The 54308-nt window shown below is 62.4% G+C and carries 61 protein-coding genes (2 of these 61 running past the window's edge); 29 read left to right on the top strand and 32 right to left on the bottom strand.

Translation table 11 applies throughout. The annotated features are described in order from the left end of the window. The 5 genes from B9A11_RS18325 to B9A11_RS18305 form a co-directional block, all read left to right on the top strand. On the top strand, nt 1–1124 hold the 3' portion of the coding sequence (locus tag B9A11_RS18325) for a DUF898 family protein (RefSeq protein WP_058247727.1). It extends 79 nt beyond the left edge of the window; the window shows 1124 of its 1203 coding nt (coding positions 80–1203); the start codon falls outside the window, past its left edge; the stop codon is at nt 1122–1124. Beyond that, nucleotides 1124–2245 (top strand): M48 family metallopeptidase, encoded by a 1122-nt coding sequence (locus B9A11_RS18320; protein WP_058247728.1) that lies wholly within the window; start codon nt 1124–1126, stop codon nt 2243–2245. The genes B9A11_RS18325 and B9A11_RS18320 overlap by 1 nt, the downstream gene beginning before the upstream one ends. Nucleotides 2246–2322: 77 nt before the next feature. After that, the gene (locus tag B9A11_RS21225) at nt 2323–2553 is read left to right on the top strand and encodes a hypothetical protein (protein ID WP_143595924.1); all 231 of its coding nucleotides are present in this window, start codon (nt 2323–2325) and stop codon (nt 2551–2553) included. Nucleotides 2554–2746: 193 nt separating this feature from the next. Further along, nucleotides 2747–3505 (top strand): electron transfer flavoprotein subunit beta/FixA family protein, encoded by a 759-nt coding sequence (locus B9A11_RS18310; RefSeq protein WP_058247730.1) that lies wholly within the window; start codon nt 2747–2749, stop codon nt 3503–3505. Beyond that, nucleotides 3505–4431 (top strand): electron transfer flavoprotein subunit alpha/FixB family protein, encoded by a 927-nt coding sequence (locus B9A11_RS18305; RefSeq protein ID WP_058247731.1) that lies wholly within the window; start codon nt 3505–3507, stop codon nt 4429–4431. The genes B9A11_RS18310 and B9A11_RS18305 overlap by 1 nt, the downstream gene beginning before the upstream one ends. Before the next feature lie 56 nt (nt 4432–4487). On the opposite strand, the gene B9A11_RS18300 is transcribed toward B9A11_RS18305, so the two are convergent. Beyond that, nucleotides 4488–5330: a DUF6473 family protein gene (locus B9A11_RS18300; protein WP_058247732.1), complete on the bottom strand. Its 843-nt coding sequence runs from the start codon at nt 5328–5330 to the stop codon at nt 4488–4490. Between the two features lie 156 nt (nt 5331–5486). Between B9A11_RS18300 and B9A11_RS18295 the strand changes: the two genes are divergently transcribed. Then, nucleotides 5487–6362: a 3-hydroxybutyryl-CoA dehydrogenase gene (locus B9A11_RS18295; RefSeq protein WP_058247733.1), complete on the top strand. Its 876-nt coding sequence runs from the start codon at nt 5487–5489 to the stop codon at nt 6360–6362. A gap of 12 nt (nt 6363–6374) precedes the next feature. Here the strand turns inward: B9A11_RS18295 and B9A11_RS18290 are convergent, their stop codons facing one another. From B9A11_RS18290 to B9A11_RS18260, 7 genes are read right to left on the bottom strand one after another with little or no spacing between them, the layout of a single operon-like run. Then, a complete protein-coding gene (locus B9A11_RS18290; protein WP_058247734.1) occupies nt 6375–7253 on the bottom strand; it encodes a lysophospholipid acyltransferase family protein in 879 nt (292 codons plus the stop codon). Between the two features lie 37 nt (nt 7254–7290). Then, the gene (locus tag B9A11_RS18285) at nt 7291–7569 is read right to left on the bottom strand and encodes an HPr family phosphocarrier protein (RefSeq protein ID WP_058247735.1); all 279 of its coding nucleotides are present in this window, start codon (nt 7567–7569) and stop codon (nt 7291–7293) included. Nucleotides 7570–7596: 27 nt separating this feature from the next. Beyond that, nucleotides 7597–7989 (bottom strand): PTS sugar transporter subunit IIA, encoded by a 393-nt coding sequence (locus tag B9A11_RS18280; protein WP_058247736.1) that lies wholly within the window; start codon nt 7987–7989, stop codon nt 7597–7599. Further along, nucleotides 7986–8903: an RNase adapter RapZ gene (gene rapZ / locus B9A11_RS18275; protein WP_058247737.1), complete on the bottom strand. Its 918-nt coding sequence runs from the start codon at nt 8901–8903 to the stop codon at nt 7986–7988. The genes B9A11_RS18280 and rapZ overlap by 4 nt, the downstream gene beginning before the upstream one ends. Continuing rightward, complete coding sequence (locus B9A11_RS18270) at nt 8900–9274, bottom strand: HPr kinase/phosphorylase (RefSeq protein WP_234988897.1); 375 nt, start codon at nt 9272–9274, stop codon at nt 8900–8902. Before B9A11_RS18270 ends, rapZ begins: the two co-directional genes overlap by 4 nt. Before the next feature lie 48 nt (nt 9275–9322). Further along, entirely contained in the window at nt 9323–11044 is a 1722-nt protein-coding gene (locus tag B9A11_RS18265) for a sensor histidine kinase (RefSeq protein WP_186009197.1), read from the bottom strand. Nucleotides 11045–11047: 3 nt separating this feature from the next. Continuing rightward, nucleotides 11048–11749, bottom strand: coding sequence for a response regulator transcription factor (locus B9A11_RS18260; RefSeq protein ID WP_058247739.1), 702 nt, complete (start codon nt 11747–11749; stop codon nt 11048–11050). Nucleotides 11750–12108: 359 nt separating this feature from the next. Here B9A11_RS18260 and B9A11_RS18255 point away from each other — a divergent pair, with 359 nt between their 5' ends. Both B9A11_RS18255 and B9A11_RS18250 read left to right on the top strand, forming a co-directional pair. After that, nucleotides 12109–13707 carry a phosphoenolpyruvate carboxykinase gene (locus B9A11_RS18255; protein WP_058247740.1) on the top strand — a complete coding sequence of 533 codons (1599 nt, stop codon included), beginning with the start codon at nt 12109–12111 and terminating at the stop codon, nt 13705–13707. Between the two features lie 142 nt (nt 13708–13849). Then, nucleotides 13850–14386 carry a DUF3859 domain-containing protein gene (locus B9A11_RS18250; protein ID WP_058247741.1) on the top strand — a complete coding sequence of 179 codons (537 nt, stop codon included), beginning with the start codon at nt 13850–13852 and terminating at the stop codon, nt 14384–14386. Nucleotides 14387–14422: 36 nt separating this feature from the next. Here the strand turns inward: B9A11_RS18250 and B9A11_RS18245 are convergent, their stop codons facing one another. The 5 genes from B9A11_RS18245 to pobA form a co-directional block, all read right to left on the bottom strand. Then, nucleotides 14423–15253 carry a 3-oxoadipate:acetyl-CoA acetyltransferase gene (locus tag B9A11_RS18245; protein WP_058247742.1) on the bottom strand — a complete coding sequence of 277 codons (831 nt, stop codon included), beginning with the start codon at nt 15251–15253 and terminating at the stop codon, nt 14423–14425. Nucleotides 15254–15346: 93 nt separating this feature from the next. After that, a complete protein-coding gene (pcaG, locus tag B9A11_RS18240; RefSeq protein WP_058247871.1) occupies nt 15347–15967 on the bottom strand; it encodes a protocatechuate 3,4-dioxygenase subunit alpha in 621 nt (206 codons plus the stop codon). Between the two features lie 61 nt (nt 15968–16028). Next, entirely contained in the window at nt 16029–16757 is a 729-nt protein-coding gene (gene pcaH / locus B9A11_RS18235; RefSeq protein ID WP_058247743.1) for a protocatechuate 3,4-dioxygenase subunit beta, read from the bottom strand. A 42-nt stretch (nt 16758–16799) separates the two neighbouring features. After that, nucleotides 16800–17174, bottom strand: a complete 375-nt coding sequence (gene pcaC / locus B9A11_RS18230) for a 4-carboxymuconolactone decarboxylase (protein WP_058247744.1) — start codon at nt 17172–17174, stop codon at nt 16800–16802. 15 nt (nt 17175–17189) lie between these two features. Next, a complete protein-coding gene (pobA, locus tag B9A11_RS18225) occupies nt 17190–18368 on the bottom strand; it encodes a 4-hydroxybenzoate 3-monooxygenase (protein ID WP_058247745.1) in 1179 nt (392 codons plus the stop codon). 96 nt (nt 18369–18464) lie between these two features. On the opposite strand from pobA, the gene pcaQ reads away from it, so the two are divergent. Beyond that, nucleotides 18465–19382 (top strand): pca operon transcription factor PcaQ, encoded by a 918-nt coding sequence (gene pcaQ, locus B9A11_RS18220; RefSeq protein WP_058247746.1) that lies wholly within the window; start codon nt 18465–18467, stop codon nt 19380–19382. A 182-nt stretch (nt 19383–19564) separates the two neighbouring features. Further along, complete coding sequence (locus B9A11_RS18215) at nt 19565–20065, top strand: type III secretion system chaperone family protein (RefSeq protein ID WP_058247747.1); 501 nt, start codon at nt 19565–19567, stop codon at nt 20063–20065. A 3-nt stretch (nt 20066–20068) separates the two neighbouring features. Here the strand turns inward: B9A11_RS18215 and B9A11_RS18210 are convergent, their stop codons facing one another. The 4 genes from B9A11_RS18210 to mbfA all read right to left on the bottom strand — a co-directional run bounded on the left by B9A11_RS18210 (nt 20069) and on the right by mbfA (nt 23126). After that, nucleotides 20069–20446: a hypothetical protein gene (locus tag B9A11_RS18210; RefSeq protein ID WP_058247748.1), complete on the bottom strand. Its 378-nt coding sequence runs from the start codon at nt 20444–20446 to the stop codon at nt 20069–20071. Nucleotides 20447–20458: 12 nt separating this feature from the next. Beyond that, entirely contained in the window at nt 20459–21232 is a 774-nt protein-coding gene (locus tag B9A11_RS18205) for a DUF6478 family protein (protein WP_058247749.1), read from the bottom strand. Between the two features lie 63 nt (nt 21233–21295). Beyond that, complete coding sequence (locus B9A11_RS21935) at nt 21296–22015, bottom strand: dihydroxy-acid dehydratase (RefSeq protein WP_186009198.1); 720 nt, start codon at nt 22013–22015, stop codon at nt 21296–21298. A 136-nt stretch (nt 22016–22151) separates the two neighbouring features. Then, nucleotides 22152–23126, bottom strand: a complete 975-nt coding sequence (mbfA, locus tag B9A11_RS18195; RefSeq protein WP_058247750.1) for an iron exporter MbfA — start codon at nt 23124–23126, stop codon at nt 22152–22154. A 150-nt stretch (nt 23127–23276) separates the two neighbouring features. On the opposite strand from mbfA, the gene B9A11_RS21465 reads away from it, so the two are divergent. The 6 genes from B9A11_RS21465 (at nt 23277) to B9A11_RS18170 (ending at nt 26986) form a co-directional block, all read left to right on the top strand. Further along, the gene (locus tag B9A11_RS21465) at nt 23277–23438 is read left to right on the top strand and encodes a hypothetical protein (protein ID WP_159452521.1); all 162 of its coding nucleotides are present in this window, start codon (nt 23277–23279) and stop codon (nt 23436–23438) included. A 95-nt stretch (nt 23439–23533) separates the two neighbouring features. Further along, nucleotides 23534–24151 carry a TetR/AcrR family transcriptional regulator gene (locus tag B9A11_RS18190; RefSeq protein WP_058247751.1) on the top strand — a complete coding sequence of 206 codons (618 nt, stop codon included), beginning with the start codon at nt 23534–23536 and terminating at the stop codon, nt 24149–24151. Between the two features lie 37 nt (nt 24152–24188). Then, the gene (gene fghA / locus B9A11_RS18185; RefSeq protein WP_058247752.1) at nt 24189–25013 is read left to right on the top strand and encodes an S-formylglutathione hydrolase; all 825 of its coding nucleotides are present in this window, start codon (nt 24189–24191) and stop codon (nt 25011–25013) included. Continuing rightward, complete coding sequence (locus B9A11_RS18180; RefSeq protein ID WP_058247753.1) at nt 25010–25462, top strand: YaiI/YqxD family protein; 453 nt, start codon at nt 25010–25012, stop codon at nt 25460–25462. Before fghA ends, B9A11_RS18180 begins: the two co-directional genes overlap by 4 nt. A 4-nt stretch (nt 25463–25466) precedes the next feature. After that, nucleotides 25467–26084, top strand: a complete 618-nt coding sequence (locus B9A11_RS18175) for an HAD family hydrolase (protein ID WP_058247754.1) — start codon at nt 25467–25469, stop codon at nt 26082–26084. Then, entirely contained in the window at nt 26081–26986 is a 906-nt protein-coding gene (locus B9A11_RS18170; RefSeq protein WP_058247755.1) for an alpha/beta fold hydrolase, read from the top strand. Before B9A11_RS18175 ends, B9A11_RS18170 begins: the two co-directional genes overlap by 4 nt. A 1-nt stretch (nt 26987) precedes the next feature. On the opposite strand, the gene B9A11_RS18165 is transcribed toward B9A11_RS18170, so the two are convergent. Next, entirely contained in the window at nt 26988–28223 is a 1236-nt protein-coding gene (locus tag B9A11_RS18165; protein ID WP_058247756.1) for an MFS transporter, read from the bottom strand. Nucleotides 28224–28400: 177 nt separating this feature from the next. Here B9A11_RS18165 and zapE point away from each other — a divergent pair, with 177 nt between their 5' ends. Continuing rightward, nucleotides 28401–29474, top strand: coding sequence for a cell division protein ZapE (zapE, locus tag B9A11_RS18160; RefSeq protein ID WP_058247757.1), 1074 nt, complete (start codon nt 28401–28403; stop codon nt 29472–29474). Nucleotides 29475–29553: 79 nt separating this feature from the next. Here zapE and B9A11_RS18155 read toward each other — a convergent pair whose 3' ends face one another. The 6 genes from B9A11_RS18155 to B9A11_RS18130 form a co-directional block, all read right to left on the bottom strand. Then, on the bottom strand, nt 29554–30090 hold the full coding sequence (locus tag B9A11_RS18155; protein ID WP_083499844.1) for a LysM peptidoglycan-binding domain-containing protein: 537 nt from the start codon (nt 30088–30090) through the stop codon (nt 29554–29556). A 214-nt stretch (nt 30091–30304) separates the two neighbouring features. Beyond that, nucleotides 30305–30877: a LysM peptidoglycan-binding domain-containing protein gene (locus tag B9A11_RS18150; protein WP_083499845.1), complete on the bottom strand. Its 573-nt coding sequence runs from the start codon at nt 30875–30877 to the stop codon at nt 30305–30307. A 21-nt stretch (nt 30878–30898) separates the two neighbouring features. Then, on the bottom strand, nt 30899–31477 hold the full coding sequence (locus tag B9A11_RS18145) for a rhodanese-like domain-containing protein (protein WP_234988896.1): 579 nt from the start codon (nt 31475–31477) through the stop codon (nt 30899–30901). 127 nt (nt 31478–31604) lie between these two features. After that, entirely contained in the window at nt 31605–32876 is a 1272-nt protein-coding gene (locus B9A11_RS18140; RefSeq protein ID WP_058247760.1) for a bifunctional folylpolyglutamate synthase/dihydrofolate synthase, read from the bottom strand. After that, on the bottom strand, nt 32873–33796 hold the full coding sequence (gene accD / locus B9A11_RS18135) for an acetyl-CoA carboxylase, carboxyltransferase subunit beta (protein ID WP_058247761.1): 924 nt from the start codon (nt 33794–33796) through the stop codon (nt 32873–32875). Before accD ends, B9A11_RS18140 begins: the two co-directional genes overlap by 4 nt. A gap of 71 nt (nt 33797–33867) precedes the next feature. After that, nucleotides 33868–34803 carry a CPBP family intramembrane glutamic endopeptidase gene (locus B9A11_RS18130; protein WP_143595923.1) on the bottom strand — a complete coding sequence of 312 codons (936 nt, stop codon included), beginning with the start codon at nt 34801–34803 and terminating at the stop codon, nt 33868–33870. A 180-nt stretch (nt 34804–34983) separates the two neighbouring features. Between B9A11_RS18130 and B9A11_RS18125 the strand changes: the two genes are divergently transcribed. From B9A11_RS18125 to B9A11_RS18115, 3 genes are read left to right on the top strand one after another with little or no spacing between them, the layout of a single operon-like run. Continuing rightward, nucleotides 34984–35514: a hypothetical protein gene (locus tag B9A11_RS18125; protein ID WP_058247762.1), complete on the top strand. Its 531-nt coding sequence runs from the start codon at nt 34984–34986 to the stop codon at nt 35512–35514. 32 nt (nt 35515–35546) lie between these two features. Beyond that, nucleotides 35547–36086: a hypothetical protein gene (locus B9A11_RS18120; RefSeq protein WP_234988895.1), complete on the top strand. Its 540-nt coding sequence runs from the start codon at nt 35547–35549 to the stop codon at nt 36084–36086. A gap of 46 nt (nt 36087–36132) precedes the next feature. Continuing rightward, on the top strand, nt 36133–37071 hold the full coding sequence (locus B9A11_RS18115; RefSeq protein WP_058247763.1) for an AEC family transporter: 939 nt from the start codon (nt 36133–36135) through the stop codon (nt 37069–37071). On the opposite strand, the gene B9A11_RS18110 is transcribed toward B9A11_RS18115, so the two are convergent. Continuing rightward, nucleotides 37068–37775: an NYN domain-containing protein gene (locus B9A11_RS18110; RefSeq protein ID WP_058247764.1), complete on the bottom strand. Its 708-nt coding sequence runs from the start codon at nt 37773–37775 to the stop codon at nt 37068–37070. The two genes, B9A11_RS18115 and B9A11_RS18110, sit on opposite strands and share 4 nt — an antisense overlap. Before the next feature lie 140 nt (nt 37776–37915). Here B9A11_RS18110 and B9A11_RS18105 point away from each other — a divergent pair, with 140 nt between their 5' ends. Beyond that, nucleotides 37916–39091, top strand: coding sequence for a leucine-rich repeat domain-containing protein (locus B9A11_RS18105; protein ID WP_058247765.1), 1176 nt, complete (start codon nt 37916–37918; stop codon nt 39089–39091). 4 nt (nt 39092–39095) lie between these two features. Here the strand turns inward: B9A11_RS18105 and B9A11_RS18100 are convergent, their stop codons facing one another. Together B9A11_RS18100 and B9A11_RS18095 are read right to left on the bottom strand one after the other, a co-directional pair. Beyond that, nucleotides 39096–39578 carry a GNAT family N-acetyltransferase gene (locus B9A11_RS18100; RefSeq protein ID WP_058247766.1) on the bottom strand — a complete coding sequence of 161 codons (483 nt, stop codon included), beginning with the start codon at nt 39576–39578 and terminating at the stop codon, nt 39096–39098. Further along, nucleotides 39575–40336 carry a potassium channel family protein gene (locus B9A11_RS18095; protein WP_058247767.1) on the bottom strand — a complete coding sequence of 254 codons (762 nt, stop codon included), beginning with the start codon at nt 40334–40336 and terminating at the stop codon, nt 39575–39577. The genes B9A11_RS18100 and B9A11_RS18095 overlap by 4 nt, the downstream gene beginning before the upstream one ends. A 203-nt stretch (nt 40337–40539) precedes the next feature. On the opposite strand from B9A11_RS18095, the gene B9A11_RS18090 reads away from it, so the two are divergent. After that, nucleotides 40540–41370, top strand: a complete 831-nt coding sequence (locus B9A11_RS18090) for a DUF1963 domain-containing protein (protein WP_058247768.1) — start codon at nt 40540–40542, stop codon at nt 41368–41370. A gap of 22 nt (nt 41371–41392) precedes the next feature. Here the strand turns inward: B9A11_RS18090 and B9A11_RS18085 are convergent, their stop codons facing one another. Then, on the bottom strand, nt 41393–42529 hold the full coding sequence (locus B9A11_RS18085) for an S-(hydroxymethyl)glutathione dehydrogenase/class III alcohol dehydrogenase (RefSeq protein WP_058247769.1): 1137 nt from the start codon (nt 42527–42529) through the stop codon (nt 41393–41395). 187 nt (nt 42530–42716) lie between these two features. On the opposite strand from B9A11_RS18085, the gene B9A11_RS18080 reads away from it, so the two are divergent. Next, nucleotides 42717–42959: a hypothetical protein gene (locus B9A11_RS18080; RefSeq protein WP_058247770.1), complete on the top strand. Its 243-nt coding sequence runs from the start codon at nt 42717–42719 to the stop codon at nt 42957–42959. A gap of 2 nt (nt 42960–42961) precedes the next feature. Here B9A11_RS18080 and B9A11_RS18075 read toward each other — a convergent pair whose 3' ends face one another. Then, on the bottom strand, nt 42962–43402 hold the full coding sequence (locus B9A11_RS18075) for a c-type cytochrome (RefSeq protein ID WP_058247771.1): 441 nt from the start codon (nt 43400–43402) through the stop codon (nt 42962–42964). 143 nt (nt 43403–43545) lie between these two features. Here B9A11_RS18075 and B9A11_RS18070 point away from each other — a divergent pair, with 143 nt between their 5' ends. After that, a complete protein-coding gene (locus B9A11_RS18070) occupies nt 43546–45195 on the top strand; it encodes a DUF6504 family protein (RefSeq protein WP_058247772.1) in 1650 nt (549 codons plus the stop codon). 87 nt (nt 45196–45282) lie between these two features. Then, entirely contained in the window at nt 45283–46146 is an 864-nt protein-coding gene (serB, locus tag B9A11_RS18065) for a phosphoserine phosphatase SerB (protein WP_058247773.1), read from the top strand. 32 nt (nt 46147–46178) lie between these two features. Here the strand turns inward: serB and B9A11_RS18060 are convergent, their stop codons facing one another. After that, nucleotides 46179–47189, bottom strand: coding sequence for an asparaginase (locus B9A11_RS18060; protein WP_058247774.1), 1011 nt, complete (start codon nt 47187–47189; stop codon nt 46179–46181). A 164-nt stretch (nt 47190–47353) separates the two neighbouring features. On the opposite strand from B9A11_RS18060, the gene B9A11_RS18055 reads away from it, so the two are divergent. The 4 genes from B9A11_RS18055 to cueR all read left to right on the top strand — a co-directional run bounded on the left by B9A11_RS18055 (nt 47354) and on the right by cueR (nt 52159). Beyond that, nucleotides 47354–47881, top strand: coding sequence for an invasion associated locus B family protein (locus tag B9A11_RS18055; protein ID WP_058247775.1), 528 nt, complete (start codon nt 47354–47356; stop codon nt 47879–47881). A gap of 149 nt (nt 47882–48030) precedes the next feature. Beyond that, the gene (gene rlmN / locus B9A11_RS18050) at nt 48031–49212 is read left to right on the top strand and encodes a dual-specificity RNA methyltransferase RlmN (RefSeq protein WP_058247776.1); all 1182 of its coding nucleotides are present in this window, start codon (nt 48031–48033) and stop codon (nt 49210–49212) included. Between the two features lie 134 nt (nt 49213–49346). Continuing rightward, nucleotides 49347–51776 carry a heavy metal translocating P-type ATPase gene (locus B9A11_RS18045; RefSeq protein ID WP_058247777.1) on the top strand — a complete coding sequence of 810 codons (2430 nt, stop codon included), beginning with the start codon at nt 49347–49349 and terminating at the stop codon, nt 51774–51776. Continuing rightward, nucleotides 51773–52159: a Cu(I)-responsive transcriptional regulator gene (gene cueR, locus B9A11_RS18040; RefSeq protein ID WP_058247778.1), complete on the top strand. Its 387-nt coding sequence runs from the start codon at nt 51773–51775 to the stop codon at nt 52157–52159. Before B9A11_RS18045 ends, cueR begins: the two co-directional genes overlap by 4 nt. Here the strand turns inward: cueR and B9A11_RS18035 are convergent. Beyond that, nucleotides 52156–52824, bottom strand: coding sequence for a GntR family transcriptional regulator (locus B9A11_RS18035; protein WP_058247779.1), 669 nt, complete (start codon nt 52822–52824; stop codon nt 52156–52158). The two genes, cueR and B9A11_RS18035, sit on opposite strands and share 4 nt — an antisense overlap. Before the next feature lie 45 nt (nt 52825–52869). Beyond that, nucleotides 52870–54308 carry the 3' portion of a bifunctional sugar phosphate isomerase/epimerase/4-hydroxyphenylpyruvate dioxygenase family protein gene (locus tag B9A11_RS18030; RefSeq protein WP_058247780.1) on the bottom strand. 445 nt of this gene lie beyond the right edge of the window, so only the last 1439 of its 1884 coding nucleotides appear in the window; its start codon lies off the right edge, out of view — the gene reads right to left on this strand; its stop codon occupies nt 52870–52872.

The raw sequence follows: 54308 nt of genomic DNA, 5'->3' as shown, positions 1-54308 counted from the left end.
TTTTGGTATTCATCACCCTGGGCATTTACCGCTTTTGGCAAAAGACCCGCATCCGCAAGTTCATGTGGTCCTCCGCCCGCGCGGGCGGCGATGCGTTTGAATACACCGGCACCGGGCTGGAAAAATTCCTCGGGTTTCTGATCGCAATCGTGGTGCTGGCGGTCTACCTGGGCATCGTGCAGATGATCCTGTTCTACTTTGGCCTGTCGGTGCTGGCGGTGCCCACCGGCGACTACCCCACCCCGGCAGAGATCGCCCGCTTTATGGCGGCGTTCTATATTTCCATCGTCGCGGTCCTGCCGTTGCTGTTCTATGCCGCCTATCGCGCGCGCCGTTACAAGATGGCCCGGACGCGCTGGCGCGGCATCCGCTTTGGCATGGAAAAAGGCGCTTGGGGCTATGCGGCCCGTGCAATCGGCTATGGTTTGCTGAGCGTCGTGACGCTGGGGATCCTGACCCCGCTGGCGACCTTCAAGCTGGAAAAATACATGGCCGACCGCAGCTATTACGGCGATGCGCGATTCGAACAGGGCGGCAAGTGGACCGATCTGTTCGCCTGTCTGAAACATGTGCTGGTCGGTGTCTTGCTGGTGATTACCGGCATCGCGGCGGGCTTTGCTGGCTCTAACGTTCTGTCGATGCTGATGGTGCTGGTCGGCTATATCTGGGGCACGATCGGCCTGATTTACTACCGCGTGCACAGCTTTGCCTACCTGACCCGCCACAAGATCCTGGGCCAAGAGGTCTTGTTCACCTCGGACCCCAGCGCCGGCAAGGTCATCAAAATCTCGCTGCTTGGCAGCTTGGCCGTTGGTTTGGCGGCAGCGATTTTGCTGGGGGTTTTGGCGCTTGTGACCAACCTTGTCGCCATGCAGCTGCTATTTGCCTCGCCCGGTATGATGATAGGCTTTGGCTTGCTGGTGATCGCCGCCTATGTGCTGATCCTTGCCACGCTCGAAGCCCTGAGCCTGATGATCATCGTGCAGCCGATCCTTGCGCATTACGTCAGCACGATCAGCGTGCAGAACGCCCCGGCGCTGAACCGGATTCACCAGCGCGCGACCGAGACGGGCATTGACGCCGAAGGCTTTGCCGACGCCTTGGACATCGGGGGCGCGATCTGATGCAAGCTGGAACATCGGCGCAGTTCTTTGACGGTCTGACAGCGGGGCGGCACACGGTACACGTCGCCCTGTCCGAGGACCGTCAGGCGCTGATGATCCACGCCGACACCCTGCCCGAGCCGTTGCGCTGGCCGCTTCAAGACCTGCGCGCGCTGCGCGACGATTCGGACGAGGGCCGCCTGACCCTTACGCGCCACGCGCTGACCGATGACGAAGCCCCGCGCGATCCGGCGCGGCTGGTCATTCTGGATCCTGATCTGATCGACTGGATGCACCGCACCCGTCCCGGCCTGTTCCGGCGCGATCTGGGCAAAGGGACGTGGCTGAAGATCGGTAAATTCCTCGGCGGGGCGACGGCGGCGACGCTTCTCATGCTGTTCGTGATCCTGCCCGCCATGGCCGGAACGCTGGCGCGCGTCATCCCGATCGAACGCGAAGTCGCCTTTGGTCAAACCGTTGTGCGGCAGATCGAAGGGTTCCTTGGGGGCAGCATCGACAACAACCTGCGCTGCACTGACGCCGACGGTCTGGCGGCGCTGAACGCGATGATGGTCCGGCTGACGGACGGTCAGGACATGCACTACGACATCACGATGCACGTGTTTGATCACGAGATGGTCAACGCCTTTGCGGCCCCCGGCGGTCAGATGGTGGTCCTGCGCGGCCTGCTGGACGAGGCCGACAGCGCCGAGGAAGTCGCCGCCGTTCTGGCGCATGAGATCGGTCACATCGAATCGCGTGACCCGACGCGGGCGACCTTGCGGGCGGCGGGCTCTGCCGGGCTGTTGACCATGATCCTTGGCGATGTAACGGGCGGCGCGGGCATCGCCATCGTGCTGGATCACGTGATGAACGCCTCTTTCTCGCGCGAAGCCGAAGCGCAGGCCGACGCCTTTGCCCACGAGATGCTGCACGCCGCAGATGTGGACGTCAGCGCTATGGCGGTGTTTTTCGACAAGATCTCTGACCTGCAAGCTATTGAAATCCCAGAGTATCTATCGAGTCACCCCGTGACCGACGGGCGCGCGGCCCTGGCCCGACGCGAAGCACAGACCCAAGGCGCAACCCGCCCGATCCTAAGTGAGAGCGAATGGCAGAGCCTCAAGTCGATCTGCGACTAAGCGATCTCGTCGAAGAGGCTTAGCGCCTGTTTGACGCGCGCCGCCCGCCGTCTCATCGCGCTTGCACCGCGTGCTGTATGGATGCCGAGCACGATCAACATTTCTACACCGTCAGCGCGCGCAGCCTGTCCGACGCTTGGCGAGGCGACTGGTATCTCTGCGCCTTCGACGGCATCGCCGAGCCGCAGCTGGCCCGCTATCTCTTGCCCGGCATCATGCAGGCCAACGCGAACCGTGCAGGCCTCGCATATCATGCGTTGCCTAGAGGCCAGCTAGGCGCGCTATGCTGTCGCAGCGTAATTATCTGATGTTTTCTGCGCTGCTATTGTAATTATAGTGCGCGACAAATATGCACCCATTCAGGTGGCGTTATCGGAATACGCGACGTAGTTCAGCCGCAACAAGACGTTTTTGCTCTGTTTCAGCCGGACGGCGCGCGTTACACCATCGTCAGAGGAATCTTTTGCGGGGGCACCCGCTGTACTGAGGAGAGACACGCTTATGAAGGTACTCGTACCCGTCAAGCGCGTGATTGATTACAACGTGAAGGTCCGCGTCAAAGCGGATGGCACGGGTGTTGATCTCGCGAACGTCAAGATGTCGATGAACCCCTTCGACGAAATCGCTGTCGAAGAGGCGATCCGCCTGAAAGAAGCCGGCAAAGCGACCGAAATCGTCGCTGTGTCCATCGGCGTCAAGCAGGCGCAGGAAACCCTGCGCACCGCGCTGGCCATGGGCGCCGACCGCGCGATCCTCGTCGTGGCCGCCGATGACGTGCACACCGACATCGAGCCGCTGGCCGTTGCGAAAATCCTTGCCGCCATCGTCAAGGAAGAAGAGCCGGGTATCGTTCTGGCCGGCAAGCAGGCGATCGACAACGATCTGGGCGCTACCGGTCAGATGCTGGCCGCGCTGATGGGGTGCTCGCAGGCGACCAACGCCAACACCGTGGACGTGGACGGCGACAGCGCTGTTGTGACCCGCGAAGTGGACGGCGGCCTGCAGACCATCAAGGTCAAGCTGCCGACGATCATCACCACCGACCTGCGTCTGAACGAGCCGCGCTACGCGTCGCTGCCGAACATCATGAAGGCCAAGAAAAAGCCTTTGGATGAAAAGACCGCCGCCGACTATGGCGTCGACGTCAGCCCGCGTCTCGAGATCGTCAAAACCGACGAGCCCGCCGCGCGTTCGGCTGGTGAAATGGTTGGCTCGGTCGACGAGCTGGTTGCGAAACTCAAGGAAAAGGGGATCGTCTGATGGCTGTACTCCTGCTTGCTGAAATCAACGACGGCGCGCTGGCGATGGACGCCACCGCCAAGGCCGTGTCCGCGGCCAAGTCGCTGGGCCCCGTGACCGTTCTGGCCGTCGGCTCCTCCGCCAAGGACGCAGCTGCCGAAGCTGCGACCATCGACGGTGTTGCCGCTGTTCTGGTGGCCGAAGACGCCACCTATGGTCACCGCCTTGCGGAGCCCACCGCGGCGCTGATCGTGTCGCTGGCTGGCGACTATTCCCACATCGTCGCCCCCGCCACCACGGACGCCAAGAACATCCTGCCGCGCGTTGCCGCGCTGCTGGACGTGATGGCGATCTCGGACGTGACCGGCGTTGTCGATGCCGACACGTTTGAGCGTCCGATCTACGCGGGCAACGCCATCCAGACTGTAAAGTCCAAGGATGAAAAGAAGGTTATCACCTTCCGCACCTCGACCTTTGACGCGGCTGGCACCGGCGGCTCTGCTTCGGTGTCCGACGTGGCCGCAGCCGACAACCCCGGCCTGTCCGAATGGGTCGAAGACAAGGTTGCCGAAAGCGATCGCCCCGAGCTGACCTCGGCTGGCATCGTTGTTTCCGGCGGCCGCGGCGTTGGCTCCGAAGAAGACTTCAAGATCATCGAAGCGCTGGCAGACAAGCTGGGCGCGGCAGTCGGTGCATCCCGCGCGGCAGTCGATTCGGGCTTTGCACCGAACGACTGGCAGGTGGGTCAGACCGGCAAGGTCGTGGCACCGGACCTGTACGTCGCGGTCGGCATCTCGGGTGCGATCCAGCACCTCGCGGGCATGAAGGACTCCAAGGTGATCGTCGCGATCAACAAGGACGAAGAAGCCCCGATCTTCCAAGTGGCGGACTACGGCCTGGTCGCAGACCTGTTCGAAGCCGTGCCGGAACTGACTGGCAAGTTGTAAGCAACCGCTTTCGTTGAACATTTCAAAAGGCCCATCCCCGCGGTGGGCCTTTTTTTTCATGCCTCGGGCTCCGCCCCGATCAAGGGCGCAAGAATGTCCTCAAGCGCGCGCGCCACCTCGAGATGGGCGAGCGGCCCCATGACTTCAGCGGCGGCGCATGCCTCGAAATCGGAATAGACCATGCCGCTGGTGCCCGCTGAAAGCGCCGCTTCGGACGGCACAACCTCGACCGTTGCGGTCACGCGCGGACGCAGGGTTTCGACCATGTCACGCGTGACGAACAAGGGATCGCTGGCGGTTGGAATGCTGCCCTCGATCGGCACCGGATGATCGGCAAACCACAACAGCACAACTTTGCCCCGGATTTGCGTCAGGATGTTCTTCATCCGGGCAACCCAGGCCTGCCGCAGCTCGGTGACAACCTCAGAGAACCGCTCTGCCGAGATGTCATGCAGCTGCCCCAGCATGTGCCGGACAAAATGGAACTCGGTAAAATCGACCTCTGGATAGAGGTTCTCCAAACGTTCTGATGCCTTCAAAAAGCGATCATTCCGGCGCGGATGCACGGAGTAATACCGATTGGACATGTTCTGCGCGCCCATCAACTGCACGACCTTGGCCTCGGCCCCCACCACAAGGCTCAGGACAGACGGATCGTTCAGATACAGATCAACCCCGGCGTTCACGACACCGAAATTCACGCAAGCCATCGACAAGCGTTTCTCAACCAAACCCGGATAGGGTCGTTCGATGAACCGCCCATAGGTTTCGGTACTGCCCAGAAAGGCAATGTATTTTTGATCCAATTGCCGCCGAGGACCGCGAAACAGGATTCGCGAGCCGCCATAGCGACACGGATAATATTCAAGGGCGCCATGGCCCCCGCCATGTACGGACATATCACCCACCTATTTTTTCTCACCCAACACATAGATTCGCTGAAATCTCTTGCGATTTAGCTAATGTTAAAAAGCGTATAGAACTCTTTGGACCTGCCCTTGCGGCCTGCCCTTTTGCGGGCCTATGGTTGCGTGAAACCAAAAAGGATGACGGGCATGGAGATCAAATCGGTCGGCATCGTGGGCGCCGGGCAGATGGGCAACGGCATCGCGCACGTGATGGCCTTGGCGGGGTACGATGTGCGCTTGAACGACATCAGTCAGGATGCGCTGGACAGCGCTTTTGCGTTGATCGGTAAGAACCTCGACCGTCAGGTCAGCCGGGACAAGATCTCTGCCGAGGAACGCGACGCCGCCATGGGGCGGATCAAAACGACGCTGTCACTGGCCGATGTGGCGCAGACCGACCTTGTGATCGAGGCCGCCACAGAGCGTGAAGAGATTAAGCATAAGATTTTCGAGGCTTTGTTGCCCGATCTCAAGCCCGAGACGATCCTGACCTCGAACACCTCGTCGATCTCGATTACCCGTCTGGCCAGCCGCACCGACCGGCCCGAAAAATTCATGGGGTTCCATTTCATGAACCCGGTGCCGCTGATGCAGCTGGTCGAGCTGATCCGCGGCATCGCCACCGACAAGGACACCTATGACGCCTGCCTTGCTGTGGTGGGAAAGCTGAACAAGACCGCCGCCAGCGCCGAGGACTTCCCCGCCTTTATCGTTAACCGCATCTTGATCCCGATGATCAACGAGGCCTGCTATACCCTGTACGAAGGCGTGGGCAACGTGCAGTCCATCGACATGGCGATGAAGCTTGGCGCGAACCACCCCATGGGGCCGCTGGAGCTGGCGGATTTCATCGGGCTGGACACCTGTCTGGCGATCATGAACGTGCTGCACGATGGCTTGGCGGATACCAAATACCGTCCCTGCCCGCTGCTGACGAAATACGTCGAGGCCGGCTGGCTGGGCCGCAAAACGCAGCGCGGTTTCTACGATTATCGCGGTGAGACGCCGGTGCCGACGCGCTGAACGCCGTGGCCCTTAGCTATTGCCGAGGGCCATCACCCGCGCGCGCAGCATGGCCACTAGCTCGCGCGGGCCACCTGCGAACTCTTTGATCTCTTGCGGCGACAAAGGCGCGCCAACCACCGGCTTTTGCGCCCGGTTGCAGGCGTGGATCACCTCGTGGATCAGCAAACCCTGCCGCAAGGTCGCCGACAATTTGTTGGCAATTTGATAGGCGCGGGAGTTCTGCCCTGGAAAGTGGATCGGCACCACGGTTGCGCCGGATCGCGTGATCATCTTGGCGGTAAACGGGTTCCAGCCCGCTTCGATCGCCGGGCCCCACCAAGTTTCCGAATGCGCCACGACGCCGGACGGGAACAGCACGATCACGCCCCCTTGCTTGAGATGCTCCATGGCGCGGGCGCGCATTTCCAGGCTTTGCTCGCGGGCGTCCGCCTCGTGCGGGAAGGGAACCGGGATCATGAACGGCTCGACCTCTTGCACGCCGGTCAACAGCGAGCGGGTCAGGATCTTGTAATCGGTGCGGACGCGGCCAATCAGCTCGGCCAGCACCATGCCATCGACAAGCCCATGCGGGTGGTTCGCCACCACGATCACCGGGCCGGTCTTGGGGATGTGGGCGATCTGCTCGGGCGGGGTCAGCAGGTCGATCCCCATGATATCAAGCGCTTGGCTCCAGAACGCCTGGCCCTCAGCGGGGCCCATACGTTCAAAGCGGCGCACCATGCGCAGCAAGGGGATCTTGCCGGTCAGCCACTCCATCACCCGGATGGTGTTGGCTTTGATCGGGTTGGGAAAGGTGTTGGCGTAAGAGACTTTGCGCTTGTCATAGGGGGCATCGGCGGCCGTGACGGGCGCCTCGTCCAATTGCGTCGCTTGGGTACTTTCCACCATGCGCCTTCAAATCCCTTTGCCGAGCCGTCGCCCGGACCTAACAATCCTCCCCGAACCGGTCGGCGACAAGCGCTTCGATGGCGTCTGCCAAAGCCTCGGCGTCAGGACCGGATGTCTGGACCTCAATAGTGGTTCCCTTGGCAGCTGCCAACATCAAAAGGCCCATGATGCTGTCTCCGCCCGCGGACATGCCGTCACGTGACACTTCTGCCGATGCGTCGAACCCCTCGACGACCTCGACCAATTTGGCCGACGCGCGGGCGTGCAGGCCTTTCTCGTTCACGATCTTCAGCGAGCGGCGGGTGGCGTCGGTCATGGTGTGTCCTGAATTTGGGGGCGGCGCTTAATCGGCCGGAATGTTCTGGCTGTCAATGTACTTGCGACCGGCCTCTAGCGCGGTGCGCACCGCCTCGGGGACGGTTTTGTCGCGGCTTTTCGCCAGTTTGATCAGCATGGGCAGGTTCGCGCCGTACAAGATGCGGCGATCATCGGGGCGACAGGCGTTCAGCGACAGATTGGACGGCGAGCCGCCAAACATGTCGGTCACCACAACCACGCCCTGGCCGCTGTCGACGTCGTTCGCGGCGTCGCAAATCTCGGCCTGTTTGATCGTTCGATCGCAGTCAGCCTCGATCGAGATCGCAATCATGCCGGGCTGCCTGCCGACCACATGTTCGACCGCGGCGAGGTATTCCTTCGCCAAGCCGCCATGCGCCACGATCACAATTCCGATCACTGGGATTCCTTTCCAACTTGGGGGCCCGACAAGGCGGCAGCGCCGCGCCGTTCAAGCTCTCGGTGTCTAATTGACACCCGCCAGCCTTCTTGCGCAAGGGCTGCCGTGACGGATTCCGCCATGCAGACCGATCTATGTTTACCCCCGGTGCAGCCAAAACCGATGGCGAAATGCGCTTTGCCCTCTTGGACAACGCCGGGAAGCATGAACAACAGCAGATCAGCGACCTTTTCGAGGAACGGGGCAAAGCGCGCATCCTGCGCAATATAGTCAGCCACATCAGGGTTTTGGCCGGTAAAGGCGCGCAAGTCCGGCTCCCAATGCGGATTGCGCAGAAACCGGCAGTCAAACGCCATGTCCAAGCCCTGCGGCAGCCCGCGTTTGTAGGAAAAGCTCTGGACAGAGATCGCAACGCCCTGCGCGACCTGCTCGCCGAACCACCCTTCCATCTCGGCGCGCAGGTCGTGGACCGTCAGGGCCGAGGTGTCGATCAGGATGTCGGCGTGGGCGCGCAAGTCTTCGAGCAAGGCCAGTTCGCGCGCGATGCCATCGGCGGGCGTGTCGAGCGGCGCCAGAGGGTGACGGCGACGCGTTTCCGAATAGCGCCGTGCCAGCACGTCGGGCGAGGCATCGAGATAGGTCAGATCAACGGTCAGATCGGGGCGCTGCCGTAGCATGTCGCGCAGCTCGGTCACGCCTGCCGCGCTGAAATCGCGGTTACGCGTGTCGATCCCCAAGGCAAGCGGCCGCGTCACCGCCCCGCCTTCGATCAGGCGGGGGATCAGGCTGAGGGGGATGTTGTCGATGGCCTCGAACCCAAAGTCCTCAAGCGCGTTGATCGCAGTCGACCGCCCGGCACCCGCTGGCCCGGTCACAAGGACAACATGTTGAGATGTGCGCAAATCCTGGGTCACGAATGCTCTCTCCGGTCCCCTTTAAGATATTGCACGAGACCTGCCGCAAAATAGGGGGACGCGAAATTGTGAAGCAAGGGCAAGTCGTGCCCCAAAAGTTTTATCTTTCGTATAGGCGGCAGGCGTGCCCCATCGGTTTGCGACATATCCAAAACGGCAGCAAGCGGCGTCGGCCCGGCGGGCGCGGCATTGAGCAGGCCGATCCCACGCGATTCGATCATGCCCTTGATGGCGTCCGGGGCGTCGGCGAGAATCCCTTTGTCGCTGACGGTCAGCACGGTTTGATCGTCGGATACCAGCTGCGCCCCGCGGGCCATCATTTCCAGCGCCAGCCCGGATTTGCCGCTGCCCGACGGCCCTTGGATCAGCAAAGCGCGGCCTGCCACAGCGACGGTCGTGGCGTGCACCAAGGTCATGGCTTAGATCGGAAGGCCGACGACGAAACGCGCGCCCAAGGGTTCCGATGTGACGTCTGCTTCGGTGGGGCGGATGTTTTCGGCCCAGATCACGCCGCCATGCGCCTCGACGATCTGCTTGGAAATCGCCAGACCAAGACCGGAGTTATTGCCGAAATCGGACTGTGGACGCGAGGTGTAGAAGCGCTTGAAAATCTTGGCCAAAGCCTCTTCGGGGATGCCAGGGCCGGTGTCCTCGACGACGACCAGCACGCGGTTGTCGCGGCGGCGCGCCCAGACGCGGATCGCGTCGCCATCCTCGCAAAAGGAAATCGCATTGGTGATCAGGTTCACAAAGACCTGCGCCAGACGCGCTTCTAGGCCGTGGATCTGGATCGGGCGTTTGGGCAGGTCGGTGATGAACTCGACCCCCTTCTTGCGCGCGTCTTCGCCAAGGAATTCCGACAGGTTGCCCAGCATCTTGAGCAGATCGAACTCTTGCTCTTCTTCCTTGACCAGCTCGGAATCCAGACGCGAGGCATTAGAGATGTCCGACACCAGACGGTCCAGGCGGCGCACGTCATGTTCGATCACGTCCAGCAGTTTCTGGCGGTGATCCTCTTTCTTGACCATGCGCAAAGAGCCGACCGCAGAGCGCAAGGAGGCCAGCGGGTTCTTGATCTCGTGGGCGACGTCAGCGGCGAACTGTTCGTTGCTGTCGATCCGGTCATAAAGCGCGCTGACCATGCCGCGCAAAGCGCCGGACAGGCGGCCGATTTCGTCGGGGCGCGCGGTCAGGTCGGGGATACGGATGCGGCCCGTGGTCTTGGACCGGCGGTTGCGGTCGCGGCCAATCTCTGCGGCGTCGGCCAGATCGGAAATCGGGTTTGCGATGGTCGAGGCCAGCACAAGGCTGAGGCCAATGGACACCAGCGTGGCAATGACGAACATCTGCAAGACGCGCTCACGCTCGGCGCTGACGGCGGCGTCGATTTCAGCGGCGGTGGACACCAGCGCCACGGTGCCAATGATCAGATCGCCCTGCCGGATCGGGCTGAAGGCGTGAAACAAGGTCTCGCCGCTGGGGCCGGTGCCGGCTTCGACGCGGGTCACCTCGGGCTGGCCAGCTTCGATCATGCGGCGCAGCTTGTCCTCAAGGACGAGATCCGGCTCATCGCCGAAATAGGTGAACAGGCCCGCGACCGAGGTCCAGACCGTGTTCAAAAAGTCGGAAATCAGCGTCGGCTTTTCCTCGGGCTGGGCAGAGGACAGGACAGGCGCCATGTTGCCCGCCGTCTCGCCCACGAGGAAATTGGCGCTGTCGTAGATCAAAACCTGCGTGCCTTGCCGCAGCTCCAGCCCGCCGACGGTGGCCTGCACGTCCAGCTCGGGCGAGGTGCCAAGCGCGACCGGTGCGCCCATAGGCAGCTGCGCCTCGAAGACGTCGGCGATCAGCTCGACCTCGGACTGCAAAGCGTTGACGCGCTGCACCGCGAGCGTATCGCGCGACGAGTTCAGCCACAGGATCCCGGCGGCCAGAACGTTCAGCGCGATCAGGTTGAAGGTGATGATCTTGCGAGTCAGGGGCGAGCGATTGAGCGTGAAAAGGCCGCGCCGCGCGCGGGTGTCGCGCAGCTCTTTCTCGACCGTGCTGTCCGGGGCGATCCAGTCATCGCCCAGAACAACATCCGAGTCGCGTCGATCGATCTGATCGTCGTCCATGCCTATCCGCTCGGCCAAGGCCATCAGTTACTCTTCGTTGTACCGATAGCCGATCCCGTAGAGCGTTTCGATCGCCGAAAACTCCGGGTCAGCGGTGCGCATTTTCTTACGCAGACGTTTGATGTGGCTGTCGATGGTGCGGTCGTCGACGTACACCTGATCGTCATAGGCCACGTCCATCAGCTGATCGCGGGATTTGACAAAGCCCGGACGCTGCGCAAGCGCCTGAAGCAAAAGGAATTCCGTCACGGTCAAGGACACATCGTTGCCCTTCCAGGTCACCGCGTGGCGCAGCGGGTCCATGGTCAGCGAACCGCGCGTCATCAGCTTGGTCTCTTCGGTGTCGCCAACGACGTCACCGGCGACCGCCTCTTGGCGGCGTAGCAGCGCGCGGATGCGTTCCACCAGCAGACGCTGCGAAAACGGCTTTTTGACGTAATCGTCGGCGCCCATGCGCAGGCCGAGCACCTCGTCGATCTCATCGTCCTTGGAGGTCAGGAAGATCACCGGCATCTTGGATTTCTGGCGGACGCGTTGCAGCAGGTCCATGCCGTCCATGCGGGGCATCTTGATGTCGAAGACGGCCATATCGGGCATCTTCTTGTTAAAGGCGTCCAACGCGGATTGCCCGTCGTTGTAGGTTTCCACCTCGAAACCCTCTGCCTCAAGAGTCATCGAAACCGACGTCAGGATATTCCTGTCATCGTCCACAAGGGCGATTTTAGACATTAGACTTGTCCTTATACTGCTCTGTTTGCCTGTTTTTTCCGGTCACTATTGGAGATTTTCCACTTTTCAGCAATGCCAAAGTGCGAATCAGGCCACACTCTGGCCCTTATTGCAGGCGATTTTGGCAAAGGAATGGCTAAAAAGCCTCACCTGTTTCCTTACCATTTAAGTCACTTCGGCAAGCTTCCGCCTTGGTATCGCTAAACCGACAAGCTGGTTGCGCTAAACCGAAAATGGTTGCGCTAACTGTGCGTTTACGTCCTGTTCACCGCGAAAAACGTCATGTTATAGAAAATTCCTCTGGCGAGATTTTCGCCGCAACAAACTTACCCTAGCAGCGCTGCGACAGGAGCAAGGCAATGACATTTGGACGGGTCAACCCGCAATTCCGGCTTGAAGATCAAGGGATCGAAGGTCTGGGTAATGTCTATTATAACCTCATGGAACCCGCTCTGATCGAAGCGGCCTTGAAAAAGGGCGAAGGCGCTCTGGGCAAGGGCGGTTCGTTCCTTGTCTCTACCGGCAAGTTCACCGGCCGGTCCCCCAAGGACAAATTCATCGTGCGCACCCCGTCGGTCGAGGATTCGATCTGGTGGGAAAACAACGCACCCATGACGCCCGAAGGCTTTGACGCGCTTGAGGCGGACATGCTCGAGCACATGAAGGGCCGCGATTACTACGTGCAGGACCTGGTGGGCGGCGCCGATCCGGCCAACGCCATCGACGTGCGCATGGTGACCGAGCTGGCATGGCATGGCCTGTTCATCCGCCACATGCTGCGCCGTCCCGACCGCGAGGATCTGGACACGTTCGAGGCCGATTGGACCGTCATCAACTGCCCCAGCTTCAAGGCCGATCCGGCCAAGCACGGCTGCCGCACCGACACCGTGGTCGCGATGAACTTTGACAAAAAGCGCATCCTGATCGCCAACACCGAGTACGCGGGCGAGAACAAGAAATCGATCTTTACCCTGCTCAACTACATCCTGCCCGGCAAAGGCATCATGGCGATGCACTGCTCGGCGAACCATGCGGTTGGCAACCCGGTCGACACCGCCGTGTTCTTTGGCCTGTCCGGCACCGGCAAGACCACCCTGTCCGCTGACCCCGATCGCGTTCTGATCGGCGACGACGAGCACGGCTGGTCCGAGCGCGGCACCTTCAACTTCGAAGGCGGCTGCTACGCCAAGACCATCAACCTGTCCGCCGAAGCAGAGCCGGAAATCTACGCCACGACCGAGAAATTCGGCACCGTGATCGAGAACATGGTCTACGACGAAGAGACCCGCGATCTGGACTTCGAAGACGACAGCCTGACCGCCAACATGCGCTGCGCTTACCCGCTGCACTACATTTCCAACGCGTCCAAGACCGCTCTGGGTGGCCACCCCAAGAACATCATCATGCTGACCTGTGATGCGTTCGGCGTGCTGCCTCCGATCGCGCGTCTGACCCCGGCGCAGGCGATGTACCACTTCCTGTCCGGCTTCACCTCCAAGGTGGCCGGGACCGAGCGTGGCGTGACCGAGCCCGAGCCGACCTTCTCGACCTGCTTTGGCGCGCCCTTCATGCCGCGTCGCCCCGAGGAATACGGCAACCTGCTGCGCGACAAGATCGCCAAGCACGGCGCGACCTGCTGGCTGGTGAACACCGGCTGGACCGGCGGCGCATATGGCACCGGCTCGCGGATGCCGATCAAGGCGACCCGCGCCCTGCTGACCGCCGCGCTGAACGGCTCGCTCAACGAGGCAGAGTTCCGCAAAGACGTGAACTTTGGCTTTGACGTGCCGGTGTCGGTCGAAGGTGTGCCCGAGCTGCTGCTCGACCCGCGCAAGACCTGGGAAGACAAGGCTGGCTACGACGCGCAGGCGCAAAAGCTGGTGCAGATGTTCGCGGACAACTTTGAACAGTACGTCCCCTACATCGACGAAGACGTCAAAGCCGTCGCCATCGGCTAAACGCCTTTCGCGTGATCTGATAGAGCCCTCCGCCGCGCGCGGGGGGCTTTTTCTTTGGGCGGTCAACTTCGCGTGGGTCAGGCTTTCCTGCCCTGCTGTTTTGCCGCCGCCCGTGCTAGACAAGGGCAAAAGGAGGCCGCTCATGACCGTACTGCGCTTTGCCGCCGCTGTGTCCCTATGCGCCGCGATGGCCCAAGCCGAGAGCGGCAGCGACGCCGCGCTCGTGACCCTGATCGACCACGGCGTGATCTGTCAGGTCGACCCCGAAGGCACCCGCCCCGCCCCCGGCACCGAGAGCGGCATCCTGAACATCATCGAACAGTCCAAGCCCATCGACGTGACCACCTCTGCCGTGCCCGCAGAGCGGGGGCTGAGCTTTGGCATCCGCGCACAGATCGCTGAGAACAGCGTGCCAGAGGCGCTCACCGTGGTGGTGCAGCACCCGCCCATGGGCGATGCGGGCGTGACGGTGGAACGCTGGGGGGCGGATGTGGCGCCGGGGCAGACCCTGCTGAACCTCTTTACGTTCGAACACGAATACGAGCTGGTTCAGGGCACGTGGACCTTTCAACTGGTCCAAGGCGATACCGTTTTGATCGAACAAAGCTTTGCCGTCCTGCCCAAGGGCAGCGTGCCGCAGGTGCAGCAGACCTGCTTTGCCCCGCAGATCCTGTCCTAAAGAAAAACCCCGGCGCAGTGGCCGGGGTTAAACGTTTTACGCGGGGCGCAGCCCAAGGATTTCGCGGGCCTGTTGCCACGTGGCGACGGGCCGCTCGTATTTCTCGCACAGCTCGGCGGCGCGCTTGACCAGCGCCGCGTTGGACGGGGCCAGCGTGTTCTTGTCGATGCGAATGTTGTCTTCCAGACCGGTGCGCGTGTGACCGCCCGCGGCGATGGACCACTCGTTGACCTCGATCTGGTGACGACCGATCCCGGCGGCGCACCACTGCGCATCGGGGGCAAGCCGTTCCACGGTTTTGATATAGTAGTCAAAGACTTCGCGGTCGCAGGGCATGGCGTTCTTTACGCCCATGACGAACTGCACATACAGCTGGCCGGGGATGCGCCCGTCGCGGTTCATCTCGGCGGCCTTGAAGATGTGGCTCAGGTCAAAAGCCTCGATCTCGGGTTTCACGTCATAGGTGCGCATCTCGGACGCCAGCCAATCGACCAGATCGGGCGGGTTCTCGTAGACGCGCGTGGGAAAGTTGTTCGACCCCACCGACAGCGACGCCATGTCCGGACGCAGGGGCAACATCCCGCCGCGCGTCTTGCCCGCGCCCGACCGCCCTCCGGTGGACAGCTGGATGATCATGCCGGGGCAGTGCTTTTGCACCCCTTCCACCAGACGCGCGAATTTCTCGGGGTCCGAGGTGGGGGTTTCGTCGTCGTTGCGCACATGGGCGTGCATGATGGTCGCGCCCGCCTCGAATGCTTCGTGGGTGCTTTCGATCTGCGCCTCGATGGTGACGGGCACCGCCGGGTTGTCCTTGGTCGTGGGGACCGATCCAGTGATCGCCACGCAGATGATGCAGGGTTTGGTCATTTACGCTCTCCAGAGGTTGCGCAGCGGGGTTGCCCCCTTGAATAGCAAAAAGGCAGGGTCCGCGCCAAACGGTCCCCGCCTTGGATGTGTAACTTAGATGTCGAAAAAGACGGTCTCGGACTCGCCTTGCAGGTAGACATCAAAGCGATAGACCACCTGCCCGTCCCGCTCGCCGCGCTTGGCGATCAGCGTCGCGCGGCGGTTTTCCCATTCGATCATGTTGATGATCGGGTCCTTGGCGTTGGCCTCTGCCTCATCGTCGAAATAAATCCGAGTGTTCAGGCCCACATTGATGCCGCGCGCCACGATCCACAGGTTGATGTGCGGCGCTTGGGTGCTGCCATTGCGGCCCGGCACGCAGCCCGGTTTCACCGTGTCAAAGCCCCACTCGCCGGTTTCAAAGTTGGTGATGACCCGGCCCCAGCCGCGAAAGCCCTCTTCGACGTCGCCGTCCACTTCGGGGTGCGGATAGATGCCGTCCGCGTTGGCCTGCCACGCCTCCAGCAGCACGTCCTTGACGGGGCTGCCGGTGCCGTCGATCACCAGACCTTCGATGCGAATGCGCTCGCCCTTGGCGTTGGGGCCGGCGATGTCCTGACCCAGCTCGCGCTCGTAGATGTCAAAGCCCGCCGCGCCGGGGGCGAGGCCGATGTGAACATAGGGGCCCGCCGTCTGCGACGGGGTTTCCTTGAGGTACTCAAGCTTTTGCACCATGGTCATTCTCCTCGTGTATTTTCCGGGCGAAAAACCGGTGCCCACTTTTTCTGAAAATACATCAGTTCCCCTCCAGACGGTTTTCGAACAGGGTCGAGCGGCGACCGCGCAACACAATGTCGAACTTGTAGGCGATGGTATCCAGCGGGATCGTCGCGTTCATGTCCAAAGCGGCCACAAGGCTGTCGCGGCCTTCCTGCGTCGGGATCGTCTTGACGATCGGACATTTGCCCAGCAGCGGGTCGCCTTCGAAATAGCACTGGGTGATCAGGCGCTGGGTAAAGCCCGTGCCAAAGATCGACAGGTGGATGTGCGCAGGACGCCAGCTGTTGACCCAGTTGCGCCACGGGTAGGCACCGGGTTTCACGGTCCGGAAGAAATAATAGCCGTTCTCATCCGTCAGCGTCCGCCCGCACCCGCCAAAGTTGGGGTCGATGGGCGCAAGATACGTGTCCTTTTTATGGCGATAGCGCCCGCCCGCGTTGGCCTGCCACGCTTCAACCAGCGTGTTCGGCACCGGGCGCGCGTTTTCGTCCAGAACCCGCCCGTGCAGGATGATCCGCTCACCGATGGCCGACTGGCCTTCGCCCGCGTAGTTATAGATCAGATCGTTGTCCAAGGCGGCAATGTCGCTATGCCCGAACCGCGGGCCGGTGATCTCGGACACGGTCTGGTCGAGGCTGATCAGCGACTTCTGCGGCGAACGCGCGACAGAGGTCTTGTAGTCATGCGTGTACGCGGGCGGATGCCATTCGCGGTCACGCTGGTAGAATTCGCCTTTGAGCGGCATGGGTCTCTCCTCCTTCGGGAAGGTTTCGCGCGTTTCCCGGTGTTACTTTTCCAACTCGGCCCAGGTCTGCTTGGCCAGTTTGATCGCGTGGTTGGCCTTGGGCACGCCGGCGTAAATCGCCACGTGCTGAAAGGCCTCCATGACATCCTCTTTGCTGGCGCCGGTGTTGGCGCAGGCCCGGATGTGCATGGGAATTTCCTCAAAGTTGCCACAAGCGGCGAGCAGCGCAAGGGTCAGCATCGACCGCTCGCGGCGCGAGAGGCCATCGCTGGCCCAGACGGTGCCCCAGGCGCTTTCGGTGATCAGCGTCTGAAAGGGTTCGTCCAGCGGGGTCTTGTTGGCTTCGGCGCGGTCCACGTGGGCATCCCCAAGGACGCTGCGGCGCACGCTCATGCCGGTGTCGTAACGGTTGGTCATTGGCAGCCTCCGGGCTTAGTAGGGCAGGCCCACGTAGTTGATGGCCAGCATGGCCTGAGCGGATTCGATGCTGGCGAGGTGTTCGATCTCGGCGCGCTGGATGCGCAGCTCGTAATCGTCGGTATCGGGGAAGCGGTGCAGCAGCTTGGTCATCCACCAGCTGAAGCGCTGGGTTTTCCAGACACGCGACAGCGCCTTTTCCGAGTACAGCCCCAGCGCCGCGGGATCCTTGTCCAGATAGCACGCCTGCAACGCCTCGAACAGGTAATGCACGTCGCTGGCGGCGGTGTTCAGGCCCTTGGCCCCGGTGGGCGGCACGATATGGGCGCTGTCCCCGGCCAGGAACAGGCGGCCATATTGCATCGGCTCACAGACAAAGCTGCGCAGCGGCGCGATGCTTTTCTCGATCGACGGGCCGGTGATCAGCTGATCGGCAAAGCGTTCAGGGATGCGCTTCTTGAACTCGGACCAGAACATGGCGTCGGTCCAATCCTCGGGATCGTCCGCCAAGGGGGCCTGAATGTAGTAGCGCGACAGGTTCTCGTTGCGCATCGACGCCAGCGCGAAACCGCGTTCGCTGTTGGCATAGATCAGCTCGTGGTGCACCGGCGGCGTTTCCGACAGGATGCCGAGCCAGCCAAACGGGTAGAGCTTTTCGAACTCGCGGCGCTTGTCCGCCGGGATCGCCTGACGCGAGGGGCCGTGGAAACCGTCACAGCCGGCGATGTAATCGCAGGTGATTTCCTTGGTCTGACCGTCGTGGGTAAAGCGCACCTTGGCCAGTGCGTCGCCGTCCAGCGGCGCGTTGATGATCTCGACGTCGTCCACATTATGCAGCGTCACGCCGCCGGTCGCCTCGCGCGCGTCGTACAGATCGCGGGTCACTTCGGTCTGGCCGTAGACCATCACCGGGGTGTTGGCGTGCTTTTTAAAGTCGATCCGCACTTCGAGGTTTTCAAAGCTGATCATGGTGCCGTCATGGGGGTAACCCATTGTATCCATACGGGTTTTGACCTGCGCCTGCTCCAACAGCTTGAGAAAGCCGGTTTCCAAAACGCCTGCGCGGATGCGCGTCAGCACGTGTTCGCGGCTGCGGCGTTCCAGCACAACCGCGTCGATCCCGGCCACATGGCACAGCTGGGCCAGCAGCAGGCCAGAGGGGCCACCGCCGATGATGCAAACTTGAGTACGCATGAGACTCTCCTCTTCTTGCGGGGATTTAGACTGAACCTTTTTGATATGTAAAATTGCGTTTTCGTCTGTATACTTGCCTAAAATGGAAAGCATCCCATGGATCGCCGGATCAAGTTCCGCCACATCGAAGCGCTGACCGCCATTGCGCGCCAAGGCTCTCTCAAGGCAGCCTGCCAAGAGCTGCACCTGTCGCAGCCCGCTTTGTCCAAGACTTTGAAAGAGTTAGAGGACATCCTTGGGGCCGTCCTGATGACGCGCGACCGCGGCGGCGTGCGCATGACCCCCGAAGGCGAGGTGTTTCTGGAATTTGCGAGCCAGAGCCTCGCCGCGCTGCGGCGGGGATTTGACGGGGTCGCGGCGCTGAAACAAGGCGGGGCCGAAGTCTTGCGCGTCGGCTCTCTGCCCTCGGTCGCGGCGCGGTTGATGCCGCAGGCGGTGGCGCGGTTCCGGCAGTTGTCGCCCGACACGCGGCTGCATCTGCGCGACGGGGCGCATGGGGCGCTGACCTCGGATCTGCGCGCCGGGGGGCTGGATATGGTGATCGGGCGCATGGGCACGGCCAGCATGATGACCGGCCTGTCCTTTACCCAGCTTTACCAAGAACGCGTGGTCTGCGTGACCACCCCGGACCACCCCTTGGCCGGACAAACCCTCGCGCCGGGGGATTTGTCCGACTGGGCGGTCCTTTACCCGCCCGAGGGCGCGGCGATCCGCCCCCTGCTCGACCGCTGGTGCGTGGCGCAAGGGCTCGGGCCGTTCCGCGACCAGATCGAATGCGTGTCCGGCGCCTTTGGCCGCAACTACCTACGGCACGCGCAGGCGCTGTGGTTCATTTCCGAAGGCGTGGTGGCCCAAGACCTTGCCGACGGGCGTCTGTTAACACTTCCGCTGGACTTGGGGTTGACCGCCGGGCCGGTTGGCCTGATGACACGGCCAGACACCGCGCCGTCCCGCAGCCAGCAGCTGTTCACCCGCGCGCTGACAGAGATTTCGGCCCAATTGCCCGAATCGTAACTCTTTTCGCGATTTCGTCCACAGGTAAATTGAGTTTTCAACAACATTTCACTTTACAGCGGACTCCTTGCACTGGCACCATATCTAGTAAGGGCGCGCGGCATATCCCGCAGACCCTAGAGCAGGCGGCTAGCGCTAGGGGCCTCACCCCCTTTTGCGCGCATATAAAAAGAGGTGGTGGCATGGCCCTGTCCGAGCATTATCTGTCCGAAGAACTGCACCCCATTGATATCGTAGAAGATATCGCGGCCCACAACGATTGGGATTTCGACCGTATCGGCGATGACCAGATCGCGATGGCCGTCGAAGGCCAGTGGCGCACCTACTCGATCACGCTGGCGTGGTCCGGGCGGGACGAAACGCTGCGGATGATCTGCACCTTTGAGATGGAGCCGCCGCACGACCGCATGGCGACCCTGCACGAGGGGCTGAACCTTGTGAACGATCAATGCTGGGCCGGCGCGTTCAGCTATTGGGCCGCCCAAAAGCTGATGGTTTACAAGTACGGTCTGGTGCTGGCGGGGGGCAACACCGCCTCGCCCGAGCAGATCGACACCATGATCAACGCCGCCGTCCTCAGCGCCGAGCGCTACTACCCGGCTTTCCAGCTGATGAGCTGGACCGACAAAGCCCCCAGCGACGCACTGCAAATCGCCATGGCCGAGGCCTACGGGCGCGCCTAAGGCTTACATCGTTTCCAGGCAATGACGCCGGAACGCGCGCTTGAGCATGTCCAGCTCGGCGCGCAGCAGCTCCACCTCGGCGCGGATATCCTCGCCAAGCGCCTCGCCCGCCATCAGGGTAAAGCTTTCCAGCACCACGTCGGCATTGGCGTCGCAGATCAAAAAGGTCTGCACCCCGTCCCCCAGCGCCTCGATCGGCACCGGGATTTCCACCGCGTAGCGCCCCGCCTCGGCGGTCGCCGTCACGGTCACGCCTTTGACGGACTGATCGCGCAGGGTCACATTGATCTCGGGCGGGGCCGCGTCCGCTTGCTTGGCCACCAACAGGCCCGTCCAGACCCCTTCGCGGAAGCGTGTCTTGGTCAGCGTATAGGCGCTCATGCCCGGCTCTCCTTACAGTTCCGCCCGCTTGCGCCGGCTAAAGGTCAGATCCCGCAGGATCACCTGGTTCATCTGTGGCCCTTCGAAAATCAGGTCGAGCCACATCTTTTCCACCCGCTTTTCGTTCAGCTTGGTGTAGGCCAAGTCGAATTCCACGGTGATGTCTTCCTCGTGCAGCGGCAGTTCGCGCACGATCTGTTCGGTGTTCGGCCCGTGCTTGATGTTCAGACGGGCGAAGATTTCGAGCGGTTTTTCCATCTCAACGATGGTGTCGATGCGGATCAGATGCTTGCGCTTGAGCCCGCGCGCCGCCTCTTCGGGCAGGTCGATGGCCAACGACAGATAAGAGCCGGTGAACTGGAACACGTCCATGCGCAGACCAAAGGCCGCGAGGTCCGCTTCGCGCATGTTGCGGATCTGGCGCAGGGTCAGCTCGGAATGGGCGCAATCGTGGAACAGCGTCGCCTCATGACCCAGCATCGACTTGGACTGGACCGAGGACACCCCCGCCACCGGCAAAGGCCCACACCACAGTTCAGGCCGCCAAGCCCAATCGGCATCGGCCGGGCGTGGAAAGCTCTGGTTGCCGATCAAGGGCAGGGCTAGACGCGATTCCGACACGTGGATCAGCCGGTCGATGTGGTTTTTCAGCCGCCGCGCCCGCGCCCGCTGCTGGCGCAGCTCTGCCAAATCGGTGGTTTCGGCAGCGGCCGCAGCCTGGGACCAGCGACGCAACGCCGCCGCGTGCAGCCTGCGTTCCAGCCATCCCTGCTTTTCGCCAGCCATGCCGTGCCCTTCTTGTCCGGTTGCGTTCGGTTGTTTCGATATCGGAAACTATTACCGATAGTCTTAACGCTTGAACAAGCCGCCGAGAAGCCCCGTATTGCCTTGTTTTTTCACCGATTGCGCGGCGGGCGCGTTGCCCTTGGGTGACAGGTGCACGATCTGAGCCTTGACTCGCGCGAGCAGGGTCGCCCCTTCGCTGCCTGCCATGACGCTGCCCTTGGGCGCATACAGCCCCAGCCCGACCATGCGCCCGTTTTGCAAGAACGCGCCACGCCAATAGCGCGCATCACCGCCCGGCAAAATCTTGTCCCCACCGGAGGCCAAATGCGCCGTCACAAGACCCGAAGACCGATCCCCACCCAGCAGCTTGGCCTTGGCCGTCTGCGCCAAAGCCCCCGGTGTCGGCAAATCCGCAGCCTCTCCGCGCGGGCCGACCGTGACCGAAACCAGCACAGGCTCGACGATCCGGCCCGCCTCGCCGTTCGACAGGATGAAACAGGATGCGATCAAGGCAAAGCCCCGCTCTGGCCGCGACTGGACGGTTTGCGGGTCGATGCAATAGCCGCTTGGCCCCGCGACAACCACATCGCCACGCGCCATCGACACCTTGGCAAGGGGCGGCTTTTTCTTGGCCTTGGGCGAGATGGCCTGCCCCGCAGGGGATAGGAACCCGAAAACACCCGCGGGCTTGGCCGCCTTATCGGGGTTGGACACCGGCGCGGTCCCCATACATCCCGCCACCAGCGCGCCTGCGCAAATCAGCGTCAAAACCCGTGCCCGCATGACCTCTCCCCAGGGCGCAAATCTGCGCCAACCGCCTGAAACTAAACTCACCCTTTGGCATAGCGGCTCTGCCGGGTGCGGGCAAGCTGCGGGATGGTGGGTGGGGCGATGTGAGGCACGAACGAGCGTCCGCCCATCATCCGCTGCCAATCAAAGCGCCCGCCGCAAAGACCAGCGCCCCGCCAAGAACCACCTGGAACGCGGCGCGCAGGAACGGCGTTTCCATCCACTTGTTCTGGATCCACGCGATCGCCCAAAGCTCGATGAACACCACGATCATAGCGATTATCGTCGCCGTCCAGAAATGCGGGATCAGGTAGGGCAGCGCGTGCCCCAAACCGCCCACCGTGGTCATCACACCAGAGGCAATCCCGCGCTTGACCGGCGAGCCGCGCCCGGACAGTTGCCCGTCATCCGATGCCGCCTCGGTAAAGCCCATGGAAATCCCCGCGCCCACCGACGCGGCCAAGCCCACAAGGAACGTGGTCCAAGGGTCATGCGTCGCAAAGGCGGTGGCAAAGATCGGCGCCAGCGTCGACACCGACCCGTCCATCAACCCCGCCAAGCCCGGCTGCACCCATGTCAAAACGAACTGGCGCTTGGCCATGTCCGCTTCGGACTGCAACGCCTCGTCGGTCAGGTTCTCCCGCTCCAGCCGTTCCGCGGAATGCTGGTGTCCCGCCTCTGCCGCTGCCAAATCCCCGAGCAGCTTGCGCGTTTCCGCATCACTCGAGGCCTTCGCAGCCTCCAGGTAAAACTGCTCAGCATCCCGCTCCATCATCGCCGCCTCTTCGCGGATCCGCTCCAGCGGCAGGTTCTCGACGAGCCACACAGGGCGGCGCGCGTAATAGCCCGCCACATGCTCCCGCCGGATCAGCGGGATCACCTCGCCGAACCGCTTTTTATGCGCGGCGATCAAGGCCTTGCGGTGATTGTCCTCTTCCAGCGCCATGCCATCAAAGACTTTGGCGGTATCGGGATATTCCTCGCGCAATTGCTGCGCGTAGGTCCGGTAAATCCGCGCATCATCCTCTTCGGACGAAATCGCAAGCGCGAGGACTTCTTGCTCGGACAGATCACGGAAATGGCGGCGTTGGGTAAAGAAGCGCATGACAGGCACCTTTCTAGAATAATTCTAATTTAGCGCACCATGCGGCAGGTGCAAGAGGCACAAACTAAACCGATCGGTTCAAAATTGACTCGACAAACTGAACGACTCGGTTTAGGTAACTAAACGAACCAGTTCAGATGGAGTGATCCGATGAAAAACCTCATGCTTGCCGCCCTCTTGTCCGCCTCTGCCTCTGCCGCTTTTGCGGGCGTCCCGCCGATGGTCCTGCCCGACCTGACCTTCCCCGCGCCGACCCCCGACGTTTCCACACAGGGCTGCGCCGCGCCGCAGGGCCAGACCGCCTGCAAGTAACAGGCTTTCTTGCCCCGAAACGGGCGTCCGGTTTATAGTCCTCCCTCAAACCGGACGCCCGTTTCCGCCCGTGCGCCCCAATAAGGAGGGTCTGAATGACCGCAGAAGCCGTGATCCGCAAAGGCCGCAAATTCGACCAAGTGCTCGAAGGCGCCCGAGAGATTTTCCTGCGTGACGGCTTTGAAGGCGCATCCGTGGATGACATCGCCAAGGCCGCCGGCGTGTCCAAGGCGACGCTCTACAGCTATTTTCCAGACAAACGGCTGTTGTTCACCGAAATGGCGTCCAGCCAGTGCTGTGAACAGGCCGATCACGCGCTCTTGACGCTGGACCTGTCGCAGCCGCCGCGCGTTGTGCTGCCGCAGGCCGGCCGCAAATTCCTTTGCTTTCTTTATTCCGAAACCGCGATGCGCATCTTTCGCATTTGCGTCGCGGAATCCGACCGCTTTCCAGAGATTGGCCGCCAGTTTTATCAATCCGGCCCCATGGTCATGCGCCGCGCCGTCACCACCTACCTGATCGAGGCGACCCAGCGCGGCGAGTTGCAGATCGACGACATGAACCTTGCCGCCGATCAATTCGCGGAACTGTGCAAGGCTGACCTGTGGCCCAAGGTCCTCTTTGGCATTCAAACCGATGTCACCGATGCGGAAATCGACCGGATTGTGGATGGCGCTACCGCGACCTTCATGGCACGTTACGGCGCAAACTAGCCCCCGTTTCGGGGGCCGACCCGCGACGGAGGACTCCATGGAAACGGTATCTGAAAACAAATGCTTCGGCGGCACCCAAGGTGTCTACAAACACGCGTCCAAGGCCTGTGCCTGCGACATGACCTTTGGCCTGTTCCTGCCCGAAGAGGCACAGTTTGGCGAAGTCCCCGTGCTGTGGTACCTGTCGGGCCTGACCTGCACCCACGAGAACGCCATGACCAAAGCCGGGGCACAGGCCTGGGCCGCGGAGCAGGGCATCGCGCTGGTGTTCCCCGACACCTCGCCGCGCGGCGAAGGCGTGGCCAACGACGAGGCCTATGACCTGGGCCAAGGCGCTGGTTTCTATGTGAACGCGACCCAAGACCCGTGGGCGCCGCACTTCCAGATGTGGGACTACATCGCCGAAGAACTTCCCGCTCTGCTTGGCGAAAACTTCGCTTTGGACATGGATCGCCAGTCGATCACCGGCCACTCGATGGGCGGTCATGGCGCGTTGACGCTGGCGATGGGACTGCCCGGGCGCTTCCGCTCGGTGTCAGCCTTTGCGCCGATCGCCAACCCGACGCAAAGCGATTGGGGCAAGAAGCAGCTGAGCGCATATCTGGGCGACAGCGGCTGGGACAAGCACGACGCGACGCTGCTGATGCAAGAGGTCGGCTTTGACGGGCCGGTGCTGATCGATCAAGGCGGCGCGGACCAGTTCCTTGATCTGCTCAAGCCCGAAGCGCTGTCCGGGGCCATGGCTGCCCGCCGTCAGGAAGGCACCTTCCGGATGCAAAAGGGCTATGATCACAGCTACTTCTTCATCTCGACCTTCATGGAAGACCACGTCGCCTTTCACGCCGAGGCGCTGCATTCGTGACGGCGCTTTACATCGACGCCGACGCCTGTCCCGTCAAGGAAGAGGCCGAGCGCGTCGCAACCCGGCATAAAATCCGCATGTTCGTGGTGTCGAACGGGGGGCTGCGTCCGTCGCGCAACCCCTTGGTCGAGACGGTGATCGTGCCCGAAGGCCCAGACGTGGCCGACATGTGGATCGCCGACCGCGCGGGCAAGGGCGACGTCGTTGTCACCAGTGACATGCCGCTGGCCGCGCGCTGCGTTGAAAATGGCGCGCAGGTGCTGCGGCACGACGGATCGGTTCTGGACGCGCGCAACATCGGGCAACAGCTGGCGATGCGCGATTTGATGGCCGATCTGCGCGCCGCCGATCCATTCCGGCAAGGCGGAGGCAAAGGCTTTACCAAGGCGGACCGCTCGCGGTTTCTGGACGCTTTGGAGCGCGCGCTCAGGTTGGCATTGAAGGGGTAAGGATATGGTTAAGGCAGTGATTTTCGACATCGGCAACGTGCTGATCGAATGGCAACCCGAGCGGTACTACGACGCGTTGATCGGGCCCGAACGGCGACAAGAGATGTTTGCGCAGGTCGATCTGCACGGGATGAACGATCTGATCGACACCGGGCATGATTTCCGCGAGACGGTCTACGCCTGGGCCGGCAAGTACCCGGAATGGCGAGAGGAAATTCGCCATTGGCACGACAACTGGCTGGATCTGGCGACCCCTCGGATCGACCATTCAGTGCGGTTGTTGCGGGCGCTGCGGGCCAAGGGGCACCCGGTGTTCGCGCTTACGAATTTCGGAATCGGCACCTGGGCGATTGCGACCCCGGCCTATGATTTCCTCAACGAATTCGACCACGCCTATGTTTCGGGGCACATGGGGGTCATCAAGCCTTCGCCAGAGATTTACGCCATGGTCGAAGAGCACAGCGGCCTCGCGCCGGGCGATCTGCTGTTCACCGATGACCGCATCGACAACATCAGCGCAGCGCAGGCGCGCGGCTGGCAGGTGCATCACTTTACCGGATCGCAAGGCTGGGCCGACTGCCTTGTGGCCCATGGCCTGCTGACCCAGTCCGAGGCGGCATGACCCCCGGCGGCTGGATCGCCTTGGCGGGGCTTGGTCTGGCCGCCCTGCCCGCCGCGCGCGAAGCGGTGCGCACCCCGGTTGGCGCTTTGCAGAAGACCGCGCCCGGTCGCTTTGCCGAACTGTCCGAAGGTCGCACGCATTATCAATGGTTTGGGCCTGAGAGCGGTCCCGTGGTGGTCTGTGTCCATGGGCTGACCACACCGTCGTTTGTCTGGCTTGGGCTGGTGTCTGACCTGACGCGCAAGGGCTACCGGGTTTTGACCTACGATCTTTACGGGCGCGGCTATTCCGACGCGCCGCGCGGCCAGCAGAGCCCCGGTTTTTTTGCCGAACAACTGCGCGCGTTGCTGAGCGATCAGAACCTGCACGAAGACATCACCCTGATCGGCTATTCCATGGGTGGGGCGATCGCCACGAGCGTTGCCGCCGAAGAGCATCACCGCCTCAGCCGCCTGATTTTGGTCGCGCCCGCCGGGATGGGGCACACCCTAGGGCGCATGGCCACTTGGGCGACCGAATGGCCGATCGTGGGCGACTGGGCCTTTCACATGGCCTTCCCGCGAGCGCATCGCGCCGCCGTCCTGGCCGAGCGCACCCTGCCCTCTACCGTGCAAAACATCGGGGACCAGCAAATCTCCGAACTGAGGCGCAAAGGCTTTGTCCGCTCGGTCCTGTCCTCGCTGCGCGGCACCCTGCGCCGAGACATGCAAAGCGCTCACCGGACGCTTGCCGCGGCCCAGCTGCCCGTGACCGCCATTTGGGGCCGCGATGACCGCACGATCCCCCTGCGCGCCATGGGCACACTGACGCAATGGAACCGCGACGTACGCCACATCGTAATCGACGACGCAGGACACGGCCTGCCCTACACCCACACCGATCAGATCACGCGCCTCCTGTAGATCAGGCAACCGCCGGCTGAGGCGCTTTTTCCCGCACGGGCAGGTGAACAATCGCCGAAAACGCGCCGACGCCTACGCCGATCCACCAGACCAGATCGTAGTTCCCATAAAGGTCGTACAACCGACCCCCCAGCCACACGCCAAGGAACCCCCCAAGCTGGTGGCTAAAGAACACGATGCCGTACAGCGTGCCCATGTAACGCAACCCATAAAGATGCGCGATCAAACCGCTCGTCAGCGGAACCGTTGCCAGCCACAGCGCGCCCATCACTGCGGAAAACACCAGCACAGACGTCGGCGTCATCGGCATCAAAATAAACACCGCTGCCGCCACAGTCCGCGCAGTATAGATAATCGCCAAAAGATACTTTTTCGTAAACCGCTTGCCCATCCAGCCTGCGGCCAGCGTCCCCACGATATTGAACAGCCCGATCAACGAAATTGACACCGCCCCAAGTGCGCTGGTTGTTGTAATCCCAAGCCCGTGCAACACGCCGCCCGCCGCAATCGGCCCGCAAATCTCGGTCACGAAAGCCGGGAAATGCGCGGTGATAAAGGCCAGCTGATACCCACAGGAAAAGAACCCCAAAAAGATCATCGCAAAGGACGGGTCCCGCGCCGCGCGCCCCAGGATTTGCCCCATGCTCTCTTGCAACTCTACCCGGCTGACGCTGGGCGCGCGCATCATCGGCAGACTTAGCAAAAGCGCGATAATCCCGGCGGCAAAGATCATGAACACGGACTGCCACGACATCACCGCCAAAAGCGCCTCTGCCACCGGCGCGCCAAAGACTTGGCCCGCGCTGCCCGCCGCCGTGGCAATTGCCAGAGCCATCGAGCGATGCTCATCGCTCGCCGCACGGCCAACCACCGCCAGGATCACCCCAAAGCCCGTGCCCGCAACACCAAAACCCACAAGAACTTCATAGGCTTGCATGGCAAAAGGCGTCTGGGCAAAGGACGACAGCACCAGCCCCGCCGCATAGAACAGCGCCCCCAGAACAATCGCCTTGCGATCGCCCAGACGCTCGGCCAATGCGCCAAAAAGCGGTTGCCCAATCCCCCACGCAAGGTTCTGGATCGCAATCGCAAGGGAAAACTCTGCCCGCGCCCAGCCGAATTCCTCGGCGATCGGGATCTGAAACACGCCAAAGGACGCGCGCACCGCGAAGGACACCATGATGATGACGCAGCCCACCACCAAAACCGGGTTAAAAATCGTTGCAGGGCGGTCCATGGCTGTCTCCTCAAAAGCTGCAAATCTATTGCGCCATTTCGTCACGGCGTCAAATTCAAAACTTGCGCCCGGGGGTTTGGGGCACCGCCCCAAGGCCTGCGTGGCCTGAACGCAAATCCCCCTGACAGCGCAGCTGCCCTCTGGATCACGGACGGTAACCCCGCTAAATCCCTAGACATGACCGATCTGCACAGTCTCTACCAGACCCGCGTGGCCGAGGGCCGGCTCAAGCCCGATGACGCGCAACTTGCCGCCTTGCCGGCGTTTGAACGCATCCGCGCCGACCTTGCCACGCCGCAAAAGCGCGGTTTCTTTCGCAAGGCGCCAGAGCCGCCCAAGGGGCTGTACCTCTGGGGGGGCGTCGGGCGCGGCAAGTCGATGCTGATGGACCTGTTCGTCGAAACCCTGCCGGTGCCCGCGCGGCGCGTGCACTTTCACGCCTTCATGCAGGAAATCCAATCCGAACTGCACCGCCTGCGTGCCGAGGGCGTCGAAGACCCGATCAAGCCCGTCGCCAAGGCCGTTTCCGACAGCGTCAAGGTGCTTGCCTTTGACGAAATGCAGATCACCGATATCGCCGATGCCATGATCGTCGGGCGGCTGTTTGAACGGCTGTTCGACGCCGGAACCGTGGTTGTCACCACCTCGAACCGCGTGCCCGATGATCTGTATAAGGACGGGCTGAACCGACAGCTTTTCCTGCCCTTCATCGACCTGCTCAAGGACAAGATGGAGGTCCGCGAGCTGGCCTCTGACAAGGACCACCGGCAGGATCGTCTGCAAGGCGCGCAGGTCTATTTCTCGCCCGCCAACGCCGCCGCGCGTCAGCAGATCGACAGCCTGTGGGACGAGCTGACCCACGGTCTTGAGGAAACCTTGACCCTGCATGTCAAAGGCCGCGAGGTCGAGCTGCCGCGCTATCACAATGGCGTTGCGCGCGCGACGTTTTATGATTTGTGCGGGCGGATGCTCGGCCCTGCCGACTATCTCAAACTCGCCGAAAGCGTGCGCGTTCTGATGATCGAAGACATCCCCTGCTTGGGCCGTTCGAACTTCAACGAGGCCAAGCGCTTTGTGACTCTGATCGATGCTCTGTATGAGGCCAAGACGCGGCTGATTGCCTCTGCCGCCGCCGAGCCGGAGTTTCTCTATCTCGAAGGCACCGGCAGTTTCGAATTCGAACGCACGGCCAGCCGCCTGCGCGAGATGCAAGATGCCAATTGGGGCAGCAATTGGACGTCAACCCCTTGACAGCACTGCAAAAAAAGAAGGGCCCCGAAGGGCCCTTTATAGATAGTAGTCTGCCTGCTCTGCTTTGGTCTGTCGCCTGTTAGTGTAACTCGGGGATGCGCAAAACCATCCCGGCGCGCAGTTGCGCGGGGTCCGACAGGACATCGGGGTTGGCTTGCAAAATCTGTAGGTACGCCACCGTGGTGCCGTAATAGCGGAACGCGATGCCCGGCAGGCTGTCGCCCGGCTGCACGGCATGTGTGCGGGTGGTGATCGCCGTCGGCACCGCGCGCACTGTTTCAACCGGAGGTGTTGCCTTGGGCGCGGCCGCGACGGGCTTGTTCAGCTCTTGGACGATGCCGTAGCTCATCGCCTGCAACACATCCATCACCGGATCATTTGCCACGGGCGCAGGCACGGGGGTGGGCGTTGCCACAACAACTGGTGCGGGCGCTTCGACAACTTCCGGGGCGGCGGGCAAGGCCGGCGTCAGCGTCGGCTGAAGGCCCATAACATCCGGCGCGGTGCGGCTGACTTGATCGACGGCAGAGGGCTCATCCGATCCGGCCCCAAGGCTCCAGAGCAGCGCGCCCGTCGCGACGACAAAGCCCACGGCGAGCATCAAAATCCTAATCATGCGCGCCCCCGCATACAGGGCGCACGTCCGGCAAAGCCGGTCGCATCGGTCAAAAACATCTGTAGTCCCCCAGCGCGAGACCCAAGAGGCAGCGGGTCCGCGAGTGACTACGTGTATAGCCGAATCAAATTTCTGCAGTCAACATATAGTAGAGCTGTCAATGGGTAGCAGAGGCGAAATCAGCGGATACCACATTGATGTGCCGCAAAAAGATTCACTTTCGCGGCAGCACCAGCGTTTGCCCGGGCGCAAGATCGTCCGGGCGCGTCAGGATGGCCTGATTGGCGGCAAACAGCGGGCCGGTCATGTTAACGTCGCCGTAAACTTTGTCTGCGATAGACACGAGGCTATCGCCCGGCTGGACCACATAAATCGTCGGGGCGACACCTTGGGGCGCGGCCTGGCCCGCAGCAGGCGCATCAAGGGACCGCCGCACGATGGTATGCAGCAAGCTGCCCGGTTGCCCCGGCGCGGTTTCGCGACCTGTTGCGTGGTTCAGGCTCGACAGGGTGTCCCACGTCATCTTGCGCAGCGATTGGTCGTCCATGTCGCCGCCGCGCGCGACCTGCGGGCGCTGAACCGGGGGCAAGGGCTGGGCCACTTTGGGCGCGGCCACATCGGCAAGGCCGGACATCGGCTCTAACGGGTCGACCTGCGGCGCGGCGCGCGTGACCACCGGCTCGACGCTGGGCGCTTCAGCGGCTTTGCGGCTTGCACCCGGCTGCATGATCACCAAAGTCACGGTGATCGCCAAAAACCCAAGGGCAAAAAGTGCCATCCTGATCATGTCGTTCCCCTCAACCCTACTTTACTGGCCACCCGCGGTGGTCAAGCCAAGGCCCATCCAAGCCTGCACACCACCGCGATAATATTTAAGCTTTTCCGCCGGATAGCCGCTATCCAGCAAGCTGCGCAAGGCGATCTGTGCGCCTTCGTCATCGGGCCCGGCGCCGAACAGCACCAGGTCAAACGCCCCCGAGAAATCGCCCGACCGCACGCCCAGCGCATTGAGCAGGTCGTCGCGATACGGGTTATCCGGCCCAAGCGTCGCGGCGGGCACGTTCACCGCGCCCGGCACCGTCCCGGCGCTGAACCCGGTGGGCAGGCGCGCGTCGATCAGCAGACCACGGCCACCCGAGACGAAAATATCAAGGAAATCCATCACCTCCAGCTCGCCAATCGTGGCGACACCGGGGGCGGCTTGCATGGGTTGCACGCAGGCGGGCGGACACGCCGCGCCATTGCGGTCAATGGTCACCATCCGTCCGTTGAGCGTAAACTGAAAACTGCCCCGATCTTCTGTGATCCGGCTGGACTGCGCGCAAGCCGGAACGGCCATTGCAACAGCAGCGGCACAGCAAAGGGTCGGGAAAAGACCTTTGAACATCTGCTCGTCCTCTGGGGCCGGTTTGGCCTACCGTTTATCGTTATGCAAAATATAGGGCACGGCCTGCAAATCAGTCAATATGCAGGGGGACGGCACAAGGCGGGACTTCCGTCCGATTTCGGGAAATTTACCCGTTGGACCGCAGAATATCCCCCGCGAGGTAAAGCGATCCGCAAATCAGCACCCGCGCCGCCGGATCAGCCGCGATAATCTGGGCCAAGGCACCCTGAACGCTGTCTGCCGTGCGCGCATCGTGGCCGCAATCCGCCGCCATTTTCGCCGTGTCCTCGGCGGGCAAGGTGTTGGCCTCTCCGGGGATCGACACGGCGGTCAGCGTCGCCGCCTGCGCCGCCAAGGGCCGCAGGAAACCGCGCACGTCCTTGGTGTTCAACATCCCGCAAATCAGGTGCGTGGGACGCGGCGGCAGGCTGGCCAGATGGGTCGCGAGCGCATCCCCGGCGGCAGGGTTGTGCCCACCGTCGAGCCACAACTCGGCATCCGGCGCGGCCTCCAGCAAAGGCCCGTGGCGCAAACGCTGCATCCGCGCGGGCCAACTGGCGTTCGTCATCGCACCTTCAAAGGCGGCCTCGCCTGCGCCAAGGTGACGCAAAGCGGCCAAGGCAGCCCCGGCGTTCTGGTACTGATGCGCGCCGGGAAGCGACGGCAAAGGCAGGTCCAAGAGGCCATTTTCGTCTTGGAAAACAAGGCGTCCGCGTTCCTCAAAGACGTGCCACTGCTGCCCATAGGCCAACAAAGGCGCGCCCAGCGCCTGCGCGCGGGCTTCGATCACTTCCATGGCTTCCTCGGGCTGAGGGCCAACGACGCAAGGCACGCCGCGCTTGATGATCCCGGCCTTTTCGCCCGCGATCTTGGCCAGCGTGTCGCCCAAGAATTGTTCGTGATCCATGCTGATCGGGGTCAGGATGGTGATCGCCGGACGTTCAACCACGTTTGTCGCGTCCAGCCGCCCGCCAAGCCCGGTTTCCAGCAAGGTGTAATCCGCCGGGGTGCGGCTCATCGCCAGCAGACCCGCCACGGTGGTGATCTCGAAATAGGTGATCGCCTCGCCGCCGTTGGCCGCGTAGCACTCATCGAGGATCTCGGTCAGGTGCGCTTCGGAGATCAGCTCACCGGCAAGGCGAATGCGCTCGTGAAAGCGCGCCAGATGCGGCGAGGTATAGGCATGCACACGTTTGCCGTCGGCCTCAAGCCCGGCGCGGATCATCGCCTGGGTCGAGCCTTTGCCATTCGTCCCGGCAAGGTGGATCACCGGGGGCAGCTTTTGCTCGGGGTGGCCCACCGCCTCCAACAGACGCCAAACGCGGTCCAGCACAAGGTCGATGACCTTGGGGTGAAGCGCCATCATCCGGTCAAGGATGACGTCCGACGACGCGCTCATTCGGCGGGCTTCGTCTGAGGCATCTTGGCCTCTTCGGGGCCGGGCGCGGGCAGATCACCCCACGTCGGAGGCGGCATCTGCATCAGCATCCGGCAAATCACAATCAGCTCTTCGCGCATGTGGCGACGGTCGGTTACGCGGTCCAGCATCCCGTGTTCCAGCAGATATTCGGCGCGCTGAAAGCCTTCGGGCAGCTTTTCACGGATGGTCTGTTCGATCACCCGCTGGCCGGCAAAGCCGATCAGGGCGTTCGGCTCGGAGATTTGCACATCGCCCAGCATCGCATAGGACGCGGTCACGCCGCCGGTCGTCGGGTGCGTCAACACAACGATATAGGGCAGGTTTTTCTCGCGCAGCATCTGCACGGCCACAGTCGTGCGCGGCATTTGCATCAGGGACAGGATCCCCTCTTGCATCCGCGCGCCGCCCGCCGCCGAGAACAGCACCAGCGGACGCCCAAGGCGCACGGCCTCTTCGGCGGCCTTGATGATGGCGTTGCCCACATACATCCCCATGGAGCCGCCCATAAAGCTAAAGTCCTGCGCTGCGGCGACGATCGGCGTGCGGCCAATCTCACCGGCAGCGACCAGCATCGCCTCATGCTCGCCGGTCTTTTTCTGCGCGGCCTTCATGCGGTCGGGGTATTTCTTTTGATCGCGGAATTGCAGCGGATCGGTCACCGGCTCGGGGACGTCGATTTCCGAGAACACACCGCCGTCGAACAGCGCCAAAAAGCGGTCGCGCGGCGTGATGTGCATGTGGTGCCCGCAGTTGGTGCAGACGTTCAGATTGTCGCTGATCTCGCGGTGGAACAGCATTGTGCCGCAGCCATCACACTTGGACCACAGATTGTCCGGCGTCTCGCGGCGCGAGAAGATAGAGTTGATCCGGGGGCGGACGTAGTTCGTGATCCAGTTCATGGCGGGCCTGACGTTGCGATGCGTGGCGATACGTTGGGGTGTGACTTAATGCCCGACTGCGCGAATTGCAATCACGCGCGGATGGCAATGCGAGCCGCCAGCCAGGACACAAGGATCGAGGCAAGGTCGATGGGCAACAGGCTGAGGACTTCGCCCTGCGCTTCAGGGCCAAAGGGCAGCAAGCGCAAGGCCAGCCCGGACATGTCGCCTTGCATCGACACAAGCCCCATGGCGAGGAAGTTGTTGACCAAGTGCATGGCAACCGCAGGCCCAAGCGTGCCCGCCCGCGCGGTCAGATCCGCCGAGGCAATGCCGTAGATCACCGCCCAGATCACCACCAGCCAAGCGTTGCCGCCGTAGATTTCAGGCGCATAGTGTCCAAGGCCAAAGACCAGCGAGGGCACGATCAACCAAACGGCAGGGTGCTTGAACCGCGCGGCCAGCTGGCTTTGCAGGTAACCGCGAAACAGCAGCTCTTCGCTGCCGGTCTGGATAAACAGCGCGATCAGCGTCAGAGGCAGCAGCGCCAGCCAATGACCCAGGCTCAGCCCCGGCACGGTGCCTTCGAACAGACCCCAAGGCGGCAGGATCATCAGCACGGCATTCAGCGCCACAAGCGCAAAGAGCACATCCCAGAACTGCCGACGCGCCAGCGGCCACGGCCCAACCAGCGACGCGGGCCGCCGGTCGTGCACGATCTCTACCACGGTAAAGGCCGCAAGACCCATGGCCCCCATCGACACCAGCATCCCCAACAACCCGGCGGGCGTATCGCCAATCGCCAAGGCCCGCGTCATGCGGTCAAACGTCTCGGCCGGCAGCACCGTCCCGAGCATGGTCATGATGCCCTGCGTCATGCCGAACATGATCGCAAAGACCAAAAGCACCCCCAGCGCCAACCGCCACAGCTGCGCCGTGCGGCGCGCGGGCACGGTCAGCAGCGCGTAGCGCGCATATCCGATGCGAGGCCGGCGCTTGGGCGCTTGGGGATCGGGGGGCTGGGTCATGCGCTATGCGATACCACCGGGTCCGGGTAGGTCAACGCTGAAATTCCCCTTATGCACCCGCGCGCCCATGTCTAGGCCACTATGGCTGACGGTGGCAGGCGAAGCTCTGCCTATAGCTGAACGATTTGCTTGCTTTGCAAGCGATTTGATTCACGATATCGAAAAGGGATCGCGCCAAGAATGCACACAGACACGTTCCACATTGCCGATTTGCCCGAGGCGCACCGCCATCTGCTGTATCGCTGGATGGCGAGCAGCGGCGCGCGTGGGTTGCCGCTTTTGGATGACTTCCAGCACGGCGCAACCTTGGACAGCTCCAAGAATTTCGTGTTCACCGAAATCCACGACGGCCCCGGTGGGCTGGACTTTGAATTGATGTATATCGGCCCGAACGTCCGCGCCTTTACCAGCCCCAAATTGGAAGGCAAGCGGCTGTCCAACATGCCCGGAAAGGGGCCGGGATCCCAGCTTTGGGCCGCCTACGAGGCTTTGTTTCGCAAAGCGTGCCCCTTGTATGTGTCGTTGCCCTATGTCGGCCCGCTGCCGGGGTACGTGTCCACCCAAGAGCTTTTCCTGCCGCTGGGGGACGGAAAATCCTCGCATCCGCGCTATGCCCTGGCGTTGGTCGCGCTGGATCCGAAAATGCCCGCAGGATCACGAACTGTTCAGGAAATCATGTCATGCTCGACAGGACCGGTGCAGGGCGTATGATACGCGCCACCGCGATGACAAAGGATCCCACCATGCGTTTTCTTCTGACCCTTGCCGTTGTGCTGACCGCCTCTGTTGCCTCGATGGCCTCGGCGCAGATGATGCACGGGCATGGCCACGGCGCCGACGGCACCGGACACGATATGGTCGGGATGCCGGGCCTGCGCGGGGTCGACGCGACGCCACAGGAAAGCGGCGAGTTGCGGGTGATGTTCCACCACTTCGACGAAATTGAGCGTAGCGTGGAAAACCTCCCCAATGGCATTCGCACCGTGACGTCGTCGACCAATCCCATGGTGATGGAAGCGCTGGTCAGCCACGTCACCGGCATGATCGCCCGCGTCGAAGAGGGGCGCGACCCCCAAGTCATCATCCAAAGCCCGACGCTGACGCCGATTTTCGCCGGGCGCGATGACATCACGTCTGAAATCGACATCACAGAGGAAGGCATCGTTGTGATCCAAACCTCGGACAATCCGGACATGGTCACCCTGCTGCAAACCCATGCCGAAGAGGTCACCGATATGGCTGATCGCGGGATGCAGGCGGTGCACGAACGGATGATGCAGTAGACCCACGAGGCGTTGACCCCGCCGCCCCCCGTGCTAAGCACATCCCATGCTGGACATCTTCCTCAAGACCCTTCCGTTCTTTGGCCTGATCGGCGTCGGTTACGGCGCGGCCAAGTCGAAGTTTTTCCCCGAGGAAGCCACCGCCTACATCACCAAGTTCGTCTTTTACTTTGCCCTTTCGGCGATGCTGGTGCGCTTTTCCGCCAACCTCAGCTTTTCCGAGATTTTTGACGCGCGCCTTGCCGCTGCCTATCTGTGGGGCACGGCCTTTGCCTATGCCATCGCGATGATGTGGGCGTTCTGGCGCGGGCTGGACGTGCCGACCGCCTCGATCGAGGCGCAATGCGCCGCCATTGGCAACACCGGTTTCTTGGGCGTGCCCATGCTGGCGCTGCTGCTGGGCCAAGAGGCGGTAGGCCCGATCATCCTGATCCTGTCCATCGACCTGATCGTCTTTTCCTCGATGCTGACGATCCTGATCACCGCCTCGCGCGAAGGCACGATCACCCCGCGCATCTTCAAAACCGTGCTGATCGGGCTGGCAAAAAACCCGATGATCGCCTCGATTGCGGTGGGTCTGACGGTGTCCGGTCTTGGGCTGCCGGTCCCGGAAACCGTCAATTCGTTCCTGACCTTGCTGGGCAATGCAGCCACCCCCGGCGCGCTGTTCGCCATCGGCGCATCGCTCGCCAGCAAAAGCGCCGAGCGGCTGGAAATCGCTGCGTGGTTGTCCTTTGCCAAGCTGATCCTGCACCCCGGCTTTGTCGCTTTGGGCGTTTATGTGTTCTTCCCGGTGGATGCCTACCGGGCTGCGGTGATGGTCTCGGCGGCGTCACTGCCGGTGGCGGGCAACGTGTTTATCCTCGCGCAACATTACGGGGTTGCGCCGCAGCGGGTGTCGGCCTCAATCCTGATCTCGACCGCGGCCAGCATCGTAACCGTCAGCATGATCATCGCCGCCGTCACCGCGCCGCTGTCGCTTTAGTCGATGCGGCGCACGACCGCTTGGTTGTTCTCGGCGCGGCGCAGCTCGAACACCTTCATCTCGGACACCAGATCGGACAGCTTGCGCTTGCCGTAACTGCGGGTGTCGAAATCGGGGTTCGCGGCAGAAATCACCTGCCCGATCTCGCCCAGACCGTACCATTCGTCCTCTTGCTCGATCTGCGCCATCGCCTTGAAGATCAGGTCGCGCGCCTCGGTCAGATCATGGGTTTTCGCAGGTTTTCCGGGGGCGGCCTTGTCCACCCCGCCGTCCAAGTTTTCAAGGAAAATGAAGCGCTTGCAGGCTTTTCGAAAGGCGCTGGGGGTCTTTTCCATGCCCATGCCGAACACGTCCAGCCCTTGCTCTCGGATGCGGCTGGCAAGGCGGGTAAAGTCGCTGTCGGAGCTGACCAGAACAAAGCCGTCGAACCGCGCAGAGTGCATCAAATCCATTGCGTCGATCACCAGCGCAATGTCGCTGGCGTTCTTGCCCACGGTGTTGGCGGGCGAGTGGTGCGGCACGATGCCAAAGTCGGCCTGAACCCGGTTCCACCCGGCCATCTGCTGGCTGGAAAAATCGCCATAGCACCGCCGCACGCTGGCCTCGCCCATGGCGGCGATCTCGTCGAAAATCGCCTTGGCGTATTTGGGCGAGGTGTTGTCCGCGTCGATCAGAACGGCAAGCAGTCGTGTATCTTGTCTCATACCCTACCTCTGAAGCAGTCAGCGCCATCAAGCAATAGACTCAATAGAAATGAACCAGCTAGACTACCTTAAACCCAAAGATCCGCGATCCCGGCCAAAGCGTCGCTGCATTGAGAGTAAGTTAGAGTGAGGAGCAAGTTATGCCACATCTACGAGTATTTTTGACGGCAACATTTATGTCCGTCCACTCGGCCGCGTTCGCGCAAGCGACACCTCCTGAGAATATACCGGAGGCGTACATTTGCGCTGAGGAATTTGGCCACGTCAGCGTCCTTTTTGGGGACAACTGCAATGACATACGTGCCCTCGAAATCGAATTTGAAAACCGTCTCGCACCCACATCAGATTTCGCACCGCTGGCCTATTTCACCAACCTTAACAAGTTGGACTTGGGGTATAGTGACATTGCGGATCTGTCACCGTTTTCTGAATTAAAAAAGCTGGAGAAATTGGACCTAACCGCTACCAAAATTTCCGAAATAAGCCCGCTTCAAAATTTGACACTACTGAGAGAGTTGTCCCTGCAAGACACAAGGGTCGCCGACATTAGCGCTTTGTCCAATATGCCCTATCTTACAGATTTATCCTTAGCGCATACAAATGTGTCCGATCTTTCGCCGCTGAGCGACCTGACCTACTTGGATAGTCTATCCATTTCAGGGACCGATGTTCAGGATATTACACCCCTTCAGAATTTAAAGGGCCTTTCTGGACTTCACCTGTCAGCAAAAAACATTGACGATATCTCTGTGCTAGAACACTTGCCGCGACTGGTATCTCTCAGCATCGCAGGCACGCAAGTTGAGACGTTGGAAGCAATCCGCAACCATCGCTACATTATTGATTTGAACCTGCACGATACCAAAGACTTAAGTCTGAAACCCTTGGCAGGAATGAAGCGCTTGAAATCGCTTGAAATCAGGGGTTCCGATATCAGTAATTTGACTGGCTTGGAAAAGGTTCAATCATTGGAGGTTATCTATGCAGGCGGGTCCAAGATCTCATCAATAGAGCCCTTGAAAGATCTTGAAAATTTAAGTGGTCTCTACGTTGATTGGACTGCAATTTCCGACATTTCACCACTGAGCGACCTGACACGCCTAGCATATTTGTCCCTTTATAAAACCGATGTTGAAGATATCTCTCCACTGAGCGGTCTCACTGCTTTACAGGGTTTGAACCTTGGGGATATCCTCACCAAAGATCTTTCGCCTCTTGCCAACCTCAATCAACTTGAAACTCTCACCACTCCGGACGGGGTAAAGCACAAAGGTCGAGAGGCGGTCGAGGCGGCGATTGCAGCTTGGTCGAAGTAAGCCCCTAAAGACGGCGGAACATCACCAGCGCGTCGACCTCTTGGCCGTCCGGCATTTCGAACGCGCCGGGCAGGCGGCCGACGGTATCGAACCCCGCGCGGGTCCAGGTATCGACGGCGCGGGTGTTGGTGCTGATGACGCAGTTGTACTGCATCGCGCGAAAGCCCAGCGTCGGCGCGAGGTCGAGCGAGTGCGCCAGCATGGCGCGGGCGACGCCTTTCCCGCGCGCAGCAGCGGCGGTGACATAGCCGCAATTGCAGACGTGACTGCCGCCACCCTTTTGATTTCGCACGATATAATAGGTACCAAGCAACTCTGCGCCATCCTCAGCGACAAACACCCGCCGCTCTGGCCCAAACCAATAGTCCAGCGCCGCGGGGCCAGAGATGTCGCGGTCAATGGCATAGGTCTCGCCAGCGCGAAACACCGGCTCCAGCATCGCCCAAATGCTGGGCTTGTCGCCTTCATTTGCCCCGCGAATAATCATGTGACGCCCTCGGTCTGAATGTGCATCTGGCTCCCGCAATGCTTGCAATGCACCGCATCGATGTCATGCAGGATCAGCCCGCAGGTCCGGCATTCGCAGCGCACCTTGCTGGGCCGGAACAGCACCGTCACCAGCCGCAAGAACAGCGTCACCCCGGCGATCATCACGACAACAGAGATCATCCGCCCCACCGTCCCCGGCAGGGTGATATCCCCAAATCCTGTGGTTGTCAGCGCTGTGACGGTAAAATATAGAGCATCGGCATAGTTCTGGATCTGCGGATTCAACGGGTATTGCGTGGCATAGATCACGCCTGTCATCACGAAAATGAACACAAAAAGGTTCAACGTCGCGACCACCACATCTTGGTTCCGGCGGAAATAGGGGAAGTCTTCCTTGAGCCGTTCAGACAACTGATAGGTGTGCAATAGCCGCAAGGTCCGCAGCACCCGCAAGAACCCCAGCCCCTCGCCCGCCAGCGGAGCCAGGAAAGAGATCAGCGCAATCAGATCGGCCAGCGTCGTCAGCCGCGTGAACAGGCGCATCCGGTTGGTGGAAATCCAGATCCGCGCAGCAAAATCCGCAAGGATGAACACGCCAAAGACCGCATCGATCGTCTCGACCACCGGACCGTGATGGCTAAAGGACGTGGCGATCACGAACAGGATCGTCACCACGTCAAAGATCAGCAGCGCATAGCGAAATTTATGCGCGGTATCGCTGTCGCCTGCGTAAAGCTCGCGTATCCGGTTTTTCATGCCGCTCACCCTTTGTGTTGGGTCAAGTGCTTGGCACAGCTGGGGCAAAAGCGAAAGACTGCCGTGCAGGGGCACCGAAAAATTGCCGTTGATTAACCCTGTCTTGGTCAAGGAATGGCTACAATCTGTGGGTTTCTTGGCGGCAAAATTCAGCAACCCAAGGTTCACCCGGCATATTTCCCGATTTCGAACACCCGACGCATTTGACATCCCGCGAAAGCGCCAACCGCCAGTTCACGCCAGAAGAGACCGCGCATCTGTTCGAGCTTGCGACCCACCCGGCCTTGCTGCTGACCAAAACCGAGTTTCAGGGGCTGGAGGGCGCGCCGGGCTGTTGGCTGGGCGGGTTTCCGACGCTTCCGTTCTACATCGACTGGCCTTGGGTAGAGCGCGACGGCGCGCCGCTGGTGCCCATGCACTTCATGGCACAAATCCGTCTGGACTCCTTGCCGCTGGGCGACGATTTCGCGCCCATCCCGCGACAAGGCACGCTGTTCTTCTTTGCCAACTATTGCGAACATCAAGAAGGGCAGACGGGGAGCGTCTCGGTCATCCATGTGACGCAGGACGTCAGCGCCTGCCCGGAACGCGCCATGCCCCCGTTCCCCGAAGACTTCTGGGACGAGGTAGATCTTTGTGGTTGGTTCGACGAACCCGAGCCGTTTCGAAAATGGCCCGTCACCGTGCGCAAATTCGACAGCTTGAATTCAGAATTCAGCCAGAATGCGGGCTGGCAACAAAAAGCGTGGAAACGCGGCTCAGAGATCTATCAAACGCTGTTTGAAACGCCAGTCACGGCCCCCGGCAATCCCGCGCTCAAAGCGCCCCGGCAAGGCGGCGTCGTGCACACGATGTTCGACTTTCTGGGTGACCGCGACCGGGACCTGATGCGAGATCGTCAAATCCCTCTGTTGCGGTTGGAAATCGACCGCGACTGGGGCTTTGAATACGGGCATTACCTGGGGTTCTACATCCCCCCCGAGGCGCTGAAGGCCCACGATTTCTCGCAGGCCTTCGCGTGTACCTTGACCTAGGCGGGCGGTGCCGCTGGCCGAATTAGAACTCGACGACCGCGCGGATCGACTTGCCCTCGTGCATCAGGTCGAACCCGTGGTTGATCTCGTCCAGCGTCAGCTTGTGCGTGATCATCGGGTCGATCTCGACCTTGCCGTCCATGTACCAATCCACGATCTTGGGAACGTCCGTCCGGCCCTTGGCGCCGCCAAACGCGGTGCCCTTCCAGACGCGCCCCGTAACCAGCTGGAACGGACGGGTCGAGATTTCAGCGCCCGCAGGCGCCACGCCGATGATCACAGACACACCCCAACCGCGGTGCGAACATTCCAGCGCCTCGCGCATGACGTTGACGTTGCCGGTCGCATCGAACGAGTAATCCACGCCGCCGAACTGGTCTTTCTCGGTTTTGGTCAGCTCGATGATCGCTTGGGTCGTGGTCTGACCTTCGGGCAGCTTGGACGGGTTGACGAAGTCGGTCATGCCGAACTTTTTCGCCATCTCGGCCTTGTCGTCGTTCAGGTCGACGCCGATGATCTTGTCCGCCCCGGCCATCCGCAGGCCCTGGATCACGTTCAGGCCAATGCCGCCCAGACCGAACACAGCGGCGGTCGAGCCGATTTCGACGCCCGCGGTGTTGATCACGGCGCCGATGCCGGTGGTGACGCCGCAGCCAATGTAGCAGATCTTGTCAAAAGGCGCGTCGTCGCGAACCTTGGCCAGCGCGATTTCCGGCAGAACCGTGTGGTTCGCAAAGGTCGAGCAGCCCATGTAGTGGTAGATCGGCGTGCCATCGAGCATCGAGAAACGCGTGGTACCATCGGGCATCAAGCCCTGACCTTGGGTGCCGCGGATCGCGGTGCACAGGTTGGTCTTGCCGGACAGGCAAGCGTGACACTCGCGGCATTCCGGTGTGTACAGCGGGATCACGTGGTCACCGGGTTTCAGCGTGGTGACGCCTTCGCCGACCTCGACAACGATACCCGCGCCCTCGTGACCGAGGATCACGGGAAAGATGCCTTCGGGGTCGTCGCCCGAGCGGGTGAATTCATCGGTATGGCACAGGCCCGTGGCCTTGATTTCAACCAGAACCTCACCCTTCTTCGGGCCTTCGAGGTTTACTTCCATCACTTCCAAGGGCTTACCGGGGGCCAGTGCCACTGCCGCGCGTGTCCGCATGAGTTTATCTCCTACCAAAGTATTTGCCGCGGACAGTGCGACAATCGCGCACCCGCCGCAAGCACCGAACCGAAGGTGTGGAGGTTTTGAGCGACGCCGATAGGGAAACATTGATGCGGTTCAGGAAATCTTTGGACTTCTGGGGCAGCGTATCAACGTTTCCTATTGCACGAAGGTAGCCGACAGAATGTCCTTGCACTCCTCGACCTTGCTCAGCACCACCCTGCCCGATTTGTCCGCGCTGTTCGACGGGCCGGCCCACCGCGACAGCAGCGCGCAATTGCTGTCGCGTATCCGCGCCGCCGAGGGGGCGCGCGACATGCTGCGCGCGGCGCAGATCGGCCCGCATCTCGCGGAAAAGGAGCTGAGCGCACGCATTGCCTATCTGCGCGACCGGCTGATGCACCCGGCGCAGCCCGCCGCACAGTAAAGTCATTTCTCGATGCGGTAGGCTTCGTGGCAGGCCGAGCAGGTTTTGCCCACACCGCCCAGCCCCGCGCGCACGCCATCAAGCGTGGTGGTGTCCATCGCGCCCAAGGCGGTCTCCATCGCCCGCGCGCGCGAGGTGAAATCCTCCCAGTTGTCCCAGATCGCCGGGGCGGCCTCGGATTTGGGGTGGGTCTCGTTGGTCTCGAACACCGCCGGGATTTGCGCGCTGTATCCTTGCAAGGCAGAGCGCGCGGATTCGGCGCGCGTGGCGTCAAAGGCGTCGGTGCCCTTGGCCATGCCGCCAAGGATCCCCATCGCGCCTTTGACCTCCTCCATCAGGGCCATGCGTTCGCGGACGGTTTCACTGGCGATGTCCTCTTCGCCGAAGACCATTGTGCCGCTGGCTGCGATCAGCAGCACCGCATATGTCAAACTCTTACGCATTTTACATATCTCCTATCTCTTTGGATTAAGGGTGGGGCGGTTGTGCCAAAAGGCCAGTTTTGCCTGATGTCCAAAGGATCACGGACTCGACTCAAAGCCCCTTTAGCGTTAGAACAAAGACAGAACATCTAGCGAGTCGCCCGATGCAGAAACGCATCCTTTCCTTGTGGTTTCCCCGCCTCGGGGCCGAACGGCTGATCCGCGCCGAACCGCATCTGGCGAGCTTGCCGCTGGCCTCGGTGGCCGAGGACGGCAGCGCCCAGCGTGTGGCCAGCGTGTCGGTGCGCGCGGCGCAGGCAGGGATCTACGTGGGGCAGCTGTTGCGCGACGCCCACGCTCTATGCGCCGAGCTGGTCACTCGCGCCACCGACCCGCGCAAGGAGGCGGCGTTTCTGCATGTGCTGCACCGTTGGGCGGGCAAGTTCTCTCCTTGGGTGTCTGCGCAGCCGCCGGACTCGCTGGTGCTGGACCTGACCGGCTGCGCGCATCTGTTTGGCGGCGAGGCCGCGCTTTGCGATCAAATCACCCAGGATTGTGCCGATCTGGGGATCACCGTGCAGCTTGGGCTGGCCGACACCTTGGGCACCGCTTGGGCCTTGGCGCGGTATGCGCACGCCCCTGCCCAGACCCATCGCTCGGGCGATGCCATCGACCAAGAGGCGCGCGCCACCCGGTCGCGCGCGGGCAAGCGGCGGCATTGGGAGCGGGGCGGGACCGCTCCGGCAATCGGCACGCCCCCTGCGCGGCAAAGCTGCATTGCCCCGCCCGGTCAAAGCTGGTTCAGCCTTTCGCCGCTGCCCATCGCCGCCCTGCGGATCGACGCCGAGACCACCGAGCAGCTCAACCGCCTTGGCCTGCGCCACGTGGGCGATCTGCTGGGGCAGCCGCGTGCCAGTCTTGCGCGACGCTTTGGGCGCGGTCTGGTGGATCGGCTGGATCAGGCCACCGGCTCCGCGCCCGAGCCGATCTCGCCCGCCGCGCCGCCTGATCGCTTTGCCATGCGCATGTCTTTTCCCGATCCAATCGGGCTGGAGGACGACGTCGCCGAAGGGTTCGAACGGCTCCTGACGCCCCTTTGTCGCCAGCTGCGCGCCAAGGGACGCGGCGCGCGCGCCCTGCGGCTTGAGGCGCATCTGTGCGACCACACCATGCAGTGGCAGACCGTGCTGACCGCCGTGCCCAGCCACGACCCGAATCGGATTATACCCTTGATAAGGCTAAAACTTCCTCTGCTCGAGGCCGGCCCCGGCATTGACATGCTGCGCCTTGAAACCGTGCTGCACGAACCGCTGCACAGGCGGCGTCAGTCGGGGCATCTGGCCGCCAATGCGCAGGCCAAAACCCGGCTCGGCAGCGCCGCCGCGCTCGAAGATCTGATCGGCCGCCTTGGCGCGCGCATCGGGATGGAGGCGATCACCCGGAGGCACCCCGGCGACAGTCATGTCCCGGAAAAAGAGGCGCAAACCCTTGCCGCCGCGTGGTCGAAGCCCGCGCCGCGCTGGCCCAAGGGACCGCTCCGCCCGGTGCTGCTCTGGCCCGCCGAGGCGCTCGGCGCCCCCGATGCCCCCACCCTGCCCCGGCAGTTTCGCTGGCGCGGGCGCGATTGGACCACCCTGCGCGCCATCGGCCCCGAACGACTGACGCCCGAGTGGTGGTTTGACGACCCGGCGTGGCGGACCGGCGCGCGCGATTACTGGCGTGTGATCACAGATCACGGCGACGCCCTGTGGATTTTCTACGCCCATGGCGCGGCGCTGTCGGCGGGGTGGTTCTGTCACGGCAGCTTTGCCTGACCCCACCGCCGCGACACCCGCAGCACTGGCCAAACCGGCGCGCCCATGGCACAAGCCGCGCAACCGCGCCAAAAGGGGACAGGACCCATGTTTATCGCCTCGCTCATTGCCAAACCCGGCCAGCTTGACCCGGCCTTGGTCGACAGCCTTCGCAACGCTTTTGGCGGGGGTGTCGCGACCTGGCTGTCCATGGACGAAGCGGCGGAATTCCCGCTCGAGGCGATCCCCGCGAACTTCGAAGAGGTGCGCGCCTCGATCGCGGCCCAAGCCGACCTGAACATCGTGCCCGCCGAGGGCCGCCGCAAAAAGATGCTGCTGGCCGATATGGACAGCACCATGATCCAGCAAGAGTGCATTGACGAGCTGGCCGAGGAGGCGGGCGTCGGCGCCCACGTCAAGGACATCACCGCGCGCGCCATGAACGGCGAGCTGGATTTCGACGGCGCCCTGACAGAGCGTGTCGCCCTGCTCAAAGGCTTGCCCGAAAGCGTCATCGACAAGGTTGTGGCCGAGCGCATCACCCTGATGCCCGGCGGCAAGACGCTGCTGGCGACGATGCACGCCCACGGCGGCTATTGCGCGCTGGTGTCGGGTGGGTTCACCGCCTTTACGCAGCGTGTCTCGGGCCTGCTAGGGTTCGACGTAAACCGCGCCAACACCTTGATAATCAAGGATGGGGAGCTGACCGGAGAGGTCGGTCGCCCGATCCTTGGCCGCGAAGCCAAGATCCAGGCGCTCAAGGAATTCTCGGCCCAGCAAGGGATCACCGAGGCCGACGTGCTGGCGGTGGGCGATGGCGCGAACGATCTGGGGATGCTGGGGCGCGCCGGAATGGGTGTTGCGCTGCACGCCAAGCCCAGCGTTCAGGCGCAGTGCGATCTGCGGGTGAACCACGGCGATCTGACCGCGCTTTTGTACCTGCAAGGCTACCCGCGCGCCGACCACGTCTGACGCGACAGGGTCGCTTTACGGCCGCTTTAGCTTTACGCAAGCGGCCCGGTCAGCCCGGCCACGGGGCGGATTTCGCCCGTCACCAGCCCGTCCCAATTGCGCACCGGCGGGTTCAGGAACTGCTGCACCACCGGGTTGGCCGCATCCAGCGCACCAATCCGCACCAAGAGCGCCGCCATGGCGCTATCGGCCGCGCGCAGCCCCCCGTCAGTGATCTTGAGCGCGATGCCAAAGCCGCGTTTCGGGAGAATCCCGACAAAGAACCCCTCGGCCCCCATCTTGACGGCAAACGGCTCTTTCGCGGCCTGCATCAGCAGCGTGCAGGACCGGCCGTCGCCCGCGACCAGATCGGGGTGCTTCATCATCGCCTGAACCAGCTCTGCCGCGCCCTTGGACACGGCGTCTTCGCGCCCATGGGCCGTGGCGAAAAAGGCCATCGCCCGCGCCATGCCGTGCATCGTCGTGGCAAAGTTCGGGGCCGAGCACCCGTCGATCCCAAAGCCGGGAGAGGTCTCATCGGTGACCGCTTCGAACAGCTCCTTGCAGGCGGTCTGCACGGGGTGGGACGGATCGACATAGTTCGCATCCGCGCCCAGATGCTTGTTCAACGTCAGAAAGCCGGTGTGCTTGCCGGAACAGTTGTTGTGCACGCGGCAGGGCGACTGGTCATGGCGAATCATGTCCAGTTTCAGCGCCTTATCGCGCGTGACCTGCGGGCCGCAGATCAGGTCGTCGTCGCCCAGGCCAAGATCCGCCAACCACGCGTTGACCGCCGCCACATGCAGCGGTGCGCCCTCGTGCGAGGCGCAGGACAGCGCCAGCCGCTCGGTGCTTAGGCCAAAGGCGCGCGCCGCACCGGACGCCACCAAGGGCAACGCCTGCAACATCTTGGACGAGCTGCGCGGCAAGACGACCGCCCTAGGGTCGCCCCAACTTTCGACGATCTGGCCGGTGCCATCGCAGATCACCGCGTGGCCTGTATGCAGGCTCTCAAGGATAGGGCCGCGGTGGATTTCGACCAAGGGAACGGGGGCTAGGGACATGCACATCTCTCCTCTGAGCGATATTCTGCCAACGGGGCTTTCACCATTCGGTTCTTTCAGGCTATTGTCCCGCCGTCGAGAGGAAAGTTCCCTCGCCGCGAGAACGGCCGAGACAGGCAAGGCGCGGGACAGGTATTGAGGCTAGGACAGCTGGAGGCTGCAGAATGATTTCAGGTCTTGGGCGGATGGTCGGCGCGGCCGCGCTTTTGCTGGGCGCGACCGCCGCAGGTGCACAACAGGAAAGCACGAACCGCGTGGACGCGATGACCGACTGGTCCGTCTTCGAGGAACAAAGCCCGCGTGAGTGCTGGGCTGTCAGCAAGTACAAGGAAAGCGTCAACACCAAGGATGGCCGCGTCGTCGCCGTGACCCGCGGCGAAATCCTGTTGATGGTGTTCTACCGCCCCGAAGCAGGGGTCAAAGGTCAGGTCGCCTTTACCGGCGGTTATCCCTTTGCGAACGGCTCCACCGTCAGCGTCAACATCTCGGGCAACGAGTTCGAGCTGTACACCGAAGGCGAATGGGCCTGGCCCGCGACCCCGCAGGATGACGCCAAGCTGGTCACCGCGATGAAGCGCGGCGCCGATGCGGTTCTGACGGCGGTTTCCTCGCGCGGCACCCGCACGCAGGACACCTTTTCCCTGCTCGGCTTTACCGCCGCAGTCGAAGACGCCGAAAAGCGCTGCTCGTAACGCCTGAACGGTCACGCTTTTGCGAGACCGCTTGGCAAAACGGCAAAATGACACGACTTTTATGCAAACGGGCCGGTTTTTACTGGCCCTTTGTGTTTTTTGACGAATCCTGTATATCGCGGGCTTCTTTTCATAGGACGCTGCCTTCCATGACTGCTGATGCACCGATCACCCAAGACGTCGTGACGATCCCTCGCAAGCTGCCCGAGGGGCCGGTGAACCTGATTGGCCTGACGCGGGAGCAATTGCGCGAGGCGCTGATCGCCGCCGGCACCAAGGAAAAGCAGGCCAAGATGCGGGTCAACCAGATCTGGCAGTGGCTGTACCACTGGGGCGTGCGCGACTTTGCGCAGATGACGAACCTCGCCAAGGACTACCGCGCGATGCTGGCGCAAAAGTTCGTGATCGAACTGCCCGAGATCGTATCGCGGCAGGTGTCCGAGGATGGCACGCGCAAGTACCTGGTCAAGATCGCAGGCGGCCATGAGGTCGAGACGGTGTACATCCCTGAAACCGATCGCGGCACGCTGTGCATTTCCTCGCAGGTGGGGTGCACTTTGACCTGTTCGTTCTGCCATACCGGCACGCAAAAGCTGGTGCGCAACCTGACCCCGGCCGAGATCATCGGGCAGGTGATGCTGGCGCGCGACGACTTGGGCGAATGGCCCGAGCCGGGTGTGGGTACGGGCGAAAGCGGCCCGCGTCTGCTGTCGAACATCGTGCTGATGGGCATGGGCGAGCCGCTGTACAACTTTGAAAACGTGCGTGACGCGATGAAGATCGCCATGGACGGCGAGGGCATCGCCTTGGGCCGTCGCCGGATCACGCTGTCGACCTCTGGTGTTGTGCCGGAAATCGCGCGGACGGCGCAGGAAATCGGCTGTTTGCTGGCGGTCAGCTTTCACGCCACCACGAACGAGACGCGCGATATCCTGGTGCCGATCAACAAACGTTGGAACATCGACACGCTGCTGGAGGCGCTGCGCGAATACCCCAAGGTCTCGAACTCCGAGCGGATCACCTTTGAATACGTGATGCTGGACGGGGTGAACGACACCGACGAGGACGCGCATCGCCTGGTCAAGCTGCTCGACGGCATCCCGGCCAAGGTCAACCTGATCCCCTTCAACGAATGGCCCGGCGCGCCGTACAAACGGTCTTCGAACAACCGGATTCGCGCTTTTGCGACGATCCTGATGCAAGCGGGCTATGCCTCGCCGATCCGCACCCCGCGTGGCGAAGACATCATGGCCGCCTGTGGGCAGCTGAAATCCGCGACGGAGCGCGCCCGCAAGTCGCGCAAGCAGATCGAAGCCGAAGCCGGTTTGTAAAATTGCCGATAATTTGACGGATCAAGCGGGCCTCTCGGGGTCCGCTTTTTCATTTTTGGCGGATTATTCTGGATGCGCCCTTGACCTTCCCGTGACTGGAAGCCCTATCTGAGGCGTCAAGGAAAGGATTCACCATGACTGCCTTGCGATTTGAAGTGACCAAACTGAACTGCGGCGGATGCGCCGGCCGGGCCGAGCGCGCGCTTGCCGGGGCCGAGGGCGTGAACACCGCCAGCGTCAACCTCGCGACCAAGATGGCGCAGGTCGAGGGCGGCACCACCGCCGCGCTGCGCGATGCCTTGCAAACGGCGGGCTATCCGGCGGCAGAAACCCGCGTCCGCCTCGCGATCCAGGGCATGAGCTGCGCGTCCTGCGCGGGCCGGGTCGAACGCGCCTTGGCCGCCGTGCCGGGGGTCGTGGACGCCCGCGTGAACCTCGCCGCCGAAGTGGCCGAAGCGCAGATCCTGAGCGGCTCGGTCGATCCGAAGGCGCTCGCCCGCGTGGTGACCGAAGCAGGCTATCCCGCCGAAGCGCTTAACGATGGCGAACAAGCCGACGCCGAAACCCGCCAAGCCGCCGAACAGACGCGCCTGCGCCGGGACTTGATCCTTGCCGCGGCGCTGACCTTGCCAGTGTTTCTGGGCGTCATGGGTGGGCACCTGATCCCCGCGCTGCACGGCTGGATCATGGACACGCTGGGCATGACGCTGTGGTGGACCATCCAGTTCGTCCTGACCACCGCCGTGTTGATCGGCCCGGGGCGCAGGTTCTACCAGATCGGCCTGCCGCTGCTGGCCAAGGGCGCGCCGGACATGAACTCGCTGGTAGCTTTGGGCACGCTGGCGGCGTGGGGCTATTCCACCGTCGCCTTGCTCGCGCCCGGGCTGCTGCCCGAAAGCGCGCGCGTCGTCTATTTCGAAGCGGCGGGCGTCATTGTGACGCTGATCCTGCTGGGCCGCTTCCTCGAATCCCGTGCCAAAGGGCGCACCGGCGCAGCCATCAAACGCCTTGTCGGCCTGCGCCCCAGCACCGCCCGCGTCGCGCGTGACGGCGAAATCACCGAAATCGACATCGCCGACGTGACCCCCGGCGACACAGTCCACGTCCGCCCCGGTGAGCGTTTGCCGGTGGACGGCACGGTCTTGACCGGGCGGTCCTATGTCGACGAAAGCATGATCAGCGGCGAACCCGTCCCGGTCGAGAAAACCGAAGGATCCCAAGTCATTGGCGGCACCGTCAACGGCGCGGGCGCGCTGTCTTTCCGGGCCGAGGCGGTGGGCGCCGACACCATGCTCGCGCGCATCATCGCCATGGTCGAACAGGCCCAAGGCGCAAAGCTGCCGATCCAGGCCTTGGCCGACAAGGTCGTGCGCTGGTTCGTGCCGGTGGTCATGGCCGTCGCCTTGGTGACCGTGCTGGCGTGGCTGGCCTTTGGGCCGGGCCTGACCTTTGCGCTGGTCGCGGGCGTGTCGGTGCTGATCATCGCCTGCCCCTGCGCCATGGGTCTCGCGACGCCGACCTCGATCATGGTCGGCACGGGCCGCGCCGCCGAATTGGGCGTTTTGTTCCGCAAAGGCGACGCGCTGCAACGGCTGGACGACGTGCGCGTTGTCGCCTTTGACAAGACCGGCACCCTGACCGAAGGCCGCCCCGAGCTGGTCCGCTCGGAGGGGTTCGGCATGTCCGCTGAAGAGGCGTTGCGCCTTGCGGCCAGCGCCGAAGCCGGGTCAGAGCACCCCATCGCCCGCGCGCTGGAACGCGCCGCCACCGGCACCACCGCACCCCAGGACGTTGAGGCGATCCCCGGCCACGGCCTTCGCGCCCGTGTTGAAGGCCGCGACGTGCTGGTCGGCAATGCGCGGCTGATGGCATGCGAAGGCATCGACGCGCCCACCTATGATGGCATCGAAACTCCCGTTTACGTTGTGGTGGACGGCGCTCTGGCCGGGCTGTTTGGCGTTGCCGACCGGATCAAGCCCGGCGCGCGGGTCGCCATCGACGCGCTGCACGCCCAAGGCCTCAAGGTCGCGATGATCACCGGCGACGCACAGCCCGTGGCCGACTCCGTGGCGCGTGACCTGGCCATCGACCACGTCCACGCCGAGACCCTGCCCGACGGAAAAACAAATGCTGTCAAAGACCTGCGCGCGCGCTACGGTGCGGTTGCGTTTGTCGGAGACGGCATCAACGACGCCCCTGCGCTGGCCGAAGCGGACGTGGGCCTTGCCATCGGCACCGGCACCGACGTGGCGATCGAGACTGGCGATGTGGTGCTGGTGTCGGGGGATGTGAACGGCGTTGTGACCGCCTCGGCGCTCAGCCGCGCGGTGATGCGCAACATCCGTCAGAACCTCTTCTGGGCGTTTGGCTACAACGTGGCGCTGATTCCCGTGGCTGCCGGGCTGCTGTACCCGATTGCCGGGCTGATGCTGTCGCCGATGCTGGCGGCGGGGGCGATGTCGCTGTCCTCGGTCTTTGTCCTGTCGAACGCGCTGCGGCTGCGACGGTTCGGCGAAACACCTGAAAAGGCCGGGAAAACCATGATGCAAGAGGCCCACGCATGAACATCGGAGAAGTCGCCAAACGCGCCGGTCTGCCCGCCAAGACCATCCGCTACTACGAGGACATCGGGCTGGTGACCCCGCCGCGTGACGCCAACGGTTACCGCCGCTTCCGCGAAAGCGAGGTGCACAAGCTGGCCTTTCTCGCGCGGGCGCGGGCCTTGGGCTTTTCGATCGAGGATTGCCGCGTGCTGGTTGCCCTATACGAGGATGACCACCGCGCCAGCGCCGATGTCAAACGCGTCGCCCAAGAGCATTTGCAACAGATCGACGACAAGATCGCCCAACTGCAAGGGATGCGCGCGACCTTGGCGGAGCTGGTCGATTGCTGCGCTGGGGATGACCGCCCCGATTGTCCGATTTTGCGCGATCTTGCAACGGGTTAGGCGACGTCAATCGGCACGGGGTTGGGCGAGAGGGACGCTGTGATGTGCTCGCGGGACAGCTCGCACAGGGATAGGATTTCGGCAACCGCATTGTCCGGTTCCTGCGCTGCCAAGGCCGCCAAGACCGCTTCTTTTTGGGTGATCATCCTTTTGACCTGCTTCTTTTCCTTCTTTGACGAAGGGGCGAAAAAGCCTTGGGTCAGTCGCGTGTGATCCATCACCAAACGGTTAAAACTGGGCATGAGATAGGCGTTGCCCGCCATCTCGCCCAACAGCCGGAAAAAGCGGTGCCCCGCCATGGTCGCCTCATGGTCGGCGGCCCCAGCCAGCGTATCCAGCGCCGCGCGCATCTCTGCCAGTTGATCGGGGCTGCGCGCCTCCGCCGCCAATCGCGCGGCAGTGGCCAAAATCAGCGGCGCCATTTGCAAGAAATCGTGCAGTTGCTCCACCCCCAAGGGCGCGACCCGCGCGCCGCGGTTGGGGTTGAGCACAACCAAGCCTTCGCCCGCAAGCGCTTGAAAGAGCTCGCGCATCGGCGTGCGTGACAACGCGTAATCGGCGGCCAATCGAGTTTCATCCAACTCGGCTCCCGGTGCCAGATCGTTGCATAAAATGCGCGCGGTCAGATCGGCGCGGGCGGCGGCTTTGCGGTCTTTGGTCAGCATCGGGGCTCCTTGTACACGCAGCGTATGCAAAGCGCCCCTTGGCCGTCAACCGGCGTCGCCCGGAACCCCCTTGGCGCGCATGAGCCGTTTCTGCGCAGCAATGCGGAAGGGCGCGTTCGGCCCGCCGTAGCCTTGGTAATCGCCCTCGCGCTGAAGGATCTCAAAGAACAGCCCACCGGCGAAGTCACGCGAATAGATCTGGTAGAAAGCACCCTGCGCATCCTCATCATATAGGATGTTTCGCCGCCGGAGCGCGTCGAGTTTTTCACTCGTCAGATCAAAGCGGCTGGCCAGATCGTCGTAGTAATTCGCGGGCATGTTCAGCGCCTCAAAGCCCCGCGCGGCCAGCTTGTCGGCCGTTTTGACGATGTCGTCGCAGGCCAGCGCCACATGCTGCAAGGGCGCACCAAAGGTATCGGACAACAGCCGCCCCGCCAAGGTTCGATGGCTGTCCGCGCCGTTCAGCGTGATGCGCAGATCGCCGCCGGGCGTGCTGAGCGCTTGGCTGCGGACCAACCCATCGGGGTCGATCACGTCCACCATCGGCGTCTTGGCCAGATCAAAAAGCGAGGTGTAGAACAGCGACCACGACAGCATGTCGTCATAGCTCATGGTCTGCGCGAGGTGGTCAACGCGGGTCAGGCCGGCATCCACATCTGGTGCGTCGAGCGGGGCAAATTCCACCTGCCAGACATCGGCCAGATCGTCATCCATCATATGCAGGACAGAGCCGGACAAGCCCCTGATTGCCGGAATATTCAGCTCGCCGGGGCCAAGCGGCTGCTCAAAGGGTTGCGCCCCCAGCGCCGTTGCCCGCGCAATCGCATCCCGCGCCGAAGCGGTTCGCAGGCCAATATCGCAGATCGTCGTGCCGCGCGCAGTCCAAGCGGTGGCGGCATAGCCCGTGGTTTCCTCGTTCAGGACGATGCGCACGTCGCCCTGTTGAAACAGCGTCAGCGCTTTGTTGCGATGTTTGGCGGCCTTACGAAACCCCAACGTTTGCAGTTGGTTAGACAATGTCTGCGCCTCTGCGCCGCGACTGGCGAACTCGATGAACGACACGCCTTTGGCCGCGACGCGCGCGGGCATCACCGGCAAATCCACGGCCACAGGCTCGGCCCGGCGCACGTCGTCCATCAAGGTTAACAAAGAACGATGCCCATCCCCCGCCAGCAGCTTGGTATCGCCGCCGCGGAACTGGTCGTTAAAAATCTCAAGGCTGATCGGCCCGGCATAGCCCGTCGCCATCACCGCGCGCATAAAGGCGGTCACGTCCAGATCGCCTTCGCCCGGCATGTTGCGGAAGTGACGCGACCAATACAGCAGGTCCATCTCGATTTGCGGCGCGTCGGCCAGTTGCACGAAAAAGATGCGGTCGGCGGGGATGGCGCGGATGCTTTCGGGCGACAGCTTGCGCCCCAGCGTGTGAAAACTGTCGAGGATCAGACCGACATTCGGGTGATCGGCGCGGCGCACGATTTCCC

The sequence above is a fragment of the Tropicibacter naphthalenivorans genome (assembly GCF_900176475.1).
Lineage (GTDB): Bacteria > Pseudomonadota > Alphaproteobacteria > Rhodobacterales > Rhodobacteraceae > Tropicibacter > Tropicibacter naphthalenivorans.
The sequence above is the reverse complement of the archived record's forward strand: the minus strand, read 5'-3'. Positions and strand labels throughout refer to the sequence as shown.

Excerpts from the sequence above, each read along its gene's own strand:
- B9A11_RS18210 (WP_058247748.1), bottom strand. The coding sequence starts at position 20,446 with ATGAGCGCCTATACGCTGACCAAGACACGCTTCCGCGAAGGGGTCTGG.
- B9A11_RS18035 (WP_058247779.1), bottom strand. The coding sequence starts at position 52,824 with ATGCTGACCAAAGACCGCAAAGCCGCCGCCCGCGCCGATCTGACCGCG.
- B9A11_RS18155 (WP_083499844.1), bottom strand. The coding sequence starts at position 30,090 with ATGATTAGGATTTTGATGCTCGCCGTGGGCTTTGTCGTCGCGACGGGC.
- B9A11_RS18045 (WP_058247777.1), top strand. The coding sequence starts at position 49,347 with ATGACTGCCTTGCGATTTGAAGTGACCAAACTGAACTGCGGCGGATGC.
- B9A11_RS18290 (WP_058247734.1), bottom strand. The coding sequence starts at position 7,253 with ATGGTGGAAAGTACCCAAGCGACGCAATTGGACGAGGCGCCCGTCACG.
- B9A11_RS18305 (WP_058247731.1), top strand. The coding sequence starts at position 3,505 with ATGGCTGTACTCCTGCTTGCTGAAATCAACGACGGCGCGCTGGCGATG.
- B9A11_RS18070 (WP_058247772.1), top strand. The coding sequence starts at position 43,546 with ATGCAGAAACGCATCCTTTCCTTGTGGTTTCCCCGCCTCGGGGCCGAA.
- B9A11_RS18100 (WP_058247766.1), bottom strand. The coding sequence starts at position 39,578 with ATGATTATTCGCGGGGCAAATGAAGGCGACAAGCCCAGCATTTGGGCG.
- B9A11_RS18075 (WP_058247771.1), bottom strand. The coding sequence starts at position 43,402 with ATGCGTAAGAGTTTGACATATGCGGTGCTGCTGATCGCAGCCAGCGGC.
- B9A11_RS18105 (WP_058247765.1), top strand. The coding sequence starts at position 37,916 with ATGCCACATCTACGAGTATTTTTGACGGCAACATTTATGTCCGTCCAC.
- B9A11_RS18115 (WP_058247763.1), top strand. The coding sequence starts at position 36,133 with ATGCTGGACATCTTCCTCAAGACCCTTCCGTTCTTTGGCCTGATCGGC.
- pobA (WP_058247745.1), bottom strand. The coding sequence starts at position 18,368 with ATGCGTACTCAAGTTTGCATCATCGGCGGTGGCCCCTCTGGCCTGCTG.
- pcaQ (WP_058247746.1), top strand. The coding sequence starts at position 18,465 with ATGGATCGCCGGATCAAGTTCCGCCACATCGAAGCGCTGACCGCCATT.
- B9A11_RS18255 (WP_058247740.1), top strand. The coding sequence starts at position 12,109 with ATGACATTTGGACGGGTCAACCCGCAATTCCGGCTTGAAGATCAAGGG.
- serB (WP_058247773.1), top strand. The coding sequence starts at position 45,283 with ATGTTTATCGCCTCGCTCATTGCCAAACCCGGCCAGCTTGACCCGGCC.
- B9A11_RS18175 (WP_058247754.1), top strand. The coding sequence starts at position 25,467 with ATGGTTAAGGCAGTGATTTTCGACATCGGCAACGTGCTGATCGAATGG.
- B9A11_RS18190 (WP_058247751.1), top strand. The coding sequence starts at position 23,534 with ATGACCGCAGAAGCCGTGATCCGCAAAGGCCGCAAATTCGACCAAGTG.
- B9A11_RS21225 (WP_143595924.1), top strand. The coding sequence starts at position 2,323 with ATGGATGCCGAGCACGATCAACATTTCTACACCGTCAGCGCGCGCAGC.
- B9A11_RS21465 (WP_159452521.1), top strand. The coding sequence starts at position 23,277 with ATGAAAAACCTCATGCTTGCCGCCCTCTTGTCCGCCTCTGCCTCTGCC.
- B9A11_RS18120 (WP_234988895.1), top strand. The coding sequence starts at position 35,547 with ATGCGTTTTCTTCTGACCCTTGCCGTTGTGCTGACCGCCTCTGTTGCC.
- B9A11_RS18320 (WP_058247728.1), top strand. The coding sequence starts at position 1,124 with ATGCAAGCTGGAACATCGGCGCAGTTCTTTGACGGTCTGACAGCGGGG.
- B9A11_RS18310 (WP_058247730.1), top strand. The coding sequence starts at position 2,747 with ATGAAGGTACTCGTACCCGTCAAGCGCGTGATTGATTACAACGTGAAG.
- B9A11_RS18060 (WP_058247774.1), bottom strand. The coding sequence starts at position 47,189 with ATGTCCCTAGCCCCCGTTCCCTTGGTCGAAATCCACCGCGGCCCTATC.
- B9A11_RS21935 (WP_186009198.1), bottom strand. The coding sequence starts at position 22,015 with ATGCGGGCACGGGTTTTGACGCTGATTTGCGCAGGCGCGCTGGTGGCG.
- B9A11_RS18285 (WP_058247735.1), bottom strand. The coding sequence starts at position 7,569 with ATGACCGACGCCACCCGCCGCTCGCTGAAGATCGTGAACGAGAAAGGC.
- cueR (WP_058247778.1), top strand. The coding sequence starts at position 51,773 with ATGAACATCGGAGAAGTCGCCAAACGCGCCGGTCTGCCCGCCAAGACC.
- accD (WP_058247761.1), bottom strand. The coding sequence starts at position 33,796 with ATGAACTGGATCACGAACTACGTCCGCCCCCGGATCAACTCTATCTTC.
- pcaC (WP_058247744.1), bottom strand. The coding sequence starts at position 17,174 with ATGACCAACCGTTACGACACCGGCATGAGCGTGCGCCGCAGCGTCCTT.
- B9A11_RS18260 (WP_058247739.1), bottom strand. The coding sequence starts at position 11,749 with ATGTCTAAAATCGCCCTTGTGGACGATGACAGGAATATCCTGACGTCG.
- mbfA (WP_058247750.1), bottom strand. The coding sequence starts at position 23,126 with ATGCGCTTCTTTACCCAACGCCGCCATTTCCGTGATCTGTCCGAGCAA.
- B9A11_RS18130 (WP_143595923.1), bottom strand. The coding sequence starts at position 34,803 with ATGACCCAGCCCCCCGATCCCCAAGCGCCCAAGCGCCGGCCTCGCATC.
- B9A11_RS18125 (WP_058247762.1), top strand. The coding sequence starts at position 34,984 with ATGCACACAGACACGTTCCACATTGCCGATTTGCCCGAGGCGCACCGC.
- B9A11_RS18245 (WP_058247742.1), bottom strand. The coding sequence starts at position 15,253 with ATGACCAAACCCTGCATCATCTGCGTGGCGATCACTGGATCGGTCCCC.
- B9A11_RS18215 (WP_058247747.1), top strand. The coding sequence starts at position 19,565 with ATGGCCCTGTCCGAGCATTATCTGTCCGAAGAACTGCACCCCATTGAT.
- pcaH (WP_058247743.1), bottom strand. The coding sequence starts at position 16,757 with ATGCCGCTCAAAGGCGAATTCTACCAGCGTGACCGCGAATGGCATCCG.
- B9A11_RS18110 (WP_058247764.1), bottom strand. The coding sequence starts at position 37,775 with ATGAGACAAGATACACGACTGCTTGCCGTTCTGATCGACGCGGACAAC.
- B9A11_RS18150 (WP_083499845.1), bottom strand. The coding sequence starts at position 30,877 with ATGATCAGGATGGCACTTTTTGCCCTTGGGTTTTTGGCGATCACCGTG.
- rlmN (WP_058247776.1), top strand. The coding sequence starts at position 48,031 with ATGACTGCTGATGCACCGATCACCCAAGACGTCGTGACGATCCCTCGC.
- B9A11_RS18055 (WP_058247775.1), top strand. The coding sequence starts at position 47,354 with ATGATTTCAGGTCTTGGGCGGATGGTCGGCGCGGCCGCGCTTTTGCTG.
- B9A11_RS18300 (WP_058247732.1), bottom strand. The coding sequence starts at position 5,330 with ATGTCCGTACATGGCGGGGGCCATGGCGCCCTTGAATATTATCCGTGT.
- B9A11_RS18140 (WP_058247760.1), bottom strand. The coding sequence starts at position 32,876 with ATGAGCGCGTCGTCGGACGTCATCCTTGACCGGATGATGGCGCTTCAC.
- B9A11_RS18165 (WP_058247756.1), bottom strand. The coding sequence starts at position 28,223 with ATGGACCGCCCTGCAACGATTTTTAACCCGGTTTTGGTGGTGGGCTGC.
- B9A11_RS18295 (WP_058247733.1), top strand. The coding sequence starts at position 5,487 with ATGGAGATCAAATCGGTCGGCATCGTGGGCGCCGGGCAGATGGGCAAC.
- B9A11_RS18080 (WP_058247770.1), top strand. The coding sequence starts at position 42,717 with ATGTCCTTGCACTCCTCGACCTTGCTCAGCACCACCCTGCCCGATTTG.
- zapE (WP_058247757.1), top strand. The coding sequence starts at position 28,401 with ATGACCGATCTGCACAGTCTCTACCAGACCCGCGTGGCCGAGGGCCGG.
- fghA (WP_058247752.1), top strand. The coding sequence starts at position 24,189 with ATGGAAACGGTATCTGAAAACAAATGCTTCGGCGGCACCCAAGGTGTC.
- B9A11_RS18145 (WP_234988896.1), bottom strand. The coding sequence starts at position 31,477 with ATGTTCAAAGGTCTTTTCCCGACCCTTTGCTGTGCCGCTGCTGTTGCA.
- B9A11_RS18085 (WP_058247769.1), bottom strand. The coding sequence starts at position 42,529 with ATGCGGACACGCGCGGCAGTGGCACTGGCCCCCGGTAAGCCCTTGGAA.
- B9A11_RS18265 (WP_186009197.1), bottom strand. The coding sequence starts at position 11,044 with ATGGCCTTGGCCGAGCGGATAGGCATGGACGACGATCAGATCGATCGA.
- B9A11_RS18250 (WP_058247741.1), top strand. The coding sequence starts at position 13,850 with ATGACCGTACTGCGCTTTGCCGCCGCTGTGTCCCTATGCGCCGCGATG.
- B9A11_RS18205 (WP_058247749.1), bottom strand. The coding sequence starts at position 21,232 with ATGGCTGGCGAAAAGCAGGGATGGCTGGAACGCAGGCTGCACGCGGCG.
- pcaG (WP_058247871.1), bottom strand. The coding sequence starts at position 15,967 with ATGGTGCAAAAGCTTGAGTACCTCAAGGAAACCCCGTCGCAGACGGCG.
- B9A11_RS18170 (WP_058247755.1), top strand. The coding sequence starts at position 26,081 with ATGACCCCCGGCGGCTGGATCGCCTTGGCGGGGCTTGGTCTGGCCGCC.
- B9A11_RS18095 (WP_058247767.1), bottom strand. The coding sequence starts at position 40,336 with ATGAAAAACCGGATACGCGAGCTTTACGCAGGCGACAGCGATACCGCG.